At 71.2% G+C, this 57,671-nt stretch carries 45 protein-coding genes and 2 tRNA genes (2 of these 47 running past the window's edge); 39 read left to right on the top strand and 8 right to left on the bottom strand.

All coding sequences use genetic code 11. The features are described from left to right. Positions 1-510, bottom strand: the start of a protein-coding gene (locus OHA30_RS10570; RefSeq protein WP_328913561.1) for a GNAT family N-acetyltransferase. 720 nt of this gene lie to the left of the window's left edge; the window shows 510 of its 1,230 coding nt (coding positions 1-510); the start codon lies at positions 508-510; its stop codon lies beyond the left edge, outside the window. Between the two features lie 117 nt (positions 511-627). Here OHA30_RS10570 and OHA30_RS10565 point away from each other — a divergent pair, with 117 nt between their 5' ends. Together OHA30_RS10565 and OHA30_RS10560 are read left to right on the top strand one after the other, a co-directional pair. Continuing rightward, positions 628-1,791: a PP2C family protein-serine/threonine phosphatase gene (locus OHA30_RS10565; protein WP_328913560.1), complete on the top strand. Its 1,164-nt coding sequence runs from the start codon at positions 628-630 to the stop codon at positions 1,789-1,791. Positions 1,792-1,905: 114 nt separating this feature from the next. After that, the gene (locus tag OHA30_RS10560; RefSeq protein WP_328913559.1) at positions 1,906-2,100 is read left to right on the top strand and encodes a hypothetical protein; all 195 of its coding nucleotides are present in this window, start codon (positions 1,906-1,908) and stop codon (positions 2,098-2,100) included. Here OHA30_RS10560 and OHA30_RS10555 read toward each other — a convergent pair. After that, positions 2,065-3,120: an asparaginase gene (locus OHA30_RS10555; RefSeq protein ID WP_328913558.1), complete on the bottom strand. Its 1,056-nt coding sequence runs from the start codon at positions 3,118-3,120 to the stop codon at positions 2,065-2,067. The two genes, OHA30_RS10560 and OHA30_RS10555, sit on opposite strands and share 36 nt — an antisense overlap. Before the next feature lie 120 nt (positions 3,121-3,240). Between OHA30_RS10555 and OHA30_RS10550 the strand changes: the two genes are divergently transcribed. Next, a complete protein-coding gene (locus OHA30_RS10550; protein WP_328913557.1) occupies positions 3,241-3,693 on the top strand; it encodes an Lrp/AsnC family transcriptional regulator in 453 nt (150 codons plus the stop codon). 82 nt (positions 3,694-3,775) lie between these two features. Here the strand turns inward: OHA30_RS10550 and OHA30_RS10545 are convergent. Further along, positions 3,776-3,846, bottom strand: a tRNA-Gly gene (locus tag OHA30_RS10545). Between the two features lie 111 nt (positions 3,847-3,957). On the opposite strand from OHA30_RS10545, the gene OHA30_RS10540 reads away from it, so the two are divergent. The 5 genes from OHA30_RS10540 to clpX all read left to right on the top strand — a co-directional run bounded on the left by OHA30_RS10540 (position 3,958) and on the right by clpX (position 8,854). After that, a tRNA-Pro gene (locus OHA30_RS10540) sits at positions 3,958-4,034 on the top strand. Between the two features lie 190 nt (positions 4,035-4,224). Next, the gene (gene tig, locus OHA30_RS10535) at positions 4,225-5,655 is read left to right on the top strand and encodes a trigger factor (protein WP_328913556.1); all 1,431 of its coding nucleotides are present in this window, start codon (positions 4,225-4,227) and stop codon (positions 5,653-5,655) included. Between the two features lie 292 nt (positions 5,656-5,947). Continuing rightward, entirely contained in the window at positions 5,948-6,565 is a 618-nt protein-coding gene (locus tag OHA30_RS10530) for an ATP-dependent Clp protease proteolytic subunit (RefSeq protein ID WP_328917810.1), read from the top strand. A gap of 94 nt (positions 6,566-6,659) precedes the next feature. After that, positions 6,660-7,355: an ATP-dependent Clp protease proteolytic subunit gene (locus tag OHA30_RS10525; protein ID WP_405785626.1), complete on the top strand. Its 696-nt coding sequence runs from the start codon at positions 6,660-6,662 to the stop codon at positions 7,353-7,355. 215 nt (positions 7,356-7,570) lie between these two features. Next, positions 7,571-8,854 (top strand): ATP-dependent Clp protease ATP-binding subunit ClpX, encoded by a 1,284-nt coding sequence (clpX, locus tag OHA30_RS10520; protein WP_328913555.1) that lies wholly within the window; start codon positions 7,571-7,573, stop codon positions 8,852-8,854. 81 nt (positions 8,855-8,935) lie between these two features. On the opposite strand, the gene OHA30_RS10515 is transcribed toward clpX, so the two are convergent. After that, positions 8,936-9,955 carry a hypothetical protein gene (locus tag OHA30_RS10515; RefSeq protein ID WP_328913554.1) on the bottom strand — a complete coding sequence of 340 codons (1,020 nt, stop codon included), beginning with the start codon at positions 9,953-9,955 and terminating at the stop codon, positions 8,936-8,938. Positions 9,956-10,135: 180 nt separating this feature from the next. Here OHA30_RS10515 and OHA30_RS10510 point away from each other — a divergent pair, with 180 nt between their 5' ends. The 11 genes from OHA30_RS10510 (at position 10,136) to OHA30_RS10460 (ending at position 24,870) form a co-directional block, all read left to right on the top strand. Continuing rightward, positions 10,136-12,769, top strand: a complete 2,634-nt coding sequence (locus OHA30_RS10510; RefSeq protein ID WP_328913553.1) for a valine--tRNA ligase — start codon at positions 10,136-10,138, stop codon at positions 12,767-12,769. A gap of 175 nt (positions 12,770-12,944) precedes the next feature. Further along, on the top strand, positions 12,945-14,468 hold the full coding sequence (gene folC, locus OHA30_RS10505) for a bifunctional tetrahydrofolate synthase/dihydrofolate synthase (RefSeq protein WP_328913552.1): 1,524 nt from the start codon (positions 12,945-12,947) through the stop codon (positions 14,466-14,468). A 13-nt stretch (positions 14,469-14,481) separates the two neighbouring features. Further along, the gene (locus OHA30_RS10500; RefSeq protein ID WP_328913551.1) at positions 14,482-14,820 is read left to right on the top strand and encodes a DUF4233 domain-containing protein; all 339 of its coding nucleotides are present in this window, start codon (positions 14,482-14,484) and stop codon (positions 14,818-14,820) included. A 97-nt stretch (positions 14,821-14,917) separates the two neighbouring features. After that, complete coding sequence (gene ndk, locus OHA30_RS10495) at positions 14,918-15,331, top strand: nucleoside-diphosphate kinase (RefSeq protein ID WP_328913550.1); 414 nt, start codon at positions 14,918-14,920, stop codon at positions 15,329-15,331. 197 nt (positions 15,332-15,528) lie between these two features. Continuing rightward, positions 15,529-16,554, top strand: coding sequence for a rod shape-determining protein (locus OHA30_RS10490; protein WP_328917808.1), 1,026 nt, complete (start codon positions 15,529-15,531; stop codon positions 16,552-16,554). A gap of 138 nt (positions 16,555-16,692) precedes the next feature. After that, positions 16,693-17,685: a rod shape-determining protein MreC gene (gene mreC, locus OHA30_RS10485; RefSeq protein ID WP_328913549.1), complete on the top strand. Its 993-nt coding sequence runs from the start codon at positions 16,693-16,695 to the stop codon at positions 17,683-17,685. A 3-nt stretch (positions 17,686-17,688) separates the two neighbouring features. Beyond that, positions 17,689-18,336: a rod shape-determining protein MreD gene (mreD, locus tag OHA30_RS10480; RefSeq protein ID WP_328913548.1), complete on the top strand. Its 648-nt coding sequence runs from the start codon at positions 17,689-17,691 to the stop codon at positions 18,334-18,336. Next, positions 18,333-20,561, top strand: coding sequence for a penicillin-binding protein 2 (mrdA, locus tag OHA30_RS10475; RefSeq protein ID WP_328913547.1), 2,229 nt, complete (start codon positions 18,333-18,335; stop codon positions 20,559-20,561). The genes mreD and mrdA overlap by 4 nt, the downstream gene beginning before the upstream one ends. Continuing rightward, positions 20,558-21,754, top strand: a complete 1,197-nt coding sequence (gene rodA / locus OHA30_RS10470; protein WP_328913546.1) for a rod shape-determining protein RodA — start codon at positions 20,558-20,560, stop codon at positions 21,752-21,754. Before mrdA ends, rodA begins: the two co-directional genes overlap by 4 nt. Positions 21,755-21,834: 80 nt before the next feature. After that, complete coding sequence (locus OHA30_RS10465; RefSeq protein ID WP_328913545.1) at positions 21,835-22,803, top strand: CHAD domain-containing protein; 969 nt, start codon at positions 21,835-21,837, stop codon at positions 22,801-22,803. Between the two features lie 120 nt (positions 22,804-22,923). Continuing rightward, entirely contained in the window at positions 22,924-24,870 is a 1,947-nt protein-coding gene (locus OHA30_RS10460; protein ID WP_328913544.1) for a TIGR03960 family B12-binding radical SAM protein, read from the top strand. Positions 24,871-24,962: 92 nt separating this feature from the next. Here OHA30_RS10460 and OHA30_RS10455 read toward each other — a convergent pair whose 3' ends face one another. Further along, entirely contained in the window at positions 24,963-28,400 is a 3,438-nt protein-coding gene (locus OHA30_RS10455) for a CARDB domain-containing protein (RefSeq protein ID WP_328913543.1), read from the bottom strand. A gap of 380 nt (positions 28,401-28,780) precedes the next feature. Here OHA30_RS10455 and OHA30_RS10450 point away from each other — a divergent pair, with 380 nt between their 5' ends. From OHA30_RS10450 to OHA30_RS10370, 17 genes are all read left to right on the top strand, one after another. After that, positions 28,781-29,326: a GNAT family N-acetyltransferase gene (locus OHA30_RS10450; protein WP_328913542.1), complete on the top strand. Its 546-nt coding sequence runs from the start codon at positions 28,781-28,783 to the stop codon at positions 29,324-29,326. A 9-nt stretch (positions 29,327-29,335) separates the two neighbouring features. Next, positions 29,336-30,319 carry a hypothetical protein gene (locus OHA30_RS10445; protein WP_328913541.1) on the top strand — a complete coding sequence of 328 codons (984 nt, stop codon included), beginning with the start codon at positions 29,336-29,338 and terminating at the stop codon, positions 30,317-30,319. A 291-nt stretch (positions 30,320-30,610) separates the two neighbouring features. Further along, entirely contained in the window at positions 30,611-31,363 is a 753-nt protein-coding gene (locus OHA30_RS10440) for a TIGR03936 family radical SAM-associated protein (RefSeq protein WP_328917807.1), read from the top strand. Positions 31,364-31,579: 216 nt separating this feature from the next. Further along, positions 31,580-36,082: an Rne/Rng family ribonuclease gene (locus OHA30_RS10435; protein ID WP_328913540.1), complete on the top strand. Its 4,503-nt coding sequence runs from the start codon at positions 31,580-31,582 to the stop codon at positions 36,080-36,082. Between the two features lie 650 nt (positions 36,083-36,732). Beyond that, a complete protein-coding gene (rplU, locus tag OHA30_RS10430) occupies positions 36,733-37,053 on the top strand; it encodes a 50S ribosomal protein L21 (RefSeq protein WP_328913539.1) in 321 nt (106 codons plus the stop codon). A gap of 14 nt (positions 37,054-37,067) precedes the next feature. Further along, entirely contained in the window at positions 37,068-37,322 is a 255-nt protein-coding gene (gene rpmA / locus OHA30_RS10425) for a 50S ribosomal protein L27 (protein WP_031514533.1), read from the top strand. Positions 37,323-37,519: 197 nt separating this feature from the next. After that, positions 37,520-38,965: a GTPase ObgE gene (gene obgE, locus OHA30_RS10420; RefSeq protein ID WP_328913538.1), complete on the top strand. Its 1,446-nt coding sequence runs from the start codon at positions 37,520-37,522 to the stop codon at positions 38,963-38,965. Between the two features lie 282 nt (positions 38,966-39,247). Continuing rightward, positions 39,248-40,744, top strand: coding sequence for a bifunctional cytidylyltransferase/SDR family oxidoreductase (locus tag OHA30_RS10415; protein ID WP_328913537.1), 1,497 nt, complete (start codon positions 39,248-39,250; stop codon positions 40,742-40,744). A gap of 165 nt (positions 40,745-40,909) precedes the next feature. Continuing rightward, the gene (locus OHA30_RS10410) at positions 40,910-43,069 is read left to right on the top strand and encodes a hypothetical protein (RefSeq protein ID WP_328913536.1); all 2,160 of its coding nucleotides are present in this window, start codon (positions 40,910-40,912) and stop codon (positions 43,067-43,069) included. A gap of 80 nt (positions 43,070-43,149) precedes the next feature. Then, on the top strand, positions 43,150-44,217 hold the full coding sequence (locus OHA30_RS10405; protein WP_328917806.1) for a glucose-1-phosphate thymidylyltransferase: 1,068 nt from the start codon (positions 43,150-43,152) through the stop codon (positions 44,215-44,217). Continuing rightward, positions 44,214-45,197: a dTDP-glucose 4,6-dehydratase gene (gene rfbB / locus OHA30_RS10400; protein ID WP_328913535.1), complete on the top strand. Its 984-nt coding sequence runs from the start codon at positions 44,214-44,216 to the stop codon at positions 45,195-45,197. The genes OHA30_RS10405 and rfbB overlap by 4 nt, the downstream gene beginning before the upstream one ends. Beyond that, the gene (gene rfbD / locus OHA30_RS10395) at positions 45,194-46,090 is read left to right on the top strand and encodes a dTDP-4-dehydrorhamnose reductase (protein ID WP_328913534.1); all 897 of its coding nucleotides are present in this window, start codon (positions 45,194-45,196) and stop codon (positions 46,088-46,090) included. The genes rfbB and rfbD overlap by 4 nt, the downstream gene beginning before the upstream one ends. Beyond that, the gene (locus OHA30_RS10390) at positions 46,083-47,468 is read left to right on the top strand and encodes a lipopolysaccharide biosynthesis protein (RefSeq protein WP_328913533.1); all 1,386 of its coding nucleotides are present in this window, start codon (positions 46,083-46,085) and stop codon (positions 47,466-47,468) included. The genes rfbD and OHA30_RS10390 overlap by 8 nt, the downstream gene beginning before the upstream one ends. 72 nt (positions 47,469-47,540) lie before the next feature. Beyond that, positions 47,541-48,209, top strand: a complete 669-nt coding sequence (locus OHA30_RS10385) for a glycosyltransferase family 2 protein (RefSeq protein ID WP_328913532.1) — start codon at positions 47,541-47,543, stop codon at positions 48,207-48,209. 3 nt (positions 48,210-48,212) lie between these two features. Then, a complete protein-coding gene (locus OHA30_RS10380; protein ID WP_328913531.1) occupies positions 48,213-48,623 on the top strand; it encodes a DUF2304 domain-containing protein in 411 nt (136 codons plus the stop codon). Beyond that, positions 48,620-49,525: a glycosyltransferase family 2 protein gene (locus OHA30_RS10375; protein ID WP_328913530.1), complete on the top strand. Its 906-nt coding sequence runs from the start codon at positions 48,620-48,622 to the stop codon at positions 49,523-49,525. Before OHA30_RS10380 ends, OHA30_RS10375 begins: the two co-directional genes overlap by 4 nt. Continuing rightward, positions 49,522-51,087: a DUF6020 family protein gene (locus OHA30_RS10370; protein WP_328913529.1), complete on the top strand. Its 1,566-nt coding sequence runs from the start codon at positions 49,522-49,524 to the stop codon at positions 51,085-51,087. The genes OHA30_RS10375 and OHA30_RS10370 overlap by 4 nt, the downstream gene beginning before the upstream one ends. A gap of 60 nt (positions 51,088-51,147) precedes the next feature. Here the strand turns inward: OHA30_RS10370 and OHA30_RS10365 are convergent, their stop codons facing one another. From OHA30_RS10365 to OHA30_RS10355, 3 genes are all read right to left on the bottom strand, one after another. Then, on the bottom strand, positions 51,148-51,939 hold the full coding sequence (locus OHA30_RS10365; protein ID WP_328913528.1) for a class I SAM-dependent methyltransferase: 792 nt from the start codon (positions 51,937-51,939) through the stop codon (positions 51,148-51,150). A gap of 94 nt (positions 51,940-52,033) precedes the next feature. Continuing rightward, positions 52,034-52,636, bottom strand: a complete 603-nt coding sequence (rfbC, locus tag OHA30_RS10360) for a dTDP-4-dehydrorhamnose 3,5-epimerase (protein ID WP_328913527.1) — start codon at positions 52,634-52,636, stop codon at positions 52,034-52,036. Between the two features lie 106 nt (positions 52,637-52,742). Further along, complete coding sequence (locus OHA30_RS10355; RefSeq protein ID WP_328913526.1) at positions 52,743-55,022, bottom strand: glycosyltransferase family 2 protein; 2,280 nt, start codon at positions 55,020-55,022, stop codon at positions 52,743-52,745. Positions 55,023-55,222: 200 nt separating this feature from the next. On the opposite strand from OHA30_RS10355, the gene galE reads away from it, so the two are divergent. The 3 genes from galE to OHA30_RS10340 form a co-directional block, all read left to right on the top strand. Beyond that, the gene (gene galE, locus OHA30_RS10350) at positions 55,223-56,191 is read left to right on the top strand and encodes a UDP-glucose 4-epimerase GalE (RefSeq protein ID WP_328913525.1); all 969 of its coding nucleotides are present in this window, start codon (positions 55,223-55,225) and stop codon (positions 56,189-56,191) included. A gap of 52 nt (positions 56,192-56,243) precedes the next feature. Further along, positions 56,244-57,344 (top strand): glutamate 5-kinase, encoded by a 1,101-nt coding sequence (proB, locus tag OHA30_RS10345; RefSeq protein WP_328917805.1) that lies wholly within the window; start codon positions 56,244-56,246, stop codon positions 57,342-57,344. Between the two features lie 135 nt (positions 57,345-57,479). Then, positions 57,480-57,671 carry the 5' end (the start) of a hypothetical protein gene (locus OHA30_RS10340; RefSeq protein ID WP_328913524.1) on the top strand. Its footprint extends 258 nt past the window's final position, so the window shows 192 of its 450 coding nt (coding positions 1-192); its start codon is at positions 57,480-57,482; the stop codon falls past the right edge of the window.

Below are 57,671 nucleotides of genomic sequence, written 5' to 3'. Positions count from 1 at the left end.
CTCGCACGCCGCCATGCCCTCCTCGGGGGAGACCACCCGGACACGTACGGCGTCCGCGCCGGCCGGGGCCGCGATCGAGACCCGTGTGGTGTCGACCACACCGCGCAGTTGGCGCGTGGCGATCCCGTAGCCGAACCGCCCGTAGATCGCGGGCTCCGAAGCGGTCAGCACCGCCACGGACTCACCGCGCTCGCGGACGTCGTCGAGCTGCTTGCGCATCATCGAGCTGAGCACACCGCGGCGACGGTGCGTAGCCTGAACACTCACCATAGTGACCCCGGCGACCGCCGGCGCCGCGCCGCCCGGTACCGTCATACGGAAGGTGAACGCACCCGCCGTACCGATCACCTCGTCGCCGTCCCAGACCGCCAACGACCGTTCCAGTTCGGTGACTTGGCGCCACTGGGCGCGCTCCTCGGGCTGGTCGGCGGGGCCGCCGAAAGCCCGCTCCAACCGCCCGTAGAAGTGATCCCAGTGCTCTGCCGTCAGTATCCGTACATCGATCGTCATCCTCACTGCCTACCAGGCCGGCCCCGTACGGGCGAACGTATTTCCGCTCGTCGGGAAGAAGCTCACAGGGCATCCGGCCTGCACGGCAGGGCCATCCGTGGGTAGGGTCGCCGGAACATGGCAAAAGGCGTGGCAAGCGAAGGTCTAGGACTGCGGTGGCGAAGATGGCTGCACCGGGTCCGCCTCGCCGTGCGCAAGTCCGCCGTCGACTACTTCCGCGGCGACGCCTCCGACTGGGCCGGACTGGCCGTACTGGCCGTGACCATCCCGGCGTTGGCGTACACCACCGTCTGCACGCCCGTGTGGTGCCCGCCCAGCGCCCTGGTGCTGCCCATCCTGACCGGCGGGCTGCTGCTGCGCCCGGCCAGCCTCCTGCTGCTCTACGCGGCCTCCGCCGTCGCGCTGGTGGTGGAGTCCGCGGTGCTCGGCCCGTACCGGGAGGGCCCGGCGCGGGTCACGCCCGGCACGGTGCTCGTGGTCACCGCGGTGGCGCTGACCGGGCTGATCATCGCGCAGTTCAGGGCCCGGGTCGGGGTGCCCTGGCGGCGCGGCCACACCATGCTGTTCGACCTGCGCGAACGCATCCGGGTGCAGAGCAGACTGCCGCGGCTGCCCGGCGGCTGGCACGCCGAGATGGCGCTGCGGCCGGCCGGCGGCCAGTCCTTCTCCGGTGACTTCGTGGTCGCCACCCGCGGCTCCGGCGGCCGGATACTTGAGGCCGTGCTCACCGACGTCTCGGGCAAGGGCATGGACGCGGCCTCGCGTTCGCTGCTGCTGTCCGGCGCCTTCGGCGGCCTGCTGGGCTCGCTGCCGCCGCACGCCTTCCTCACGGCCGCCAACGGCTATCTGCTGCGGCAGAACTGGGAGGAGGGATTCGCCACTTCGGTGCATCTCGTGCTCGACCTGGAGAGCGGCGACTACGAACTGCTCTCGGCCGGCCATCTGCCGGGCATCCAACTCCACGCGGGCAGCGGGCGCTGGGAGGAGAAGGCCGCGGAGGGGCCGCTGCTCGGGGTGTACGACGGGGCCGAATTCCACGGCGTCAAGGGGACGTTGCGCAGCGGTGACGTGCTGATGCTCTTCACCGACGGCCTGGTGGAGGCGCCCGGCCGTGATCTCGCCGAGGGCATGGACCGGCTGATGGGCGAGGCGGACCGCTTCGTGGCCACCGGATTCCGCGGCTCCGCCTGGCGGTTGATCGAGGCGGTCGCCAAAGACGTCAACGACGACCGGGCGTTGCTTGTGGTGTGCCGGGACCAGCCCACGGGAATGGGAGTATGAGCCGTTCGCATCACCTGTGACGGTGCCGGATGGCACCATGGGCACGGGCGAGGCGGGGGCGGCGGCGTGGTCCCCCGACGGGCAAGGTCTCACCGAAAGAGGAAGTGATCCGCTGTGGTTATCTCCGCGTCCGCTGTGCTTCTCCTGGCGATCGTCCTGGTCATCATGATCAGGTCGAAGTCCATCAAGGTGGGGCCGGCGATCGTGGCGGCCCTCTTCGGCTTCTTCGTCGCCTCGACGAACATGGCGCCGTCGGTCAACCGCTTCCTGACGTCACTTGCGGACACCATCAACCAGATAAAGCTCTGACGCGGGCAGCGACTGCGCCGGGGCCGCCAGGATCCGCCGCAGCGTCTCGGCCGCGTCCGCCCGTTCCAGACCCGCCCCGTCCGTACCGCTTCCCGCGGCCAGCAGCGCCGCGAGCACCGCGATCCGGGCCTGGCCGGACCGCAGGGTGCCGGTCAGCAGCGCCCCCGCCGCCACCAGGTCCACCGCCCCGCCGCCGGTGTAGATCGGCGCCACCGCCCCCGCCGCCACCCGTGTGCTGACGGCCACCAGGACGCCGTCCTCAGTGGCCCGGCGCACGGCGTCGGCCACGTCCGGATTCGCGTTCCCGGCGCCCGTGCCGACCACCACGACCCCCCGCGCGCCCGCCGCCAGCGAGGCGTCGAAGAGCACCGCGTCGCCGTCGCTGTGGTGCATCAGGACGTCCACCCGGGGGACGGTCGCGCCGGGCGCGGGCATCGGCAGCGCCGCGGGCCGCGGCCGCCGCCGTCCCCAGCTCACCCGGCCGAACTCGACCCGGCCCAGCGGGAGTCCGTCCGGGTCGCCGAAGGCGCGGGCGTCCACGGTGTGCTTCTTGACGGTGCCGCGGGCCGCGAAGACCTGGCCCGCGAAGACGATCACGGCGCCGATGTCCCGGCCGGTGGCGGCGGTCAGCAGCGCGTCGTAGAGATTGCCCGCCGCGTCGCCGTCCTCGGCGTCCAGCGGCCTCTGGGCGCCTGTGAAGACCACCGGACGGCGGTCGGCGTGGAAGAGGTCGAGGAAGAAGGCGGACTCCTCCAGGGTGTCCGTACCGTGGGTCACCACGACGCCGTCCACCGAGGGGTCGGCCAGCACCTCGTGGACGGCGTGCAGCAGGCGGAGCTGGTGGTCGGTGGTCAGCCGGGAGCTGTTGACCGTGAACAGGTCGACGACGCGGACGTCCACGTCCTCGGGCACCGCGCCCGCGGCGAGGACTTCCTGGCCGTCGGCTTCGGCCGCGTAGCCGTCGCCCTGCCACCGGCTGGCGATGGTGCCTCCGGTACTGATGACCACAACATGTCGCACGCTGCTCCCGCCTCCCTTTGGTCACGTGGTTCTCGTGAGACACAATGATATGCGCGTAGACCTGCCATATGATTGCTAATACTCGCCAGTATTCGGCCAGTCGTGCTACAAAATGCCGCTATGGACGCCATCGACAGAAGAATCCTGCGAGAGCTCCAGGCGGACGGCCGGCTGACCAACCAGGAACTGGCCCACCGGGTGGGGCTCACCCCGTCCCCGTGTCTGCGCCGGGTGCGCCAACTGGAGGACGACGGGGTGATCCAGACCTACCGCGCGGTGGTCGACCCGGCGGCGGTCGGCCGGGGCTTCGAGGTCTTCGCGTCCGTGGAGGTCCACCGTGACCGCGACTCGGTCGCCGCCTTCGAGGCGGAGCTCCAGTCCACCCCCGACGTGGTCGAGGCGTACCGGCTCTACGGCGCCCCCGGGTGCCTGCTGCGGATCGCGGTGGCGGACTCCGACGCGTACGAGCGGTTCTGGACCGAGAAGCTGATCGCCCTGCCGGGTGTCTCGGACGTCAACTCACAGATGATCATGAAGCGCATCAAGTCCCCGCAGGGCGTCCCGGTCGACTGACCGCCCACGACCTGCCCGGAGAGGGGAAAAGCCGCGGCCCAGGTGCCGGAATCCCTCCGCCACCTGGGCCGCGGCCATCAAGAGCGGGCGACGGGAATCGAACCCGCGTAGCTAGTTTGGAAGACTAGGGCTCTACCATTGAGCTACGCCCGCAGCGCCTGTGATTCTGGCACATCGCACAGCAGTCGGTCGAACCGGCGGAGCCGCGGGTGGAATGCCGGCTGCCCGCGGGTACGAGGGCATGTACTCTACGTGTCGCACCAGCGGGGTGTGGCGCAGCTTGGTAGCGCGTCCGCTTTGGGAGCGGAAGGCCGTCGGTTCGAATCCGGCCACCCCGACCAGCAGTTCCTCGATGGTCGGGGCTCAGGGGCCGTGTGCCGCGCGGGGCGGCGTACGACCCCGCCCGGGACGTTTGTGGTACCGGTAGGATGGGCCGCTGGCAACCGAGCAGTCGGCGTGGCCGTGTACCCCATGGACACCGTTTGACCCTCGGTCGCCCCCATCAACGTAAAGCCCCAAGGAGACCCAACCGTGAAGAGCGCCGTCGAGACTCTGAACCCGACCCGGGTTCGACTCACTGTCGAGGTGCCCTTCGAGGAGCTCAAGCCCAGCCTCGACGCGGCGTACAAGAAGATCAACCAGCAGGTCACGGTGCCGGGCTTCCGCAAGGGCAAGATCCCTGCGCGCGTCATCGACCAGCGGTTCGGCCGTGGCGCGGTCCTCGAAGAGGCCATCAACGACGCGCTGCCGAAGTTCTACACGGAGGCGGTCAACGACGGGGAGCTGAACGTTCTCGGCCAGCCCGACGTGGACATCACCGAGTTCAACGACGGCGACGAGCTCAAGTTCACCGCCGAGGTGGACGTCCGCCCGACGATCGAGATCCCGGACTACTCCGGCATCGAGGTCACCGTCGACGCCGTCACGGTGTCGGAGGAGGACGTGGACGAGTCGCTGGAGCAGCTGCGCGACCGCTTCGCCTCCACCACGCCCGCCGACCGCCCGGCCGCCGACGGCGACGTCGTCGTGGTCGACCTGGAGGCATCGGTCGACGGCGAGGTGCTGGAGGACGGCGTCGCCTCGGGCGTCAGCTACACCATCGGCTCGGGCCAGCTCCTCGACGGCATCGACGAGGCCGTCATCGGCCTGGAGAAGGGCGGCTCCGCCACCTTCGCCTCCGAGCTCAAGGGCGGCTCCGCGGCCGGCCGCGAGGCGTCCGTCAAGGTCGACGTCTCCGACGTCCAGAGCCGTGAACTGCCCGACCTGGACGACGACTTCGCCCAGCTCGCCTCCGAGTTCGACACCCTTGAGGAGCTGCGCGCGGACAGCCGCAAGCGCCTGGAGCGGATGAAGTCGTACGACCAGGCCACCCAGGCCCAGGAGAAGGTGCTCGACGCCCTCATCGAGCTGGTCGAGGTCCCGATCCCGGAGAAGCTGCTCAAGGACGAGATCGAGACCCGTACGCACAACCTGGAGCATCACCAGTTCCCGGGCCTCGGTCTGACCTGGGAGACCTACCTGGAGCGCGAGGGCAAGACCCGCGAGGAGTACGACGCGGAGCTGGAGGCCCAGGCGGTCAAGGGCATCAAGACCCAGTTCATCCTGGACGAGCTGGTCAACAAGGAGAAGCTGTCGGTCAACCAGGAGGAGCTCACCGAGCACCTCATGCGCCGCGCGGCCACCTCCGGCATGACCCCCGACCAGTTCGCGCAGGCCGTCGTCGAGGGTGGCCAGGTGCCGATGCTCGTCGGCGAGGTCGCCCGCGGCAAGGCGCTGGCCGCGGTCGTGGAGGCCGCCAAGGTCACCGACTCCAACGGTGAGCCGGTCGACCTGGACGACGACGAGGACGAGGACGGCGAGACCGTCAACGTCTCCTCGCCCGCCGACCTGGCCGACGCCCAGAAGGCCGCCGCCGCCGAGACCTCCGAGGTCTCCGACGAGGGCGACGCCGACAAGAGCTGATCCGGCACCCCGTCCGGTCCACGCGTCACGGGCCCGAACGTCGATCGGCGTTCGGGCCCGTAACCATTGGCCCGGTACCCGGGCCCGTACCCCTCGCGGCCGCGGTTCAGCCCACCCTGCGCTCACAGCGAACAGTTCCGCGTAGGGGATTGCCGGGCCCCACCTGCGCGTTAGGGTCCGTTAGTAGGAGGGCGGGGGCGCGGCAGCCAGTGGCCGTCCCCGGCCCTGACGAAGACCCTGTGACGGCCTGTCCGCCGTCCGACAACGAGCAGGTGGATACGTGACTACTCCGATGCCTTCCGCCGCCGGCGAGCCGACCTTCGGTGGCCTCGGCGACCAGGTCTACAACCGACTGCTCGGCGAGCGAATCATCTTCCTCGGCCAGGCTGTCGACGATGACATCGCCAACAAGATCACCGCGCAGCTGCTCCTCCTTGCCGCGGAACCGGACAAGGACATCTTCCTCTACATCAACAGCCCCGGCGGCTCCGTGACCGCCGGTATGGCGATCTACGACACCATGCAGTTCATCAAGAACGACGTGGTCACCATCGCCATGGGCATGGCCGCCTCGATGGGCCAGTTCCTGCTCACCGCGGGCACCCCCGGCAAGCGGTTCGCGCTGCCGAACACCCGCATCCTGATGCACCAGCCCTCCGCGGGCCTGGGCGGCTCCGCGACCGACATCAAGATCCAGGCCGAGCAGCTGCTGCACACCAAGCGCCGGATGGCCGAGCTGATCGCCCAGCACTCCGGCCAGACCTTCGAGCAGATCACCAAGGACTCCGACCGCGACCGCTGGTTCTCCGCCGAGGAGGCCAAGGAGTACGGCCTGCTGGACGGCGTCATGCTCTCCGCCGCGCATGTCCCGGGCGGCGGCGGCACCGGCGCCGGCGGCCCGGCGGCCTGAGCCCGGCCGGGCCCGCGGGCCCGGCCCCGGAAGCCGGCCCCCGGCCGACGAGCCCCCAGATCCCTCGAAGCTCTTCATCACCAGGACGGTGGACGTGAACCCCTTGAACTTCCCCGGCAGCGGCCTGTACGAGCGCACCGAGGCCGAGCGCCCCGGCGTGTTCTCCGCCGAGGCCCGCTATGTCATCCCGCGCTTCGTCGAGCGCACCTCGCAGGGCGTGCGCGAGTACGACCCGTACGCGAAGCTCTTCGAGGAGCGGGTGATCTTCCTCGGCGTGCAGATCGACGACGCCTCCGCCAACGACGTCATGGCCCAGCTGCTGTGCCTGGAGTCGATGGACCCCGACCGTGACATCTCCGTCTACATCAACAGCCCCGGTGGCTCCTTCACCGCGCTGACGGCGATCTACGACACCATGCAGTTCGTGAAGCCCGACATCCAGACGGTCTGCATGGGCCAGGCGGCCTCCGCCGCGGCCGTGCTGCTGGCCGCCGGCAGCCCCGGCAAGCGGATGGCCCTGCCGAACGCGCGGGTGCTGATCCACCAGCCGTACAGCGAGACCGGCCGCGGTCAGGTCTCCGACCTGGAGATCGCGGCGAACGAGATCATCCGGATGCGCCAGCAGCTGGAGGAGATGCTCGCCAAGCACTCCACCACGCCGATCGAGCAGATCCGCGACGACATCGAGCGCGACAAGATCCTCACCGCCGAGGAGTCGCTGGCCTACGGTCTGGTCGACCAGATCGTGTCCACCCGCAAGACTTCCGTGTCCTCCGAGATCCCCCACTGAGCCCTGTTCCACAGGTCCGGCAGGGTCTCCGCAAGGGTCCGTCAGCAGTCGGACGGTCCGCCCGCGCGAACGGCCTCCCTCGGACACGGTACGGACTCGGTGAGCGAGTACGTCCAAGGGGGGCCCACACGGGGGGTACGGCAAGGTACCGTCGATGAGAGAAGCACCAGGCTCCGTTGAAGGTCGGCGGAACCCAGGCGAAGGGGAAACACCTCGTGGCACGCATCGGTGACGGTGGAGACCTGCTGAAGTGCTCATTCTGCGGAAAGAGCCAGAAGCAGGTGAAGAAGCTCATCGCAGGCCCCGGTGTGTACATCTGCGACGAGTGCATCGACCTCTGCAACGAGATCATCGAGGAGGAGCTTGCCGAGTCCTCCGAGGTGCGCTGGGAGGATCTGCCCAAGCCGCGGGAGATCTACGAGTTCCTGGAGAGCTACGTCGTCGGCCAGGAGCCCGCGAAGAAGGCCCTGTCGGTGGCGGTCTACAACCACTACAAGCGGGTCCAGGCGGGTGAGAGCGGCCGCGCGGGCCACGACGACGCCATCGAGCTGGCCAAGTCCAACATCCTGCTGCTCGGCCCCACCGGCTCCGGCAAGACGCTGCTGGCCCAGACCCTGGCCCGGATGCTCAATGTGCCCTTCGCCATCGCCGACGCCACCGCGCTCACCGAGGCCGGGTACGTCGGCGAGGACGTGGAGAACATCCTCCTCAAGCTGATCCAGGCGGCCGACTACGACGTCAAGAAGGCCGAGACCGGGATCATCTACATCGACGAGATCGACAAGGTCGCCCGCAAGAGCGAGAATCCGTCGATCACCCGTGATGTCTCGGGCGAGGGCGTGCAGCAGGCGCTGCTGAAGATCCTGGAGGGCACCACCGCCTCCGTGCCGCCGCAGGGCGGCCGCAAGCACCCGCACCAGGAGTTCATCCAGATCGACACCACGAATGTGCTGTTCATCGTGGGCGGCGCCTTCGCGGGTCTGGAGAAGATCATCGAGTCCAGGGCCGGCGCCAAGGGCATCGGCTTCGGCGCGACCATCCGCTCCAAGCGCGAGCTGAACCTGGCCGACCAGTTCTCCGAGATCATGCCGGAGGACCTGGTGAAGTTCGGCATGATCCCCGAGTTCATCGGCCGCCTCCCGGTCATCACCAGCGTGCACAACCTGGACCGCGAGGCGCTGCTGCAGATCCTGCTCGAACCGCGCAACGCGCTGGTGAAGCAGTATCAGAAGCTCTTCGAACTCGACGGTGTGGAGCTGGAGTTCGAGCACGGCGCGCTGGAGGCCATCGCCGACCAGGCGATCCTGCGGCAGACCGGCGCGCGCGGTCTGCGGGCCATCATGGAGGAAGTCCTGATGTCGGTGATGTACGAGGTGCCGTCCCGCCAGGACGTGGCCCGCGTCGTCATCACCGCGGAGGTCGTGCACTCCAACGTCAACCCGACGCTGGTCCCGCGCGAGCCGCGGATCGTCGGCAAGGGCGAGCAGAAGAGCGCCTAGCCCCCGCGGGCACAGTCGGCACACGAAGGGGGCGCCCGGTCCGGGAAGGACCGGGCGCCCCCTTTCCATGCGTGTGCGGCGCTACTTGATCTCGACGCGCGTGTCGGTGCGGACCTTGGCGGTCAGCTCGGCGGCGGCGTCGATCGACAGGCCGCCGCCCCCGGAGACGATCGCCGTGAGGTCGATCGGGACCGTGTAGCCGACGGTGCTGTAGTCGGCCCACATGCAGATCGGCATCGTGAAGGACGTGCCCGAGGACTTCTCGGTGTACTTGACGCTCTGGCACTCCATGACGGCGTCGTCGAGCCCGGCGGGCTTGACCTTCTGCGCGCTGCCCACGAGTTCGGTCGTGTTGCCGTCGCTGTCGGTGCCCTCCTTGGTGGCCTGCTTGGACAGCTCGGAGAACATGCCGTCGACGACCTTCTCCGGGTCCTTGACCGTGCCCCACACACCGCTGAACTCCAGCATCTTGCCGGTGAGCTGGTTGCCGCTCTGGTAGGCGGCGGTGACCCGCTGCGGGTCGGTCATGCCCAGCGCCTTGAGCTTGCCGAGGTCCGAGTCGTCGAAGCCGTCGTCGTCGGCGGAGGTGTCGCTCTTCTTGTAGTCCGTGGCGACGACGGCGGGCGTGGTCAGCTTGTATTTCTTGCCGTCGTTGGCGACCGAACCCCCGTCGCCGTCGCTCCTGGCGAGGAGGAAGACACCGGCGCCGACCGCGACCAGGACGACCACGACACCGATGATGATCCCGGTGCGCTTGCCCCCGCCGCGCTGCGGAGCCGGCGGCTGCGGATAGCCGTAGTCGGGCTGCTGGCCGTACGGCGGCTGCTGCGGGGGCACCTGCCCGTACGGGTTCGGCTGCCCGTAGGGCTGCTGCGGGGGCGGACCCTGCTGTGGGTAGCCGTAACCGGGCGCCGGGGCCTGCGGTGGGCCGTATCCGGGCTGCGGGGCCTGCGGTTGGCCGTAACCGCCCGGCTGGGGCTGGCCGTAGCCCCCCTGCTGCGGCGGCTGGGGCTGGCCGTAACCGCCCTGCTGCGGCTGGCCGTAGCCGCCGCCCTGGGGTTGCTCCCCGTACGGGTTCGGTGGCGGCTGGTTGTAACTCATGGGCTTCGTCCCCTCCGTTAACGAGTCCGCCCATCCTCTCGTCCGCCCTACCGCTTCTTTACCTCAGGGCGGCAACCACTTGGTAACAGCCGGTCCCGGTCCGAGGGCCGCCCGGGACCGGGCCGGCGGCCTGTGGACAACCGGCGGGAGCAGTGCCGCCGCCCCCGTAGAATCGGCTGCGTGACCGACAACACTCAGCAGCGCCCCGACCGAGGGCCGAACAGCACCCCCGAACTGCCGACCCAGTACGCGCCGGCCGAGGTAGAGGGGGCGCTGTACGAGCGCTGGGTGGAGCGCGGCTACTTCGAGGCCGACGCCAAGAGCGAGAAGCCGCCGTACACCATCGTCATCCCGCCGCCGAACGTCACGGGCAGCCTGCACCTCGGGCACGCCTTCCAGCACACGCTGATGGACGCGCTCACCCGCCGCAAGCGCATGCAGGGCTTCGAGTCGCTGTGGCTGCCCGGCATGGACCACGCCGGCATCGCCACCCAGAACAAGGTCGAGCAGCAGCTCGCCGAGGAGGGCCGGGCCCGGCAGGACATCGGGCGCGAGGCGTTCGTCGAGCGGGTCTGGCAGTGGAAAGAGGAGTACGGCGGCCGTATCCTCGGCCAGATGCGCCGCCTCGGCGACGGCGTCGACTGGTCCCGTGAGCGCTTCACCATGGACGAGGGCCTGTCCCAGGCCGTCCAGACCATCTTCAAGAAGCTCTACGACGACGAGCTGATCTACCGCGCCGAGCGGATCATCAACTGGTGTCCGCGCTGTATGACGGCCATCTCCGACATCGAGGTCGAGTACCAGGACGACGAGGGCGAGCTGGTCTCGCTCAAGTACGGAGAGGGCGACGAGACGGTCGTCGTCGCGACCACCCGGGTCGAGACGATGCTCGGCGACACCGCGGTCGCCGTCCACCCCGACGACGAGCGGTACGCGCATCTGATCGGCAAGCGGATCAAGCTGCCGCTCACCGACCGTACGATCCCGGTGGTCGCGGACACCCATGTCGACCCGGAGTTCGGCACGGGCGCGGTCAAGGTGACGCCCGCGCACGACCCGAACGACTTCGCGATCGGCCAGCGGCACGGCCTGGAGTCTCTGACGATCATGGACGAGCGCGCGGTCATCACCGTGCCCGGCCCCTTCCAGGGACTCGACCGGTTCGAGGCGCGCTCGGCGATCGTCGCGGCGCTGCGCGAGCAGGGCCGGATCGTCGCGGAGAAGCGGCCGTACGTCCACTCCGTCGGGCACTGCTCGCGCTGCAAGACCACCATCGAGCCGCGGCTGTCGCTCCAGTGGTGGGTCAAGGTCGAGCCGCTGGCGAAGGCGTCCGGCGACGCGGTCCGCGACGGCCGGGTGAGCATCCACCCGCCGGAGATGTCGAAGCGCTACTTCGACTGGGTCGACAACATGCACGACTGGTGCATCTCGCGCCAGTTGTGGTGGGGCCACCGCATCCCGGTCTGGTACGGGCCGAACGGCGAGCAGATCTGTGTCGGACCGCACGAGCAGCCGCCGACGGGCGAGGGCTGGACCCAGGACTCCGACGTCCTGGACACCTGGTTCTCCTCGGCCCTGTGGCCGTTCTCCACCCTGGGCTGGCCCGAACAGACCCCGGACCTGGAGAAGTTCTACCCGACCGACGTCCTGCTCACCGGCCACGACATCATCTTCTTCTGGGTCGCCCGGATGATGATGTTCGGCCTCTACGCCATGGACGGCGTCGCGCCCTTCCACACCATCGCGCTCACCGGCCTGGTCCGCGACGAGTTCGGCAAGAAGATGTCGAAGTCCAACCCCAACTCGGTGGACCCGCTGGACTGGATGGACGCCTACGGCTCCGACGCCGTCCGCTTCACCCTGGCCAGGGGCGCCAACCCGGGCGCGGACGTGCCCATCGGCGAGGACTGGGTCCAGGCGTCGCGTAACTTCGCGAACAAGATCTGGAACGCCACCCGGTTCGCGCTGATGAACGGCGCCACGGTCGAGGGCCCGCTGCCCGCGCCCGAGGAGCAGTCGGCGACCGACCGCTGGATCCTGTCCCGGCTGAACACCGTCCTTGCCGAGGTCGACGCGCTCTACGACGACTACCAGTTCGCCAAGCTCTCCGACGCGCTCTACCACTTCGCGTGGGACGAGGTCTTCGACTGGTACGTCGAGCTGTCGAAGACCACGTTCTTCAAGGGCGGCGAGGGCGCGCGGGTCTCCGGCCGGGTGCTGGGCGAGGTGCTGGACGTCACGCTGCGGCTGCTGCACCCGATCGTGCCCTTCGTCACCGAGACGCTGTGGACCACGCTGACCGGCAAGGAGTCCGTGGTGATCGCGGACTGGCCCCGGGACAGCGGCTTCCGCGACGCGGCGGCCGAGGCGGAGATCGCCGAGGTCCAGCGGGTGGTCACCGAGGTCCGCCGGTTCCGCTCCGACCAGGGCCTCCAGCCCGGCCAGAAGGTCCCGGCGCTGCTCACCGTCGACGGCACACTGCTCGCGCCGCACGAGGACGCCATCCGGCAGCTGCTGCGCCTCCAGCCCGCGGGCGAGGGCTTCCACGCCACCGCCACGCTGCCGGTGGGCGGCGCCACGGTCGCGCTCGACCTGTCGGGCACGATCGATGTCGCGGCCGAGCGCAAGCGGCTCGGCAAGGACCTCGCCGCCGCGCAGAAGGAGAAGGCGGACGCCGGGAAGAAGCTGGGCAACGAGGCGTTCCTCGGCAAGGCGCCCGAGCCGGTCGTCGCCAAGATCCGGGCCCGGCTGGCCACCGCGGAGTCCGACATCGCCCGTATCACCGCCCAGCTCGCGGCGCTGCCCGAGAGCTGAGCCCGTATCGCACGGCGGCGGGCCCTGACCACTCGGTCCTGGCCCGCCGCCGTACTCGCGGGGGACCCGGGCCCGGGACGCGCGCCGCACCCCGGACGTACCGCCCGTACCCCCTGGCACTCCGGGCCCGGCGGGCCCGTGCCGACCCGCCCCCGCGGCTCCGTAGACTGGCCCGGTGAGCGAGCACCCCCCGAGCGACGAGCCGTACGACGCCCCCGACGACCTCGACGACGAGCCCCCGGGTGAGTCGGAACCGCGTGAGGCCGACATGGCGGTCATCGAGGCGGGCAGCCGTACGCTGCGCACCCAGGTCACCCCGCCGGCCCCGGAGGACGACGTACCGTCCCGGCCGCAGGACCCCGAGGTCGACCGGGAACTGCGCGCGGTCGAGGAGGAACTGCTCGGCCGCTGGCCCGAGACCAAACTCGATCCGTCACTCGTCCGTATGACGGCCCTGATGGACGTCCTCGGCGAACCCCAGCGTGCCTACCCCGCGATCCACATCACCGGCACCAACGGCAAGACCAGCACCGCCCGGATGATCGAGCGGCTGCTGCTCGCCTTCGAGCTGCGCACCGGCCGCTACACCAGCCCCCATGTGCAGTCCGTGACCGAGCGGATCAGCCTGGACGGCAGGCCGATCAGCGCCGAGCGCTTCATCGAGACCTACCGCGACCTCCAGCCGTACATCGGCATGGTGGACGCCGCGCAGCCGCACCGGCTGTCGTTCTTCGAGGTCCTCACCGGCATGGCCTACGCGGCCTTCGCCGACGCCCCCGTCGACGTGGCGGTGATCGAGGTCGGCATGGGCGGCAGCTGGGACGCCACCAATGTGCTGGACGGTCAGGTCGCCGTGGTCACCCCGATCTCGCTCGACCACACCGAGCGGCTCGGCGGCACCCCCGGCGAGATCGCCGTGGAGAAGGCCGGGATCGTCAAGAAGGACGCCACCGCGGTCCTCGCCCAGCAGCCCGCCGACGCGGCGCGTGTGCTGCTCAAGCGGGCGGTCGAGGTGGAGGCCGATGTGGCCCGCGAGGGCGAGGAGTTCGGTGTCCTGCACCGCGAGATCGCCGTCGGCGGGCAGCTGCTGACCCTGCGCGGCCTGGGCGGCGAGTACGAGCAGATCTTCCTGCCGCTGCACGGCGAGCACCAGGCGCACAACGCGGCCGTCGCGCTCGCGGCCGTGGAGGCGTTCTTCGGCATCGGCCGGCTGCATCAGCGCACCCTGGACGTGGACACCGTCCGCGCGGCCTTCGCGGCCGTCACCTCGCCCGGCCGGATGGAGGTGGTCCGCCGCAGCCCCACCGTGGTGCTGGACGCGGCCCACAACCCGGCGGGCGCGCTCGTCACCGCTGCCGCCGTCAGCGAGGTCTTCGACTTCACCCATCTGGTGGGTGTGATCGGGCCGAGCGGTGACAAGGACGTGCGCGGGCTGCTCGAAGCGTTCGAACCGGTGCTCTCCGAGGTCGTGGTGACCCGTAACTCCACCCGTCGCGCGATGGACGTGGACGCGCTGGCCGCGCTCGCCGTCGAGGTGTTCGGCGAGGACCGGGTGCAGGTCGAACCGAGGCTGGACGACGCCCTGGAGGCGGCCGTTACGCTGGCCGAGGACGAGGGCGCGTACTCCGGGGCCGGGGTGCTGGTCACCGGCTCGGTCATCACCGTGGGAGAGGCCCGGCTGCTGCTGGGCCGCAAGTGAAGGGGCCCTGGCCATGCGGACGCTGTGTTCGAGCACGTTGATCGGTGAGTTCTTCCTCATCGGCTTCGCCGGGCTGGTCGCGATGAAACACCCCGACCTGACGGCGGGCACGGTGTGGACGGTGTGCGGCGTCGCCATGGTGCTGTGCGTGCTGCTGTGCGGCATGGTCACCCGTCCGGGCGCGCTGACGATCGGCTGGGCACTCCAGATCGGACTGATCGCGAGCGGCTTCTGGGTCGGTACCATGTTCTTCCTCGGCGTCATCTTCGCCGCGCTGTGGTGGGCCTCGATCCACTACGGCCGCAAGGTCGACGAGATCCGGGCCCGGAACGCGGCGCAGCCCGCCGCCTGAAGCCTGTCGGGCCCGCGCCCATGTACCTGCCACGCACGTCACACGGCCTTGTAGGCTCTTCGCACACCCGTTTGTCATCTTTTCCAGGAGCCGCCCCGTGTCGCAGCGCACCCTCGTCCTTCTCAAGCCGGACACCGTCCGCCGCGGCCTGGTCGGTGAGGTCATCGGCCGTATAGAACGCAAAGCGGGCTGGACGATCGGCGCGATGGAGCTGCGCACCCTGGACCGCGGCACCCTGGAGCAGCACTACGCCGAGCATGTCGGACGGCCGTTCTACGAGCCGTTGATGGAGTTCATGGCGTCGGGCCCCTCGGTCGCGCTCGTGGTCGAGGGCGAGCGGGTGGTCGAGGGTCTGCGCGCGCTGGCGGGTCCGACCGACCCGATCGCCGCCGCGCCGGGGTCCATTCGGGGGGACTTCGGCACGATCGTGCGGGAGAATCTGATCCACGCCTCCGACTCCGAGGAGTCCGCGGAGCGCGAGATCAAAATCTTCTTCCCCGGTCTGGCGTAACACCCTTCGGCCATCGGTATGTGCCGGGGGCCGCGGGGGAACCAAACACTCCGACACGGCGTCACCATTACTGAGGTCCGCTGTGTGTTCTGATGACAATGGCGTCGGAACCCCGACGCCGCGTCCGGTCCGGCGCGACTACGATGGAACCTCCTCTCAAGCTCGGGAAGGCCAGACGTATCCACATGGCGAACAACATGTCGTTCATCGGCCGTGACATGGCTGTCGACCTCGGGACGGCCAACACGCTGGTGTACGTCAGGGGCCGCGGGATCGTCCTGAACGAGCCGTCGGTCGTGGCGGTCAACACCAACACCGGTGGCATCCTCGCGGTCGGCTCCGAGGCCAAGAAGATGATCGGCCGCACTCCCGGCAACATCGTGGCCGTCCGGCCGCTGAAGGACGGCGTCATCGCCGACTTCGAGATCACCGAGCGCATGCTGCGCTACTTCATCCTCAAGATCCACCGGCGCCGGTACATGGTCCGGCCGCGTGTGGTGGTGTGCGTGCCCTCCGGTATCACCGGAGTGGAGCGCCGCGCCGTCATCGAGGCCGCCACGCAGGCCGGCGCCCGTACCGTGCACATCATCGAGGAGCCGATGGCCGCCGCGATCGGCGCCGGGCTCCCGGTGCACGAGGCGACCGGCAACATGGTGGTGGACATCGGCGGCGGCACCACCGAGGTCGCGGTCATCAGCCTCGGCGGCATCGTCACCGCGCAGTCCATCCGGGTCGCGGGCGACGAGCTGGACAACGCGATCATCCAGCACATCAAGAAGGAGTACAGCCTGCTGCTCGGCGAGCGCACCGCCGAGCAGATCAAGCTCACCATCGGCTCGGCGTTCGACCCGAAGCCGAAGCAGGAGGAACACACCGAGATCCGCGGCCGTGACCTGGTCAGCGGCCTGCCCAAGACCGTGGTGATCTCCGCGGGCGAGGTGCGCAAGGCCATTGAGGAACCGGTCAACGCGATCGTGGACGCGGTCAAGACCACCCTGGACAAGTGCCCGCCGGAGCTTTCCGGCGACATCATGGACCGCGGCATCGTGCTGGCCGGCGGCGGCGCCCTGCTCCGCGGTCTGGACGAGCGGCTCCGGCACGAGACGGGCATGCCCATCCACATCGCCGAGTCCCCGCTCGACTGCGTGGCGCTCGGCGCCGGCAAGTGCGTCGAGGACTTCGAGGCCCTGCAGCAGGTCCTCGACGCCGCCCCGCGCAGATGAACGGGCGTGGACGGACCGGCATACCGGTCAGGCACGACCCGGCGCGCATGATGCGGCACACCACCCCGGCACAGTAGCTCCGACCGGCCGCGGCCCCAGCGGCGGCGGGTCCGATGAGGAAGGCACGGACTGGCGCCCGTGAGGGACACACGAGAGAGCCGGCTTCTGCTGGTGCTGCTGGTGGTGGTCGCGTTCGCGCTGATCACCATGGACATCCGCGGCGGTGAGAACTCACCGCTCGACCGGCCGCGGCAGGCGGCCCAATCCGCCTTCGGTCCGGTCGAGAAGGCCGTGGCCGGCGCGGTCGACCCGGTCGGGAACGCCATAGACGCCATCCGCGACTCGGGCGACCGCAGCGCCACCATCAGCCGCCTCCAGCGCGAGAACGAGACGCTCAAGCAGCAGCTCGGCAGCAAGGACATCACCCGCAACCGGTCCCAGGAGCTGGACAAGCTGCTCAAGACCGCGGGCGCGGGACAGTACACCGTCAAGGGCGCCCAGGTCATCGCCATAGGAGCGGCCCAGGGCTTCTCCTGGACCGTCACCATCGACGCGGGCAGCCACGACGGCATCACCCGCGACATGACGGTCATCAACGGCGACGGCCTGGTCGGCCGGGTCACCACCGTCGGCCCGTCCACCGCCACCGTGCTGCTCGCCAACGACCCGGACTTCACGGTCGGCACCCGGCTGGAGGGCTCGATGGAGCTGGGCTTCGCCGGAGGCCAGGGCGACCGGCCGATGCGGGTCCAACTGCTCAACGGCAAGGCCGCCGTGCACAAGGGCGACCGGCTGGTCACCTTCGGCTCGGAGGCCGGCAAGCCGTTCGTGGCGGGCGTCCCGGTCGGCAAGGTCGTCGGTATCGAGCCGTCCGCGGGCAACCTCACCAAGACCGTGCTGGTGCAGCCGTACGTCGGCTTCACCCGGCTGGACATAGTGGGCGTCGTCGTTCTCGGGCCGCGCACCGACCCGCGTGACAGCGTGCTGCCGCCGCGGCCCGCCCCGCCGCACACCGCCGCGCCCAAGGGCAAGGTCACGGTGAAGCCCGGCGACAACCCGACCCCCTCGGACACCGACACCGGCGCTCTGCCGGCCGACGAGCCCACCCCGACGAACACCACCAGGGGCTGAACCATGCGCCTCAACCGGATCGTGCTCTCCACCGTCCTGGTGGTCATCGCCATGGTCGTCCAGGTCAGCGTGCTGGCCCGACTGCATCTGCCCGGCGCGGTCCCCGACCTGCTGCTGCTCACGGTGCTCGGGCTGGCCCTGGTCTACGGCCATGTCGGCGGCTGTCTGGTCGGCTTCTTCGCCGGCCTGCTCGCCGACCTCGCCCCGCCCGCCGACCACGCGGTCGGCCGCTACGCCCTCGTGCTGTGCGTGATCGGCTACGCGGCCGGCCTCGCCAAGCCCGAGAACGGCCAGATCCGCACCGCCGCCGGACCGATGATGGTCGTCATCGGCGCGGCGATCGGCACCACGGTGCTCTACGCGGGCGTCGGCAGCCTGGTCGGCGACACCGCGGGCGCCCATGTGGGCCTGGGCAAGCTGGTGTTCACCGCCACGGTGTACGACCTGCTGCTCGCGCCCTTCGTCGTCCCGCTGGTGATGGCGCTGGCCAGACGCTTCGACCGCGACCCGCTGGCGGACGACTCCGCCGGCGGGCTCAGCGGCTTCGGCGGCACCCGTCCGCGCGCCAGGAGCGGGGTCTCCGCCTCGCGCGGCGGCCTGTTCAGCCGGGCCGGCAAGGCGTCGCCCATGCCCAAGGGGGTCCGGCGATGAGCAACATCCCGGAGACCGGGCGGACCACCCGCGTCACCATCCGGCTGGTCGTCCTCCAGGTGCTGATCTTCTCGATGCTGCTGACCCTCGGCGGACGCCTGTGGTTCCTACAGATCCGCAACGGCCAGGAGTACGACCAGAAGGCCGCGAACAACCACATCCAGCAGGTCGTCACCCCCGCCGTGCGGGGCGCGATCCTCGACGACCGCGGTGTGCCGCTCGCCGACAACGAGACCCGGCTGGTGGTCTCCGCCAGCCGCACCGACCTGCTCAAGCAGCCCGACGACGGCAAGGCCGTACTGACCAGGCTCGCGGCCGTGCTCGGCATGGAGCCGCAGGACGTCACGGACAAGGTGCGGCTGTGCGACGCGCAGACCCCGCGCCCGTGCTGGAACGGTTCGCCGTACCAGCCGATCCCGATCACCGACTCGGCCACCACCCAGCAGGCGCTGCAGATCATGGAGCGCCGCGAGGACTTCCCCGGCGTCACCGCGGAGCCGACCGCCGTACGCCGCTACCCGGCGCCGTACAAGGCGAACACCGCTCAGGTGCTGGGCTATCTGGGGCCGGTCACCGACGACGAGGTGGCCGCCTCGGAGAAGACCACCACGCCGCTGCTGCGCTCGGACCAGATCGGCCGCTCGGGCCTTGAGCACACCTACGACTCCGAGCTGCGCGGCAAGGCGGGCGTGACCCGCTACGAGGTCGACAACCTCGGCCGGGTCGTCGGCAAGGCGGGCGACACCCCCGCGCAGCCCGGGGCCAACCTGGTGACCAGCATCGACTCCAAGGTCCAGGCGGTCACCGAGAAGGAACTCCTCCAGGCGATGAAGGACGCCCGCGCCACGTACGACACGGTCACGCACCAGAACTACAAGGCGGACTCGGGCGCGGCCGTCGTCATGGACAACACGACCGGTCAGATCATCGCCATGGCCAGCGCCCCCACCTACGACCCGAACTCCTGGGTCGGCGGCATCTCCGCGAAGGACTACAAGGCGCTCACGGACATCAAGTCCAACTACCCGCTGCTGAACCGGGCCATCCAGGGCCAGTCCGCCCCCGGCTCGACCTTCAAGGTGGTCTCCACCTCGGCGGCGGTCAACGCGGGCTACTCCATCAACGGCTCGTACCCGTGCACGGAGTCGGTGACCATCGGCGACCGCACCTTCAAGAACTTCGAGAACGAGAGCTTCGGCGACATCTCCCTGGCCCGCGCCCTGGAGGTCTCCTGCGACACCGTCTTCTACGGCATCTCGTACGACCAGTGGCAGAAGGACGGCGGCACCAACCCCAAGCACCCCAAGGACTGGTTCTACAAGACCGCCCACCAGTTCGGCCTCGGCGCCAAGACCGGTGTCGACCTGCCGGGCGAGGTCACCGGCCGGATCCCGGACCGGAAGTGGAAGAAGGACTACTTCGACGCGAACAGGTCCGACTGGTGCGCGACGAAGAAGAAGCACAAGAACGACTCGAACCCGCCGCTGGGCATCGCCATCGCCATCGAGAACTGCACCGACGGCTATGTGCTGCGCGCCGGTGACTCGGTCAACTACGCGATCGGCCAGGGCGACACGCTGGTCACCCCGATCCAGATGGCCCGCGCCTACGCGGCGCTCGCCAACGGCGGCACGCTCTACCAGCCGACCATAGGGAAGGCCGTGATCAGCGCGGACGGCAAGACCGTCACCCCGATCAAGCCCAAGGTCGTGGGCAAGCTCCCCGACACGCCGAACACCCTCAAGTACATCAACGAGGCCACCGCGGGCGTCATCACCGAGGGCACCGCCGACTGGAAGTTCGGCGGCTGGCCACAGGACCGGATCCAGCTGCACGCCAAGACCGGTACCGCGGAGGTCGAGGGCAAGCAGACCACGTCCTGGCTGACCACGTACACCAAGGACTACACGATCGTCATGACGATCTCCCAGGGCGGCACCGGCTCCGGCGGTTCCGGTACCGCGATCCGCCGGATCTACGAGGCGATGTACGGCATCACGAAGGACAGCGGCACGATCGACCCGAAGAAGGGGATCATGCCGCAGCCGGTCACCACGCTGCCGAAGATCTCGGCCGACGGCGGCGTCGTCAACGTACGGCCCGCCTCCTTCACCGTGGCCGGTCCGACCGGGCCGCGTACCGGGGACGACACCACGCCGGCGTTGGCCGCGCTGAGTCCGACCCGCACGGAGAAGCTGCTGTACGGCGGGAAGTACTCGTCATGAGCGTGCAGAGCTACTCGGTCCGGCGGTTCACCCCGGAACGGTCCACGCTGGGCAAGATGTTCGCCCGCGACTCGGTGGTACGCCGGGTGGACTGGCTGATGCTGCTGGCGGTGCTGGCGCTGTGCGCGATCGGCACCCTGCTGGTGTACTCGGCGACCCGTAACCGCACCTACCTCACCCATGGCGACCAGTACTACTTCCTGATGCGCCATCTGATGAACGCCGGTATCGGCCTGGGGCTCGCGGTGGGCGCCATGGCGATAGGGCACCACCGGATGCGCAGCGTCGTGCCGTTCTTCTACGCGCTGTCGATCCTCGGCATTCTCGCCGTCCTCAGTCCGCTGGGCTCGACCGTCAACGGCGCGCACGCGTGGATCGTGATCGGCGGCGGCTTCTCGCTCCAGCCCTCGGAGTTCGTCAAGGTCGCGATCATCATCGGCATGGCCATGGTGCTCTCCGCCCGGGTGGACGCGGGCGACAAGGAGCACCCCGACCACCGTACGGTGCTCCAGTCGCTGGCCATCGCCGGGCTGCCCGTGCTGATCATCCTGATGATGCCGGACCTCGGTTCGGTGATGGTGCTCGGCGCGATCGTGCTCGGGGTGCTGCTGGCGTCCGGCGCGTCCAACCGGTGGGTCTTCGGCCTGATCGTCTCGGGCATCACCGGCGCGGTCCTGGTCTGGCAGCTCGGCATCCTCGACAAGTACCAGATCGACCGGTTCGCGGCCTTCGCCAACCCCGCGCTCGACCCGTCCGGTGTCGGCTACAACACTAGCCAGGCGCGGATCGCCATCGGCTCGGGCGGGCTGCTCGGCAAGGGCCTCTTCCACGGCAGCCAGACCAGCGGCCAGTTCGTGCCCGAGCAGCAGACCGACTTCGTCTTCTCCGTCGCGGGCGAGGAACTGGGCTTCGTCGGCGCCGGTCTGATCATCGCGCTGATCGGTGTCATCCTCTGGCGGGCCTGCTCCATCGCCCGCAGCGCCACGGATCTGTACGGCACGATCGTGGCCGCCGGGGTGGTCGCCTGGTTCGGCTTCCAGTCCTTCGAGAACGTGGGCATGACGCTCGGCATCATGCCGGTGACGGGTATCCCCCTACCCTTTGTGTCCTACGGCGGTTCGTCGATGTTCGCCAACTGCATCGCCATAGGGCTGCTCCAGTCCGTGCGGATGCAGCGGCCGATGTCGGCGTGACCGCCTCCGGCTGAGGGAATCGGGGCGGGGCGGACCTCACGGTCATTGCCCCGCCCCGATTCGCGCGCTTCACTGCGGGCATGGGGCAGCGGCGCGGCGACAGGATCGGGGATACGGCCCCGGGCGAGGCCGCCGCGTCCGCTGACGGTGGGGCCGGCACCGAGGGCGGGACGCGCCGCGCGGGGGAGCCCGGGACGGCCGGGGAGACCGCCCTCGCGTATCTGCGGACCCAGGTCGACGCGATCCACGCCCTCGACCCCGCCGTGCGCCGGGCCGAGGAGGACGCCGTGCACCGGATGCGGGTCGCCACCCGCCGGGCGCGCAGCGCGCTCAAGAGCTTCCGCCGCGAACTCGACCGCGCCGCCACCGACCCGCTCGCCGCCGAACTCAAGTGGCTCGCGGCGGTACTCGGCGCCGCCCGCGACCGGGAAGTCCTCGCCGCCCGTCTCGACCTGCGGCTGGCCGAACTCGACCCCGCCCGGGCCACCGAGGCCGCCCGCCGGCGGCTCCGCGCCCCCGCCGTCTCCCACGACGACGCCCAGGCCGAGGTGGTCCGCGTGCTCGACGGCGAGCGCCGCGCCGCCCTGGCAGCCGCCCTCGAAGCGCTGCTCGCCGCGCCCCCGTACCTCCCCGGCGCCGCCGCGCCCGCCGACGGGGCCGCCGGGGCGACCGTACGGCGGGACCGCAAGCGGCTGCGCCGCCGGATCGGGGCCGCGCTCGTCCTGCCGCCGGGCGCCGCGCGGGACATCGCCCTGCACGAGGCCCGCAAGGCCGCCAAGCGCGCCCGTTACTCCGCGGAGGCCGTACGGCCCGTGCTCGGCGAGTGGGCGGCCGGGTACACCGCACGGGTGAAAGCCGTGCAGCAGCTGCTCGGCGAGCACCAGGACAGCGTGATGTGCCGCGCCGAGCTGTCCCGGCTGCGCGCGGACGCCCTGGCCGCGGGCGAGGACCCGGCGCCCTACGACGCGATCGCCCGCCGGGAACACGCGCTGGCCGCGGGCACCGAGGAGCGGCTGCCCGGGGTGTGGGACGAGGTCGTCCGGGCCTGATGACGCCCGCGGGGCCGGTCGGCGGCGGGGGAGGACCCCGCGGCTCGGGTAACCTTGAGGGTCATCCTCGCCCCGGCCGTCCGCCGGGGTTCGCCCCGCCAGCTCATGAGAGTCGCCGAGATGCCTGTCGAGTCGGTCTTCCCGCGCCTGGAAGCGCTGCTCCCGCACGTACAGAAGCCGATCCAGTACGTCGGCGGGGAGCTGAACTCCACCGTCAAGGAATGGGACGCCACCGATGTGCGCTGGGCGCTCATGTACCCCGACGCGTACGAGGTCGGGCTGCCCAACCAGGGCGTGATGATCCTCTACGAGGTGCTCAACGAGCGCGAGCGGGTGCTCGCCGAGCGCACGTACAGCGTCTGGCCGGACCTGGAAGCGCTGATGCGCGAGCACGGTGTGCCGCAGTTCACGGTCGACGCCCACCGGCCGGTGCGCGCCTTCGACCTCTTCGGCCTGAGCTTCTCCACCGAGCTGGGCTACACCAATATGCTCACCGCGCTCGATCTGTCGGGTATCCCGCTGCGGGCGGCCGACCGCACCCTGGACGACCCGATCGTGCTGGCCGGCGGGCACGCGGCCTTCAACCCCGAGCCGATCTCGGACTTCATCGACGCGGCGGTCATCGGCGACGGCGAGCAGGCCGTCCTGGAGATCACCGAGGTCGTCCGTGCCTGGAAGGCCGAGGGCAGGCCCGGCGGCCGTGACGAGATCCTGCTGCGGCTGGCCAGGACCGGCGGGGTGTACGTCCCGCGCTTCTACGACGTGGAGTATCTGGCCGACGGCCGGATCGCCCGGGTCGTCCCCAACCGGTCGGGTGTGCCGTGGCGGGTGTCCAAGCACACCGTGATGGACCTCGACGAGTGGCCGTACCCCAAGCAGCCGCTGGTGCCGCTCGCGGAGACCGTGCACGAGCGGATGTCCGTGGAGATCTTCCGCGGCTGCACCCGCGGCTGCCGCTTCTGCCAGGCGGGCATGATCACCCGGCCGGTGCGCGAGCGGTCGATCACCGGCATCGGCGAGATGGTCGAGAAGGGCCTCAAGGCGACCGGCTTCGAGGAGGTCGGCCTGCTGTCGCTCTCCTCGGCCGACCACACCGAGATCGCCGAGGTCGCCAAGGGCCTCGCCGACCGCTACGAGGACGACAAGATCGGTCTGTCGCTGCCGTCCACCCGGGTGGACGCCTTCAACATCGACCTGGCCAATGAGCTGACCCGCAACGGCCGCCGCTCCGGACTGACCTTCGCCCCCGAGGGCGGCTCCGAGCGCATCCGCAAGGTCATCAACAAGATGGTCACAGAAGAGGACCTGATCCGCACGGTCGCCACGGCCTACGGCAACGGCTGGCGGCAGGTGAAGCTGTACTTCATGTGCGGGCTGCCGACCGAGACCGACGAGGACGTGCTGCAGATCGCGGAGATGGCCAAGCGGGTCATCCAGAAGGGCCGTGAGGTCACCGGGCAGAACGACATCCGCTGCACGGTCTCCATCGGCGGCTTCGTGCCCAAGCCGCACACGCCCTTCCAGTGGGCGCCGCAGCTCGGCGTCGAGGAGACCGACGCCCGGCTGGAGAAGCTGCGCGACGCGATCCGCGGCGACCGCAAGTACGCCCGCAACATCGGTTTCCGCTACCACGACGGCAAGCCCGGCATCATCGAGGGCCTGCTCTCGCGCGGCGACCGCCGGGTCGGCGCGGTCATCCGCGCGGTGTACGAGGACGGCGGCCGCTTCGACGGCTGGCGCGAGCACTTCTCGTACGACCGCTGGATGCGGGCCGCCGAGACGGAACTGCCGGCGCAGGGCGTCGACCTGGCCTGGTACACCACCCGCGAGCGGACCGTCGAGGAGGTGCTGCCGTGGGACCACCTCGACTCGGGCCTGGACAAGGACTGGCTGTGGGAGGACTGGCAGGACGCCCTCGACGAGACCGAGGTCGACGACTGCCGCTGGACCCCGTGCTTCGACTGCGGCGTCTGCCCGCAGCTCGACCTGGACATCCAGATCGGCCCCACCGGCAAGAAGCTCCTCCCGCTGACGGTCACCGGCCCGGGCGCCGGTCCGGCGCGCTGACGGGCGCCGCCGTCGGCGCACCCGGGTGCGCCGACGGCGGGGTTCTGCCCGTGGCCTGACGCGGGGACAGATGTCCCCGCGTCAGGGCGGGGTCAGGAGTGGGGAGTGCCGGTGACGGTGAAGCCGGAGCCCGGCTCGATCACGACACTGCCCTCCGCCGAATTGGTGACCGTCACATTCGTCAGCGTCGAGCTGCCACGGGCGCCGCCCTGGGCCCGGATGCCGGCCCCGTTGTTGGACTTGTCGATCGTGACATTGGTGATCGCGACGCCGGGTGTGCTGCCGCCGCCGTTCTTGAACTGGATGCCGTCGTAGGTCGAGTCGTGGATGTCGGTGTCCCGGATGGTGACACCGGTGATGTCACGGGTCGACGCGAAGAGCGTGATGGCGCCGAACTTCTGCGCCTCGCCCCAGAAGGCGCCGCCCGTGCGGTAGAGGCCGTTGTTGGCGACCAGCGTCTGCCCGGAGAAGGGCAGCGGGTCGTGGTCGGTCGCCAGCATGATGCCCGGGTAGTTCATCGTGTCGTAGATCAGGTTGTTCTCGACCGTGTTGCCGTAACCGCCGTAGATCGCGATGCCGTTGGCCCGCCAGGGCAGCTGAACGGTGTTGTTGACGAAGTGGTTGTCGTGGCCGATGTCGACCGACGGGTCCTTGACGTACCGGTTGGCCCACACGGCCAGGGAGTCGTCGCCCGTGGTGCGGAAGGACGAGTTGAACACCCGGGAGTTGCGCGTGCCGTTGGTGAAGTTGATGCCGTCGGCGTAGGTGTCGCGGATGCGCATCCCGCTGAACTCCAGGCCGTCGGCCGGCCCCCACAGATCGGGGATGTTGTCGTAGTCGCGGCCGACCCAGACACCCACGTTGGCGTGCTCGATCCACACATTGCTGATCTTGGTGTTCTTGCCGAACCGGCCGTTGAGGCCGACACCGCCCTCGGCGTTGCCGTCACCGCCGCGGATCCGGCCGGAGCCGAAGATGGCGATGTCCGAGATCTGGGTGTTGTTGTCGATGTCGAAGCCGAAGTTGCCCTCGTGCGGGTGGTTGATGCTGCCCACGGCGTTCTGCGGCTCGGTCAGGGTGTAGAGCTGCGAGTACCACATGCCCGCGCCGCGAATCGTGACGTTGCTGATGCCCACCTGGTTGTACTGCCCGCGGTGCAGCGGGTCGGCGGTGAGGATCTTCTTCTCCTGCCGCCACTGGCCCGGCGGGATCCACACGCAGCTGATCACGCCGTTCTGGTCGTCCGTGACCGCACGCTGGATGGCGTCGGTGTCGTCGATGCCGTCGTCCGGCACCGCGCCGTACGCCGTGATCGAGGTGCACTCGGCCGGCTTGGCCTTGGGCGGGGCCACCTGCTCCAGGTCGACCAGGTCGATGATGTAGAAGGAGGCGGAGTCGTCCGAGTCGCGCTGGAGCCGGAACGTGGTGCCGGCCGGGTAGGTGCTCGACAGCAGCGCGCTGGTCTCGTCGAACAGCCGGCGCGCGTCGCCCTGCGGGGAGTTCGTCAGCGCCTCGGGGCCGTCGGTGTTGCCGTACAGCCAGCTGTGCTTCGAGGACAGGGTGAGCTTGCGGACGAAGGTGTTGTTGGCGTAGAGGCTGATGGTGGCGTCGATGCCGCCGCCGCCCGGCGCGTCGGGGATGGAGTTGCGCACCACGATCGAGTTCGTCGGGTTGGTGGAGGTGAACTCGACGTACTGGCCGGTGCTGTTGAGCCGTACGGACTTGCGGCCCGAGGACTCGGTGGCGAAGTTCGTGTGGCCGAAGGTGCGCAGCGCGTCGGCCTGGAGCAGGGTGCCGTTGTACCTGCCGTCCTCGGCCTCGTACTCGACGTACGGCACCGCGGCGCCGCGCCCGACCACGATCGAGCGGGAGAACGCGTTGTTGGTCTCGTCGGTCTCGGCGACGAGCCCGGTCGCGTCGGCGGTGGCGGTCAGGGTGGCTCCGCCGCTGACGGCGGTCCAGGTGCCGCGGACGTTCACCACGGTCGTGGCGCCGGCCGCGACCGACGGGGTGTCGGTGTCGAGCGTGGTGCCGCCCACGGTGAGGCGGGTGACGGTCGCGCCGGCGGCGGTGGTGCCGCGGTTGTGCACCGAGACGGTGAACGACACCGCCGAGCCGACCGCCGGGTTCGCCGGGCTCGATCCGATGTCGAGCACCTGGAGGTCGGGGCCAGGGGCCTGGGCGACGACCAGTTGCGCGGTGGCGGTGAAGCCGTTGTTGTCGTTGTCCTGCTCGATGACGGTGTCGGTCGGGTCCACCACGGCGCTGACCCGGTAGCTGCCCATCGCCCGCTTGCCGACGTCGACGCCGACGGTGGTGGAGGCGCCGGGGGCGAGGGCACCCACGGCGGCGCTGCCCGCCACGATCCCGCCGACGCTGACGTTCACCGTGGTCGCGGGCGAGGCGGCGGTGCCGATGTTGCGCACGGTCGCGTTCACCCGGACCGGGTCGGTCTCCACGGGCGAGGTGGGGGTCCACGACAGCGCGGTGACGGTCAGATCGGGGTTGGGCGCGGGGGTGCCGATGACCTGGAGCTCGGCGACCTGGCCGCCGGGCGCCCCGCTGTTGCTGGAGAAGGCCAGCTGGAGGTCGGCGGCGCGTCCGCTGACGGGTATCCGTACGGAGTTCTGGTTGGCCGACGGGCTGAAGGAGTAGTCGGCGCGGGCCTTGAGCGAGGTGAAGGCGGCGGCGCCCTGGCCCCGGCCGAGCACCTGGATGTTCTGCGTTCTGGGTCCCCAGGCCGAGTCGGGGTTGAGCTTGACCACGACCGAGGTGAGGTCGGCGTCGGCGCCGAGCTTCACGGTCAGCGTCGACGGGAAGCCGCTGGACTCCCAGTAGCTGCCGACGTTGCCGTCGTTGGCGTTGGCCGCGACGAAGGTGAAGGTCGACGAGGAGCCCTCGATCGCCTTGCCGCGGGCCAGGTCGGTGCCGGTGCCGTCACCGGGGTCGCCGCCCGTGCCGCCCGTTCCGCCGGTGCCGCCGGTGCCGCCGCCCGTGCCGCCGGGGTCCTGCCCCTGCGTGCCGTGGATCTCGAACGAGGAGATCTGGGCGGCGGGCCAGCCGGTGTTCCCGGTGATGTTCAGCCGTACGTACCGGACGGCCGCCGAAGTGAAGTCGATGGTGACGGTGTTGGCCGAGGACGGGCTGAACAGCCGTCCCTGCGCCGCGGACAGGGTGCTGAAACTGGCGCCGTCGGTGCTGCCCTGCACGGCGATGGCCTCGGTGCGCGCCTCCCACGAGGTGGGCAGCTTCAGCACCACCTCGTCGACGCCGGCGCTGGTGCCGAGGTCGATCTGGAGCCACTGCGGGAAGGCGTTGTTGGTGCTTTCCCAGTACGTCGCCTGGTTGCCGTCGTTGACCGCGGAGGCGGGGTAGCCGCCGACGGCTCCGCTCGCCGAGACGGACTTGCCGAGGGCGAGGTCGGAGCGGTCGGCCGCGGAGGCGGCGGACAGCGGCAGGAGCCCGACGGCGATCAGACCGGCTGTGACGAAGCCGGTGATCAGCCGTCGGCTGAGCTGCTTGCGTTTCATGGGTCCTCTGTTCTGCCGGAACGAGAGCGTGGGGGGTCGCGCTGAACAGGTCGGGCTCCTGCTGCGAAGTTGCAGACAGTTGCTAATAATTGAGAGAGCATTGACCAACTTTTTGCGAGTCACATGGTGCGATCGTGGCAACTGCTTGTCAACGGTTTCCACGCGACGGGCGAGTTTCCGACAGTGGGGTGGCCGGGCGGGGTGGGGACACGGCGGGGGCGGGGCGGTGCCGGAAGCGGGGGCGCGGCCGGCGCCGGTTTCCGTATGGACGGAGGTCGCGGCGGGGTGTGCGGCCGAGGGCGAGGCGGGCCGCGGCGGGGGCGGGCCGGGGGCGCAGAAAAGCGCTGGTTCCGTCCGGAACCGGTGGGCAGACTGAGGTGATGCCGCAGCTCATCACGCCCGACATACGGGTGCACGCCTCGTTCCTGGCCGCCATGGACGAATTCCTCGCCGAGGGGCGCGGATCGACCGCCGACAACTCGATGGTGGGCAGCGATCTGCGGACGTGGGCGCCGGGCTGGCGCGACCCGGAGGTCTTCGCGCGCTACGTCGCCGGCCTGCTCGCCTCCTCGCGGGAGGAGGCACCGCGCCCGCCGGGCTACGTGCCGTGCTCCAACTACTGGTGGGTCGAGGGCGACGAATACCTCGGCCGGATCGCCGTACGCCACCGGCTCAACGACTTCCTGCGCGACTACGGCGGCCACATCGGCTACGACGTCCGCGCCTCGGCGCGCCGCCGCGGGCACGCCACCGCGATGCTGCGCGCCACCCTCCCGTACACCGCCGCGCTCGGCGTCGACCCGGCGCTGATCACCTGCGACACCGCCAACACGGCCTCCCGCAAGGTGATCGAGGCGTGCGGCGGACGGTACGAGGACCAGCGCGGCGACAAGCTCCGCTACTGGGTGCCGACTGCGCTCGGCTAAGTTCAGGGCATGACTTATGGGGGGCCGCCGGCGACCGGCGAGGGCGAAGGCTGCCTGGTCGTCGCCATCCGGATACCGATCCGCGTCCTCGCGCTGATCGTCGTCCTGCCGCTGCGCCTGGCCTGGGACGCGCTGTGCGCGGTGGGCCGCGCCCTGAGCGTGGCGCTGCGCGCGCTGTGGCGTTACGTCCTCGCGCCGCCGCTGATCGCCCTCGTACGCCTGGCCGTGGCGCTGTGGCGGCGGGTGCTCGCGCCGCTCGGGCGGCTGCTGATCGTCGTACCGCTGGTGTGGCTGTGCCGGTCGGTCCTGGTGCCGGTCATCGACGGATTCACAGCCGCCGTCGCCTTCCTGGCCCGCTACGGACTCGTAGGGCCGATGGCCGTCCTGTGGCGGTACGTCCTCGCGCCGATCGGGCGGGGCCTGGCCTGGCTGCTGCCGCTGGTGGTCTTCCTGCCCCTGGCGTTCCTCTGGCAGCGGATTGTCGTACCAGTGGGGAAGGCGATCGGGATCGTCCTGGTCCTCCTCGTGCGGTTCGCGCTGGTGTGGCCGGTGGTGGCGCTGTGGCGGTACGTCCTCCTGCCGCTCGGACGCGGACTGCGGTGGCTGCTGCTGGCGCTGGTGGTGACTCCGCTGGTGTTCGTCTGGCGGCGGATCGTCGTACCGGTCGCCCGGGAGATCGGGACCGCGCTGTGGCACGCCTGGCGGGTCGCCGCCTATGTGTCGAGGGCCGTCGGACGCGGACTGGCCTGGCTCTTCCGGGTGCTGGTCGCGGTCCCGGTGGCCTTCGTCTGGCGCCGCGCCGCCGTGCCCTTCTTCCACGCGGCGGCCGCCGCCGGACGGTGGGCCGGTCGCGTGATGGCCGCCGCCGGACGCTGGGCCCGGATCAATGTGCTGCGCCCGGCGGCGCAGGCGGTGGGGGAGGCCCGGCGGGCGGTGCGCGTCGCCCTGTTCGGCGGCTCGGGCGGCGGCCGCAAGCCGCCGTCCGTGCGGTGACCGGCGGGGAATGGCCAGTAAACCGGGAACAGCCGGGAACAGCCGGGAAATACGGACCGATGAGCGCCGGTCGTACGGGCGGATGAACGGCGGCGCCGCGGGCGGGTGAGCGGGGGCGGTACGGGCGGCCGGCGGAGTTTTCCACAGGCTCCACCAGGGCCGGTGCGCACGCGGCGCGACGCGGCGTAACCTTGTACGTAACGACCCGCAATCACCCGTACCGACCGCACGACGAGGGACTGAACGACACTGGGCAAGCGACAGCCCGAAGGCCCACCGCCCGCACCCGTGGTGCAGCGCATTCGCCTGCGTTACACCAAGCGCGGCCGCCTCCGGTTCACCAGCCACCGCGACTTCCAGCGTGCCTTCGAGCGGGCCCTGCGCCGCGCCGGTGTGCCCATGGCGTACTCGGCCGGTTTCACCCCGCACCCCAAGGTGTCGTACGCCAACGCCGCACCCACCGGTGTCGGCAGTGAGGCGGAGTATCTGGAGATCGCCCTGGCGCAGTTCCGTGACCCGGAGAAGCTGCGGCTGGTGCTCGACGAGTCGCTGCCCGCGGGGCTCGATGTCGTCGAGTCGGTCGAGGCCCACACCTCGGGACTCGCCGAGCGGCTTGAGGCGTCCGTCTGGCAGGTGCGTCTCGACGGGGTCGACCCCGACGAGGCGCGGCGGGCGGTCGTGGTGTTCCTCGCCGCGGACACCGTGGAAGTACAGCGCAACACCAAGAACGGCATCCGCACCTTCGACTGCCGCGCCGCCGTCACACGACTGGACGTCGTGGACGAGGACGCGACGGAACGGGGTGCCGATGCGCCGCGGGATCGCGCCTGTGCGATACTGCGGCTGGTTGTGCGGCATCTGACACCTGCCGTACGGCCCGACGACGTACTGTCCGGCCTCCAATCGACGGCCGACCTCGCGCCGCCGGTCCCCGCAGCGGTGACCAGGCTGGCGCAGGGGCCGCTCGACGAGGAGTCCGGCACGGTCACCGACCCGCTCGCGCCAGATCGCGACGCCGTGGCGGTACCGGCCGGTTCCGCGTAAGTACGGCGTCACGTGTCGCCGACGCACCAGGGAGCCACCCGGGTCCGGCGCCGCTGACCACTTGAGACTTTCGTCGGCCCCCCACGGGCGGGCCGACGCGACACAGCAGCTCCCGTGCGGCGCCCGCGCCCCCGGAGGCCGGCCCCGCGATCCAAGCGGCACGCCGGCCCCGAAATTGGACGCGGCGCCCGGGAGCATGACGGGAGCAATGCCCGAATGCACGAAGAGACCGACTCCAACACGCCGGAACCGACGTCCGGTTCCGATTCCTCCACCGGCGACGCGGCGCCCGCGCGACCGCGGCGCCGCGCGACCCGTAAGGCCACGGCCCCCGCGCCCGCGGAGAGCGCCACCGGTACGGACGCGAGCGCGTCCGCCGGGCAGGACGCTCCGGCGGCGCCCAAGCGCCGGGCGACCCGCAAGACGGCGGCCGCCGCCGAGCCAGCGGCGGCCCCGGAAACCCCGGCCGCCGCTGAGGAAGAGGCCCCCGCGCGCCCCCGGCGCCGGGCCACCCGCAAGGCCACGGCTGCGGCCGAGGCCCCCGCCACTGAGACGCCGACCGCCACCGAGGAAGAGGCCCCCGCGGCCCCCCGGCGCCGGACCCGTAAGACGGCGGCCGCCGCGGAGCCCGAGGCCCCGGCTGCCGAGGAAGCCCCCGCGCCGACTCGCCGCCGCGCCACGCGCAAGGCCACGGCTTCGGCCGAGGCGCCCGCCGCCGAGACCCCGGCCGCCGCTGAGGAAGAGGCACCCGCGCGCCCCCGCCGCCGGGCCACCCGCAAGGCGACGGCCCCGGCCGGCGCCCCCGCCGACTCCGGCGAGGTCACCGTCGCCGAGCCGGCACCCGTGACCTCCCCCGACGAGGGCGGTTCGGTCGTCGTGGACGCCGAGGCCGCCCCGCCGCGTAGCCGCCGCCGCGCGACCCGCAGCGCCGCGGCCCCCGCGCCCGCCCCCGAGGCCCCCGCCGCGGAGCAGGCCCCCGCCGCCGCGCCCGCACCCGAAGCGGCCGCTCCCGAGGCGGCGGAAGAGGCTCCGGCCCGCACCCGCCGCCGGGCGACCCGTAAGGCCACGGCCCCGGCCGGCGCCCCCGCCGAGGCCGCTGAGGCCGTCGCCGAGGCTCCCGCCACCGAGACCGCGGCCCCCGCCGCCGAGGCCGCCCCCGCGCGTACCCGCCGCCGGGCCACCCGTCAGGCCGCCGCGCCCGCCGTGGCCGAGCAGACCCCCGAGCCGGTCGCCGCGCCGCCCGCACCCGAGGCAGCTCCCGCCGAGGCGCCCGCCGCCGAGGAAGCCCCGGCCCGTACCCGCCGCCGCGCCACCCGTAAGGCCGCTACCCCGGCCCCCGCCGAGGCCGCCGCCGTACAGCCCGCTCCCCGGGCCGCCCAGGCGCCTGCCGCGCCCGCTCCCGCGGCCGCCCCCGCCGAGAGCGAGACCACCGGCCGCTCCCGCCGGCGCGGTGGGAAGCGGGGCGCTCCGGCCCCCGCCACCTTCTCCGCCGGGGACGGCTCGCGCCGGCTCAAGCCCGGCGCCCTCGCGCCCAAGGAGGCCGCCCAGGCCGCCTCCGACGAGGCCGAGGCCGCCGCGCAGGAGGCACCGCGCGCCGCCGAGGTGCGGACCGCGTACACCGGCAAGGCGCTGCGCGACGGCGACGGCTGGGCCGTCGAGGTCGACGACGCCTACGAGATCCGCGGCTACGGCGACACCCTGGAGGAGGCCAGCACCCAGGCGGCCATCGCCGTCGCGGACGCCTTCGGCATCCCCCAGCAGAACGTGACCATCGAGGTGCGCTCCGAGGAGATCGAGGAGGCCGCGCCCACGCGCGGCCGGCGCCGTGCCGTACGGCCCGCCGTCGCCGTCTTCCAGCCGCCCGTCTTCCAGGCGCCCACCGCGCCGGCCGACGCCGCCGCCGAGGTGGTCCAGGAGCCGGAGGCCGCGCACGACGAGGACGAGGGCGAGGCCGAGGCCGAGGAGGACCGGGGTCCGCGGCGCCGCCGCCGTCGCCGCGGGGGAGCCGCCGAGCAGGCGCCCGTCGCCGTGACCGCCGCGGACGAGCCGGAGGTGGAGTCCGACATCGAGGCCGAGGGCGACATCGACGAGGCCGAGGAGCACGACGGCGACACGGACGGCGAGGACCGCCCGTCGCGCCGCCGTCGCCGCGGTGGCCGCCGCCGTCGCCGTGGTGAGTCCGCCGAGCACGAGCACGACGAGGCCGTGTCCGGTGAGGACGAGGCCGAGAGCGAGCACGACGAGAACGAAGACGGGGCCGGGACCGGGACCGGGGATGAGGACCACGACGAGGACAACGGCGGCGGGTCCAGCGCGAGCAGCCGCCGCAGGCGCCGCCGCCGTCGCCGCGGTTCGGACGCGGCCGGCGACGACGGCCACGACACGAACGGCGCCGACGACCCCGAGCGGACCGTCGTCAAGGTCCGTGAGCCCCGCTCCCCGCGTCTGGAGGGCGGCACGGGCGTCGACGAGGTGCAGTCCATCAAGGGCTCCACACGTCTTGAGGCCAAGAAGCAGCGCCGCCGCGAAGGCCGCGAGCAGGGCCGTCGCCGGGTGCCGATCATCACCGAGGCGGAGTTCCTGGCCCGCCGCGAGGCCGTCGAGCGCGTCATGGTGGTCCGGCAGAACGGCGACCGTACGCAGATCGGCGTGCTGGAGGACAACGTCCTCGTCGAGCACTACGTCAACAAGGAGCAGGCCACCTCGTACGTCGGCAACGTCTACCTGGGCAAGGTCCAGAACGTGCTGCCGTCGATGGAGGCCGCGTTCGTCGACATCGGCAAGGGCCGCAACGCCGTGCTCTACGCGGGCGAGGTCAACTTCGAGTCGCTCGGCCTGTCCGGTGGCCCGCGCAGGATCGAGTCCGCGCTCAAGTCCGGCCAGCCCGTGCTCGTCCAGGTCACCAAGGACCCGATCGGCCACAAGGGCGCCCGGCTGACCAGCCAGGTCTCGCTGCCCGGCCGCTACCTGGTCTACGTGCCCGAGGGCTCGATGACCGGCATCAGCCGCAAGCTGCCCGACACCGAGCGGGCCCGGCTCAAGACCATCCTCAAGAAGATCGTCCCCGAGGACGCGGGCGTCATCGTGCGCACGGCGGCCGAGGGCGCGAGCGAGGACGAGCTGCGCCGCGACGTGGCGCGCCTCCAGTCGCAGTGGGAGGAGATCCAGAAGAAGGCGAAGAGCGGCGGCGGTTCGAACGCGCCCGCGCTGCTCTACGGCGAGCCGGACATGACCGTGCGGGTCGTCCGCGACATCTTCAACGAGGACTTCTCCAAGGTCATCGTCAGCGGTGACGAGGCGTGGGCGACGATCCACGAGTACGTCGCCAATGTCGCGCCCGACCTCGCGGACCGGCTGTCGCGCTGGACGTCGGAGGTGGACGTCTTCGCGACGTACCGCATCGACGAGCAGCTGCTCAAGGCGCTGGACCGCAAGGTGTGGCTGCCGTCCGGCGGTTCGCTGGTGATCGACAAGACCGAGGCGATGGTCGTGGTCGACGTCAACACCGGCAAGTTCACCGGGCAGGGCGGCAACCTGGAGGAGACCGTCACCCGCAACAACCTGGAGGCGGCCGAGGAGATCGTCCGCCAGCTGCGGCTGCGGGACCTCGGCGGCATCGTGGTGATCGACTTCATCGACATGGTGCTGGAGTCCAACCGCGACCTGGTGATGCGGCGCCTGCTGGAGTGCCTGGGCCGGGACCGTACGAAGCACCAGGTGGCCGAGGTGACCTCGCTCGGGCTGGTGCAGATGACCCGCAAGCGGGTCGGTCAGGGGCTGCTCGAGTCCTTCTCCGAGACGTGCGTGCACTGCAACGGGCGTGGCGTCATCGTCCACATGGACCAGGCGACGACCGTCGGTGGCGGCGGCAAGCGCAAGCGGCGCCGTGGTGGCGCCGGTGCGGGTGCCGAGGGCCACGACCACGAGCACGTGGTGGAGTCGGACATCGAGGAGACCGGCGAGGCGGAGGACGTCGAGGAGACGGAGCTGCCGGAGCTGGAGCCGATCGAGGTCGGCGAGTCGGACCTGGTGCCGACGGTCGGCGATCCTGAGGAGGAGTGGTTCGGCACCGCCGCGGAGGCGGAGGCCGCCGCGAACGACCGGTCCCGGCGGGGTCGGCGGCGCGGTGCCCGCAAGGTGACCGCGCCCGCGGGCGCGCCCGCCGCGGCCGACCGCGCGCCGGAGCCGGCCGTGGTGGTCGTGCCGGTCAGCGAGCCCGATGTCGAGCCGGAGCCCGAGCTCGTGCCCGAGGTGTCGACGGAGCCGCCGGCGCGGACGAGGCGGCGTGCGACGCGCAAGGCGACCGCTCCGGCGGGTTCTCCGGCGTCGTCCTCGGCCGAGGACGCGGCGGTCGTGGTGGTGCCGGCCGAGCCGGTGGCCGTCGTGCCCGTGGCGGAGCCCGAGCCCGTGCCCGAGGTGTCGACGGAGCCGCCGGCGCGGACGAGGCGGCGTGCGACGCGCAAGGCGACCGCTCCCGCGGGTTCTCCGGCGTCCTCTTCGGCCGAGGACGCGGCCGTCGTGGTCGTGCCCGCGCCCGCGGAGACCCCCGCGGAGCCGGCGGAGGACGCGGCCGAGCCGAAGAAGCGGGCGCCGCGCAAGGCTGCCGCGAAGAAGGCGCCGGCGAAGAAGGCGGCCAAGAAGGTCGCCGCCAAGAAGACCGCGGCGAAGAAGACGCCGGCCAAGAAGGCCGCGAAGAAGTCCTCCACCCCCGCGGAATAACGTCCCCGCCCCACCCCGCCGCCCGCCTGGCCCCAGCGCCCAGGCGGGCGGCGCCATTTCCCAGCTGCGCTTCGCTCTCCGCCGTCGTCGCGGGCGGGACCGTTCCCCCGGGCGGGTGCGACGTCGGGCGGGCGTGCGGTCGCCCCGCCGGGCGTCACGCGTGGCGCGTGGCCGCCGTTCCCCCGGCGGGGTGCGTCGCCGGGCGCGGCACGTGACCCGCCCCCGGGCGTGGCCGGGACTCATGCGGGGAGCGCGGCCGCAGCCGTTTCCCCCCGGGCGGGGCCGGCGGGCCGCAGTTGTGGCAGTGGGCGCCTCGGCGTCCGGGCGGATGCCCGCTGTGGCTGGGTACGCGTGGGTCGGCCGCGTTGGCCGGCGGCGTTGCGTGGTGCCGGAGTTGTGCCCCGCCCGGTCGGCGTCGGCCTTCGCTCTGCCGCTGCCGCCGGTGGGCGGCGCCGTTCCCCCGGGCGCGGCACGTGGGATTTGACCGTGCCGAAGGCACTCCGTAGTCTTGACCTTCGGCGTTTCTGCGCCCACTCCTGAGCAGTTTCCTCCTGGCAGGCCCCTCCGGGCCCGTCGGGAGAGGCCCCCCTCGCACCACACAGGGACGGCTGGCATCAGGGGTCCGATTCGAGCCAGAGAGTGAGTTCCGCGTGTACGCGATCGTGCGTAGCGGTGGCCGTCAGCACAAGGTTGCTGTCGGAGACATCGTTGAGGTTGACAAGATTCCCACGGGCAAGGTGGGCGACGCGGTCGAGCTCTCGACGCTGCTCGTCGTGGACGGCGAAGCCGTCACGAGCGACCCGTGGGTGCTGGCCGGGATCAAGGTCGAGGCCGAGATCGTGGACCACCACAAGGGCCAGAAGATCGACATCCTGCGCTACAAGAACAAGACGGGCTACCGCCGTCGTCAGGGTCACCGCCAGCAGTACACGGCGCTGAAGATCACCGGCATCCCCACGGCTGCGAAGTAAGGGACTGAGGAGAGATGGCACACAAGAAGGGCGCATCGTCCACCCGGAACGGTCGCGACTCCAACGCTCAGCGGCTCGGCGTGAAGCGCTTCGGCGGTCAGGTCGTCAACGCCGGTGAGATCATCGTCCGCCAGCGCGGTACCCACTTCCACCCGGGCTCCGGCGTCGGCATCGGCAAGGACGACACGCTGTTCGCCCTGTCCGCCGGTGCGGTCGAGTTCGGCACGAAGCGCGGTCGCCGCGTCGTGAACATCGTTCCGGCCGCCTGATCCTGCTGAGACCGATCCTCCGGGACTGACCTCCCGGACCGATCCTCCGGATCACGGCACGCCGAAGAGACTTCGAGGGCGGACCCCGCTCCCGGTAACGGGAAGCGGGGCCGCCCTCGACGCGTTGTACCACTTGACACATGCGTGGAATCACGAGCGAACCACCGCACACCCGCAGGTAACTGGAGGAAGCACCCATGACCACCTTCGTGGACCGCGTCGAGCTGCATGTCGCCGCGGGTAACGGGGGCCACGGCTGCGCCTCCGTGCACCGGGAGAAGTTCAAGCCGCTGGGCGGCCCCGACGGCGGCAACGGCGGTCGCGGCGGCGATGTGATCCTGGTCGTCGACCAGGACGTCACCACGCTGCTCGACTACCACCACAGCCCCCACCGCAGGGCCACCAACGGCAAGCCTGGCGAGGGCGGCAACCGTTCGGGCAAGGACGGCACCGACCTGGTGCTGCCGGTGCCGGACGGCACGGTCGTGCTGAACGGGCAGGGCGAGGTACTGGCCGACCTGGTGGGCCAGGGCACCACGTACGTCGCGGGCCAGGGCGGCCGCGGGGGCCTGGGCAACGCGGCGCTGGCCTCGGCCCGCCGCAAGGCGCCCGGCTTCGCGCTGCTGGGCGAGCCCGGCACCTTGCAGGACGTCGTGCTGGAGCTCAAGACCGTCGCCGACGTGGCGCTGGTCGGCTACCCGAGCGCGGGCAAGTCCTCGCTGATCTCCGTGCTGTCGGCGGCCAAGCCGAAGATCGCGGACTACCCGTTCACCACGCTGGTGCCCAACCTCGGTGTGGTGACCGCGGGCTCGACCGTGTACACGATCGCCGACGTGCCCGGGCTGATCCCCGGCGCCAGCGAGGGCCGCGGGCTCGGTCTGGAGTTCCTGCGGCACGTCGAGCGCTGCTCGGTGCTCGTGCACGTGCTGGACACCGCGACCCTGGAGTCCGACCGCGACCCGGCGACCGACCTCGACGTGATCGAGGCGGAGCTGCGGGCGTACGGCGGCGGGCTCGAGGACCGGCCCCGGCTGGTCGTGCTCAACAAGATCGACGTGCCCGACGGGCGGGACCTCGCCGAGATCATCAAGCCGGACCTGGAGTCCCGCGGCTACCAGGTCTTCGAGGTGTCCGCGGTCTCGCACGAAGGTCTCAAGGAGCTGTCCTTCGCGCTGGCGAAGATCGTCGCCGAGACGCGCGCGGACCGGCCGGCCCAGGAGTCCACGCGGATCGTCATCCGGCCGCGTGCGGTCGACGACGCGGGCTTCACCGTCACGCACGACACCGACGAGGACGTCTTCCGCGTCCGCGGCGAGAAGCCCGAGCGCTGGGTGCGCCAGACCGACTTCTCGAACGACGAGGCCGTCGGCTACCTCGCGGACCGCCTCAACCGCCTCGGCGTCGAGGACGCGCTGCTCAAGGCGGGCGCCAAGCCGGGCGACGGCGTCGCCATCGGCTCCGACGACGACGCGGTCGTCTTCGACTGGGAGCCGTCCATCGTCGCCGGCGCGGAGATGCTGGGTCGCCGCGGCGAGGACCACCGCCTGGACGCGCCCCGCGCGGCCGTGACCCGGCGCCGGGACCGCGACGCCGAGCGGGACGAGGCCGAGCAGGAGTACCGCGGCTTCGACCCCTTCGCGTAGCCCGCGACCCGGCGGACGGGCCCGGCCGCCTCACGCGCGGCCGGTCCCCGCCCGCCGGGAGGCCCCGCGTGCCGCCCGCCGGTCGGCCCGCGCCACCCGCCCGGCTGGCCCGCGCCGGAACACGCCGACGCCGCACCGGGTTTCGTCCGTCCCGTCCCCGTGCGCGGCCCGGCCGCCACGGGGTGAACGGGGGGTGACAGGGGCGGGGGGAACGCCTTGCGGGACGATTACCGGGGGTGAGACGATCCCGTACACCTCTTGTTGTCTTTAGGTAGGTTTTTCGTGTCCCAGCACACCGCCAAGACCCGCACCACCGCCGTCGTCCTCGCGGGCGGCACCGGCCAGCGGGTGGGCCTGTCGATTCCCAAGCAGTTGCTGAAGATCGCCGGCAAGGCGGTGATCGAGCACACGCTCACCATCTTCGAACAGGCCGAGGACATCGACGACGTCGTCGTCCTGATGGCTCCCGGCTATGTCGCCGACGTCGAGAAGCTCGTCGCCAAGGCCGGCCTGAGCAAGGTCAGCCAGGTCATCGAGGGCGGCGCGACCCGTAACGAGACCACCGAGCGGGCCATCGCCGCCCTCAGCCAGGACCTGGAGCCGGGCGAGGACCGCAATGTGCTGTTCCACGACGCGGTCCGCCCCCTGCTGTCGCAGCGCGTGATCACGGACTGCGTCGCCGCCCTCGCCCGCTACCAGGCGGTCGACGTGGCGATCCCCTCGGCGGACACCATCATCGTCACCCGCACCCACGGGGACGACGGCGAGTTCATCACCGACGTCCCGGACCGCTCCCGGCTGAGGCGCGGCCAGACTCCCCAGGCGTTCCGGCTCTCCACCATCCGCCGCGCCTACGAGGTCGCCGGCGGCGACCCCAACTTCCAGGCCACCGACGACTGTTCGGTGGTCCTGAAGTATCTGCCGGACGTGCCGATCTATGTCGTCCCCGGTGACGAGCACAATATGAAGGTGACCCAGCCGGTCGACGTCTTCATCGCCGACAAGCTCTTCCAGCTCGCCTCCACCGCGGCCCCCGGCCAGTCCGACGAGGCCGCGTACCGCGAACTGCTCTCGGGCAAGACCCTCGTCGTCTTCGGCGGCTCCTACGGCATCGGCGCGGACATCGCGGCGATGGCCGAGGGCTACGGCGCCCGGGTGTTCGCGCTGGGCCGCTCCACCACCGGCACCCACGTCGAGGACCCCGAGCACGTGGACGACGCGCTGTCCCGGGCGTACGCCGAGACCGGCCGGGTCGACTTCGTGGTGAACACCGCGGGCGTGCTGCGCATCGGCCGGCTCGCCGAGACCGACAACGCCACCATCGAGGAAGCGCTGCGGGTCAACTACCTGGCCCCGGTGCAGATCGCCCGCGCCTCGCACAAGTACCTCGCCGAGACCGACGGACAACTGCTGCTCTACACGTCCAGCAGCTACACCCGCGGCCGCGCCGACTACAGCCTGTACTCCTCGACCAAGGCCGCGATGGTCAACCTCACCCAGGCGCTGGCCGACGAGTGGGCCTCGGACGGCATCCGGGTCAACTGCGTCAACCCCGAGCGCACCGCCACCCCGATGCGGACCAAGGCGTTCGGCCAGGAACCGGCCGGCAGCCTGCTCTCCTCGGAGGCGGTGGCCCGCACCTCCCTGGACGTCCTGCTCTCGACACTCACCGGCCATGTCATCGACGTACGCCAGCAGGATCCGATGCAGGGCTTCTCCGGAGCATCGGGAATCGAACGGGCATTGGCGCAGGTTTTGGCCGAGGGAGAAGACGCGTAGTAGGGTTGGCGCGATTGGATTGAGCTCGGAGATCCCGTAGAGGTCCCTGGGGTGTGTGCCCGTCGGCGCGCCCAGGGACTTCATCGGTTGGTGGGGGGAATGTGTTATGGCGCGCATTTCCCCTTATCGCGCCTTCCCGTCGACTTCGCACAGGAGCAGTCACTCGTGATTCCCAACGCCATTCGCCTGGCCCGTGTGGCGACCGGTTCCGAGCTGGCCGCCGCGCTGGCCCTGCTCCTCAGCTTCCCCTGTCTGGTGGCGGCGGCCCTGCTGCCCAACGTGTGGTTGCTGGTGGCGGCCGGTGTGGTCAGTTATGTCAGCGACTGGTATCTCCATCATCGTCGTACTTATCTGATCAACCGGTTGAGCAGGGCACGAGCAGGTCTTTCCCTGCGTTTCCTTATGCGCGAACTGACGCTCGTGCTGTTGTTGGCCCGATTGCACCTGGCGAATACCACGGCATTTTCCATTGTCGTGGTCTACTTTTTGCTCTTCTATGGTATGCAGGCGCCGCACAGTGCTCTCATCACACTTATCCGAAATCGCCGCAGACTTCCCTTCAGCACACGGAACATCGATCTCTCCGGGCTGCGGATCACCGACGCGCCGTCCCTGGCGCTGACCTCGCGGTCCGGCGAGAAGATGCTCCACCTCGACCTGGCCGCCGTGGCCGGGGTGCTGGTCTTCGCCGAGACCGGCCACCCGCTGTACGCGTACATCGGCGGCGGGATCACCATCGCCCTCGGCACGCTGTACATCCTCGCGCTCGCCCCCTACCTGCGGCGCAGCTGGCTTCCCGCGCCCACGGGCGAGGCGCTGGCCTTCATGGACCGCTGGCTGAGCGCCTACCGGCCGTCCACCGTGCTCTACTTCTCCGGCTCCAACGACTCCGCCTACCAGGTCGACATGTGGCTGGACGCCATGGCGGAGCTGGAGGGGGAACGCCCGCTGGTGATCCTGCGCGAACGCGGGGTCCTGCTCCAGCTCGCCGACACCGACCTGCCGGTGCTGTGCGTACCGGGCTCGGTGCATCTGATGAATATGGACCTGTCCACCGTCCGGGTGGCGCTGTACCCGGCCAACGTCGGCAAGAACATCCATCTGCTGCGGGTGCCGACCATGAAGCACGTCTTCATCGGCCACGGCGACAGCGACAAGGTCGCGAGCGTCAACCCGTTCAGCAAGGTGTACGACGAGGTGTGGACGGCGGGCAAGGCGGGCCGCGACCGTTACGCCCTCGCCGACGTCGGGGTGCGCGACGAGGACATCGTCGAGGTCGGCCGGCCGCAGCTGGCCCGGATCACCGCGTGGGACGGCTCGCCCGCCGAGGGCATCCCGACCGTCCTGTACGCGCCCACCTGGGAGGGCTGGACCGACGAACCCGGCAACACCTCGCTGATGCGGGCCGGCCACAACATCGTGCGCCGGCTGGTCGAGTCCAAGACCCCGGTCCGGGTGCTGTACAAACCGCACCCGTTCACCGGCACCGTCAGCGCCAAGGCTGCGCGCGCCCATGAGCGGGTGGTGGCGCTGCTGGCCAAGGCCACCGAGGACCGCGCCGCCGACCCGGCGTGGGCCGGCCGGATCGCCCGGGGCGCCGCCGAGCAGGAGCGGGCCGGGGCAGAACTGGCCCGGATCGAGGCCGAACTCGAAACGCTGGTCCCCAAGGCCGCCTCCCCGGAGGCCGATCCGGCCATAATGTCCAGGGACGCGATGGCCGACCCCGCGGTGACCGCCCGGGTCGCGGAGCTGCGCGAGGCGTGGAACTCCGCCTACTGGCGCTCGCTCAGCGACTGGGAGCACAAGGTCCTGTCCGGCCCGACGCCGCATCTGTACGAGTGCTTCAACGAGGCCGACGCGATGGTCTCGGACATCTCCAGCGTGGTCTCCGACTTCGTCGCCACCGGCAAGCCGTACGCCATCACCGACTCGGCGGGGCTGGGCACGGAGGAGTTCCGGCGGCAGAACACCGCGGCCCGTGCCGCCCTGATACTGAACAACAAGGCGAGCAGGATCGGTGAACTCATCACCGCCGTGCTCCACCCGGAGAAGGACCCGCTGACCGCGCCACGCCGGGAGATCAAGCAGTATCTGCTCGGCCCCGACGAGCCGTCCTCGATCGTCAGGTTCGGCGCCGCACTGACCGAACTGGCCCGCAAGGCCGAGGTCCGGCTGCTCCAGCAGGCCGCGATGGCCCAGCCCGGCAGCGCCGGGGAGGCGGCCACATCGACCGCCGAGGCACGGAACGAAATGGAGCAATCCATTCCGGACCGACTCGCCGACGAGGAGCTGGCGGCCGACGGCCAGGAGACGAACGCGGGATGACGGACGGGTTATGCTCGCAGCGGGGGCGCGGGCCCCAGCCCGCTGGAACCGCCCTCGAATCCAGCATGGGACACCACAACGTGAAAGCACTCGTGCTCTCCGGAGGGGCGGGTACCCGCCTCCGTCCGATCACCCACACGTCGGCCAAGCAGCTCGTTCCGGTCGCCAACAAGCCCGTGCTCTTCTACGGTCTTGAGGCGATCGCGGACGCCGGGATCACCGAGGTCGGGATCATCGTCGGCGACACCGCCGAGGAGATCGAACAGGCCGTCGGCGACGGCTCCGCGCTCGGCATCCGGGTGACGTACATCCCGCAGGAGGCTCCGCTGGGGCTGGCGCACGCGGTGCTGATCGCCCGTGACTTCCTCGGCGACGACGACTTCGTGATGTACCTGGGCGACAACTTCATCGTGGGCGGCATCACCGGTCTGGTCGACGGCTTCCGGGCCGAACGGCCGGACGCGCAGATCCTGTTGACCAAGGTGCCCAACCCCACGTCCTTCGGCGTCGCGGAGCTCGACGACGAGGGCCGGGTGCGCGGTCTTGAGGAGAAGCCGAAGCACCCCAAGAGCGATCTGGCCCTGGTCGGCGTCTATCTCTTCACCCCGGCCGTCCACGAGGCGGTCCGCGCCATCAAGCCCTCCTGGCGCGGCGAGCTGGAGATCACCCACGCGATCCAGTGGCTGATCGACGCGCGGCGCGATGTGCGCTCCACGACGATCTCCGGCTACTGGAAGGACACCGGCAACGTCACGGACATGCTGGAGGTCAACCGCTCGGTGCTGGAGACCGTGACGCCGCTGGTGGCGGGCGAGGTCGACGACGCGAGCGAGATCATCGGCCGGGTCCGGATCGAGGCGGGCGCCAAGGTGTCCGGCAGCCGGATCGTCGGCCCGGTGATCGTCGGCGCGAAGTCGGTGATCAGCGACTCGTACGTCGGCCCCTTCACCTCGATCTCCGACGGCTGCCGGATCGAGGACAGCGAGATCGAGTACTCGATCGTGCTGCGGGACTCCTCCCTGACCGGTGTGCGCCGGGTGGCGGCCTCGCTCATCGGCCGCAATGTCGAGGTGACCCCCGCTCCCCGTAACCACGCCGCGCACCGGCTGGTGCTCGGCGACCACAGCAAGGTGCAGATCTCTTCATGACCGACCGCATTCTGGTGACCGGCGGCGCCGGCTTCATCGGCTCCCACTACGTGCGTACGCTGCTCGGCCCGTCGGGGCCGGGCGACGTCGCGATCACCGTGCTCGACCTGCTGACCTACGCGGGCAACCCGGCCAACCTGGACGAGGTCCGCGACCACCCCGGATTCCGGTTCGTGCGGGGGGACATCTGCGACGCGGAGCTGGTGAACAAGCTCGTCGCCGAGCACGACCAGGTGGTGCACTTCGCCGCCGAGTCGCACGTCGACCGCTCGATCCTCGGCGCGACCGAGTTCATCCGCACCAATGTCGCCGGTACCCAGACCCTGCTGGACGCGGCCCTGCGGCAGAACCTGCGGACCTTCGTGCACATCTCCACCGACGAGGTGTACGGCTCGATCAGCGAGGGGTCCTGGCCCGAGACCGATCCGGTGCGGCCCAACTCGCCCTACTCCGCGGCCAAGGCGTCCAGCGATCTGATCGCGCTCGCCTACCACCGCACCCACGACCTGGACGTACGGGTGACCCGCTGCTCCAACAACTACGGGCACCACCACTTCCCCGAGAAGGTCATCCCGCTGTTCATCACCAACCTGCTGGACGGCGCCAACGTCCCGCTGTACGGCGACGGCGGCAACGTACGCGACTGGCTGCACATCGACGACCATGTCCAGGGCATCGACCTGGTCCGCACCAAGGGCCGCCCCGGCGAGGTCTACAACATCGGCGGCGGCACCGAGCTGTCCAACAAGGAGCTCACCGGCCTGCTGCTGGACGCCTGCGGCGCCGGCTGGGACCGCGTCACCTACGTCGAGGACCGCAAGGGCCACGACCGCCGCTACTCCGTGGACTGCGCCAAGATCCGCACCGAGCTGGGCTACGCGCCGCGCAAGGACTTCGCGACCGGCCTGGCCGAGACCGTCGCCTGGTACCGGGAGAACCGGGCCTGGTGGGAGCCGCTGAAGGAGCGCGCCGCACTGTGAAGCCGTCCCACGCGACCTGGCTGGTGACGGGGGCCGCCGGCATGCTCGGCCAGGACCTGCTCACTCGGCTGCGGATCGAACCCGAGACCGCCGTCGTCGGCCTGGGCAGCAAGGCCCTGGACATCACCGACCCCGAGGCGGTCGACGCCGTACTGACCGAGCACCGCCCGGTGGTCGTGGTCAACTGCGCGGCCTGGACCGCCGTCGACGACGCCGAGGCCCAGGAGCCGCAGGCCCTGCGGATCAACGGCGACGGCGCCCGGCACCTCGCCGAGGCGTGCGCCAGGACCGGCGCCAAGCTGCTCCAGGTCTCCACCGACTATGTCTTCCCCGGCGACGCGACCACGCCGTACCCCGAGGACGCCGCGACCGGCCCGAGCGGCGCGTACGGCCGCACCAAGCTGGCGGGGGAGCGGGCCGTGCTCGGCACCCTCCCCGACGACGGCTATGTGGTCCGCACGGCGTGGCTGTACGGAGCCGGGGGCGCCAACTTCGTCCGTACGATGATCAAACTGGAGGGCGTCAAGGACACCCTCGACGTGGTGGACGACCAGCGCGGCCAGCCCACCTGGACCGCCGACCTCGCCGACCAGCTGGTACGGCTCGGGACCGCGGCCCTGGCCGGAGCGGCGCCCGCGGGCGTCTACCACGGCACGAGCGGCGGCGAGACGACCTGGTACGGCTTCACCCGGGAGATCTTCCGGCTGCTGGGCGCCGACCCCGAGCGGGTCAGGCCCACCACCAGCGCGGCCTTCGTCCGCCCGGCGCCGCGCCCGGCGTACAGCGTGCTCGGCCACGACCGCTGGGCGGCCGCCGGGATCGAGCCGATCAGGGACTGGCGGCCCGCGCTCGCGGAGGCGTTCCCCGCGCTGGTGGCAGCCGAACGTGACTGACCTCGCCGTGGCCAACCGGGGGCGGGCGCGGCGACTGGCCGGCCGCGCGGTCGCCCTGCTGCCGCCGGGCACCGCCCTGGTCGGCGCGGGCACCGCGGTGCTCGGTCTCGCCAGCTACATCCAACTGGCCGCGGCCGGCCGGACCCTGCCGTCGGATCAGATGGCCGGCGTGTCGGTGCTGTGGACCCTGGTCTTCTCCGTAGGGCTCGGCCTGTTCTTCCCCATCGAGCAGGAGGTCACCCGGCTGGTCGCCGCCCGGGTGGTGGCCGGGGAAGGGGTGGCGCCGGTGCTGCGCCGCGCCGCGGCCACCTCGCTGTCGCTGCTCGCCGCGGTCTGCGTCCCGGTCGCGGTCTTCGCCCGGCCGATCGCCGACCGGCTCTTCGACGGGAACCTCTCGCTGGTCTGGGCGCTGTGCGGGGCCTTCGGCGCGCTGTCGGTCGCCCACGTCACCCGCGGGGTGCTGGCCGGCACCGCCAAATTCACCGTGTACGGCGTCCAGTTGGCGCTCGACGGCATGCTGCGGGTGGTCCTGTCGGTGGCGCTGGCGGTCAGCGGGGTGCACTCCCCGCTGCTGTTCGCCGCGGTGCTGACCGTCCCCACGCTGCTGTCGGTGGCGGCCACCGCGCGGCCGGTGCTGCGCGCGGCCGCCCCGCGCCCGTCCGCGCCGGTGCTGCCGTGGCGGACGCTGGGCGCGGGACTGGTCGCGCTCATCCCGTCCACCCTGCTGGCCCAGCTGCTGGTCAACATCTCCGTCATCAGCATGAAGCTGCTGGCGCCGCGGGACACCGCGTTCATCACCGCGCTGCTGTCGGCCGTGGTGCTGGCCCGGGTGCCGCTGTTCGTCTTCGGCTCGCTCCAGGCCTCGCTGCTGCGCGGGCTGTCCGCCGCGGTCGCCGCGGGGGACCGCCCGGCGTACCGTCAGCTGCTGCTGCGCACGGCCGCCTTCACCGGGCTGCTGGGCGGCTCCGGCGGGCTGCTCGCGGTGGTGCTCGGACCGTGGCTGGTGCCGTTGCTGTTCGGGTCGCCGGATCTGCTGGGGGCCTCGGACTTCGCGTGGCTGTCGGCGGGGACGCTTTTCTACATGCTCGCCTCGGTACTCGGCCAGGCACTTCAGAGCACCGGTGGCCATGGCAGGCAATTGCTCGCCTGGGTCATCGGGACCGCCGCGCTCATCGCGGTGACGTTCAGTCCGATCCCTATTCGTGACCGAGTTGAGATCGCTTACGCCGTGGGTGCTGCGATTACCGCAGTAATTCTCTCCGTGCGGGTGATTTACGTCACGAGGATGCAACCTGTGAGTCGTCTCTCCCGTCAAGCTGGGTGGACGGATGCCCCAGAGGTGGCTGAATTCTCGGAGCATCCCCGATCGGTTGAATAATTGACGAAAGGGCGCGCTTTCATGGTGGTCCCCGCCACTCTCCGGCTCCGTCGAAAGCGCGCCTTCAGGGACGTGTGGCTGATCGTCCCGGTCTACAACGAGGCGGCGGTCATCGCGGAGGTGATCGACGGGGCGCTGGAGACCTTCCCCAACATCGTCTGCGTGGACGACGGAAGCAGCGACGCCTCGGCCGAGCGGATCACCGCCACCGGCGCCCACCTGGTCAGACACCCCGTCAACCTCGGTCAGGGCGCCGCTCTCCAAACGGGCGTCAGCTACGCGCTCGCCCAGCGCGGTGCCGAACGCTTCGTCACTTTCGACGCGGACGGTCAGCACCGGGTCGAGGACGTGGTGATGATGCTGGCCCTCGCGCACGAGCGCAACGCCGACGTGGTGCTCGGCTCCCGGTTCCTCAAGCCGGACGGTCAGGTGCCCCGGCTCAAGCGGATCGTGCTGCGTACCGCGGCCGCGGTCAGCCCTACCGCCCGGCGGCTGAAACTCTCCGACGCGCACAACGGACTGCGGCTCTTCAATCGCGAGGCCGCGTCCCGGCTGAACATCACGATGGACGGTATGGCGCACGCCTCGGAGATCACCGCCTTCCTGGCCCGTTCGGGACTTCGGGTCACCGAGGCACCGGTGTCGATCAAATACACCGACTACTCGCGCAGCAAGGGACAGTCACTGATAAACGGCGTCAACATCCTCTTCGACCTGTCCCTGCGCAACCGGAACGGCTGACCGATGTTGATCCAGATCCTCCTGCTCGCCGCAGTGGCCGCACTCGTCGTGATGTTCGCCCGTAACTGGAACACCACCCGGATGCGCGCCTGGAAGCGGATCGCCTTTCTCGTCTTCTGCTTCGCCAACGCCTACGCCGTGCTGCGGCCCGCCGACACCACGAAGGCGGCCCACCTCGTCGGTGTCGGCCGCGGCACCGACCTCGTGCTCTACCTGCTCGTGGTCGGCGTCACCCTGCTGGCGCTCAACACCTATCTGCGTTTCCGTGCCATAGAACGACGGCTCACCGAACTCGCCCGTGACGCGGCCCTGCGCGCGGCGCACCGGCCCGAGGACGATTCCGGGCCCCTCTCTCAGAACCAGCCCGAGCCCGCGCGGCCGATGGCCGCCGTGGAAGGCGAAAGCACCCAGTGACCCTCGACATCATGCTGCCGTACTACGGCGACCCCGCCCTGATGCGTGCCGCCGTACGCAGCGTTCTCGACCAGACCGACCCGCACTGGCGGCTCACCGTCGTGGACGACGGCACCGAGCCCGGCGTCCCCGAGTGGTTCGCCGCCCTCGGCGACGAGCGGGTCCGCTATCTGCGCAACGAGCACAACCTCGGCATCACCGGCAACTTCCGCCGGTGCGTCGAACTCGCCGACCACGAGTACATGGTCCTGATGGGCTGCGACGACCTGATGCGCCCCGGCTATGTCGCCACCCTGGACGCCGCCCGGGCCGCGATGCCCGGCGCCGCGATGTACCAGCCGGGCGTCGCGGTCGTGGACGGCGACGGCCTTCCGGTGCGCACCCTGGTGGACATCGTCAAGAAGCGGCTGTACTCCTCGGCGCCCACCGTCCGCGCCCGGCTGGGCGGAGAGGCGCTCGCCGCCGGTCTGCTGCGCGGCAACTGGGTCTACTTCCCCGCGATGTGCTGGCGCTCCGACGTGCTCAAGGAGGTCGGCTTCCGGGAGGACCTGACGGTCGTTCAGGACCTGGCCCTGATGGTCGAGCTGCTGATGCGCGGCGAGGAACTGGTCACCGACCCCGTGGTCTGCTTCGACTACCGCAGGCACCGCGGCAGCGAGTCGTCCGTCCAGGCGTTCTCCGGCAGCCGCTTCGACGAGACCCGCCGCCTGCTGCTGGACCTGGCCGCCGACCTCGACGCGCTCGGCTGGCACACCGCCGCCAAGGTGGCCCGCCGCCATCTGTCCACCCGGCTGCACGCGCTCACACTCGTCCCGTCCGCGCTGCGCCACCGCAGGGCCGACGCGGCCCGCAGCCTCGCCGCCCACGCCTTCGCGCCCGTGCCCAGGCGGGTGCGGCCGTGAGCGACAACGCCGCCGCCGCGCCGGCCCGCTTCCGCCCGGCCCGCTTCCGCCCGTCCGGCTGGTTCCCGTCCCGGCTCCCCGCCCGGCTCAGACTGCCGCTGGTGGTGTACGCCGCCTGCCAGGTCATCCTGCTGGTGTGGTGGGCCGCCTTCTACCCCGGCCGGATCAGCCCCGACACGCTGACCTATCTGTACGAGGTCACCACCTCCCACTGGCGCTCCGACCACTCGGTCGCCTACGACGCGCTGGTCTGGCTGTCGGTGCGGATCACCGGCGGCATCGCGGCCCTGACGCTGCTCCAGACGGTGGCGATGTCCGCGCTCCTGGCCTACGTCTGCGTGGCCCTGCGCGACCTGGGGGTACGGGGCCGGTGGAGCGCCCCGGCGGCCGTCGCCCTCGCGATCGCCCCGTCGACGGCGACCTTCACGATCTACGTGTGGAAGGACGTCGCCTTCAGCCTGGCGTCCCTGCTCGCCTTCGGCGCGCTGGTCCAGCTCACCGCCCGCAGGCTGCGCGGCGCCGAGCGCGTACGGGACCGGGCGTTCCGGCGGGAGATCGTGCTGCTGGGCATCGGCTGCCTGGGCATCGGGCTGTTCCGCAACAACGGCTTCCCGGTGATCATGGCCCTCGGGGTGCTGCTGGTGATCCTGCTGCCCGGGATGCGCCGCTGGACCGCCGTCGCCACCGCCGTACCGCTGGCCGCCGCGCTGCTGCTCAACAATCTGATCTATCCGGCGCTCGGCGTGCAGTCCCCCCGCCCGGACGAGGTCTACGCCTTCAACTACGCCGACATCGGCGTCGCCTACGCCAAGCGGCCCGGCACCTTCACCGCCGCCGACACCCGGCTGATGGCCCAGGTGGCGCCGCTGTCGCACTGGTCGGGGCCGGGCGGCGACTGCCATGTGGCCGACCCGATGATGGCCCCGCCGATGAACCGGCTCAAGGCCGGCCGGATGAACGACCAGCTGATGGACCTGTGGTTCCGTATCCTCAAGCGCACGCCGTCGCTGATCGTCGAGGCCCGGCTGTGCCGGGCCGACATCGCCTGGTCGCTCGACGGCCACACCGGTCTCTACAGCGTGAGCAACACACCGGCCCTCAAGCACTGGGACAAATTCGGCCTCCACTCGTACAAGCAGATCCCCTACGGCAGCTCGCTCCGCGACGACCCGCTGTCGACCAAGCTCCACAACGCCGCCACCCGTGTGTACGAGAAGTCCAAGAAGACCGAGTACCAGCCGTATCTGTGGCGGGGTATCAGCTGGACGTACCTGGGCTATCTGATCGTGCTGCTGCTGGTCGCGCTGCGCCGGCGGCCCGCGCTGCTGGCCCTGGCCGCACTGCCGTTCGCGCTCCAGGTCACGGTGCTGGTGGCCAACCCCGCGCCGCTGTGGCGCTACATGTCCGCCTCGCTCTTCATCGGGGTGCTCACCGTCCCCGTACTGGCGCTGCCGGCCCGTCGCGCGCCGGCGGGTCCGCGCGAGCGGGCGGCGCGGACGCCGGATGCCGTGCCCCGGCCGCCCAACGAGGGCGACCAGGACACGGCACCGGTCAGGGGCTAGGGACGTCCGTGCGCCGGCGGCCCCGGGCTGCCGGCCGTCATACGGGTGCGGGACCGGCCGTCAGCCGGTCACGGCCTCGATCTGCTTGCGCAGCCCCGCGAAGGCCGAGCGCGGGCGGCGCAGATTGCGGGCGCGGGCCAGCGCGGGCCAGAAGTCCGCGTTCAGCAGGATCTCGGGGTCGACCGCGTTCTTGCGGACCAGGATCTCGTCCGGGATCTCCTGCGGGTCCGCAGTGATGTACTCCTCCAGGATGGCGTCGTAGTTGTCCCGCAGCACCGTGCTGTCCGGGTCGGCGCCGAAGATCACCACGACACCGGTCGGGGCGGAGTCCACGTCGACCACCAGCAGGTCGGGGCGGTGGCGCCGCAGCACCTGGGCGACCTTGAAGACATCGCCGGTCCAGTCGCCGGTGTGCCGGTCGCGGGCCGCCTCGTCGACGTTGCGCGGCAGCATGTCGTCCAGCACGATCACGCTGGACCAGCGGGAGTGCTTCTCGACGTTCATGAAGTCGCGCAGCGCGTACTCGAAGAGGTGCATGCCGTCGATGAAGGACAGCTCCAGCTTCGGGTCGCCGACCAGCGCCAGCGGGTCCCTGCGGGCCAGCGCGCGGAACGGGTTGCGGCCCGGGCGCAGGTGCAGCAGCGGGTCCTTGCGGGTGAAGAAGGCGTCGCTGGTGGCCTTCACCAGGTGCACATCGCAGCTGATCGACGTGACGACCTTGAACGCGGGGTCGATGGCCACGGTCGGGACTCGCGAGAGGGTCAGACTGCGCCCGTCGTTGACCCCGATCTCCAGGTAGTTGCGTGGCTTGTAGACCTTGTGCAGCCTGCGCAGGAAGTCATGACGTCGCACGGGGGAGACCCTTCGCTCAAACTGAGAAGTGTTCCCAGCGACGCTAGCGCTTACACCTCTCTTCCGTCACCGTTCGCCGGGGGATTGGCCCGGATCAGGGTTGACGATCACGCAGAAGTGAGTAAAGCGCCACGCAGTCCTCGTAGGACGGCAGCAGGCCCTGGGCCCGTGCCTCGGCCAGGGTGGGCGCGGCGGCGTCCTTGTCGGAGAGCAGCGGCTCGATGCCCGTGGGCCATTCGATGCCGAGACCGGGGTCGAGCGGGTTGATTCCGTGCTCACGTTCGGGGGAGTACCCCTCGGAGCACAGGTAGACGACGGTCGCGTCGTCGGTCAGCGCCATGAAGGCATGGCCCAGCCCCTCGGCCAGATACACGGAGTGGTGGAGTTCGTCGTCCAGCCGGACGCCCTCCCACTGGCCGAAGGTGGGCGAGCCGACCCGGATGTCCACGATCACGTCGAGCACGGCGCCGCGTACGCACTTGACGTACTTGGCCTGGCTCGGCGGCACGTCGGCGTAGTGCAGGCCGCGCAGGGTGCCGCGGCCGGAGACCGAGCAGTTGGCCTGCACCAGGTTCAGCGGGTGGCCGGTGGACTCCCGGAAGTCCCCGGCCCTGAACCACTCGTGGAAGCTTCCCCGGCTGTCCGGGAAGATCTTCGGCTCGTGCACGAATGCGCCTTCGATGCCCAGCGGTCGCACGTGATCGTGTCCTTCGGTCGCTCTGTCACTGCTCGGTCGGTGGAGGACCCGCCCGTCGGGCGGGCGTCACATTATCCGCCAGGGGTCCGGGCCCCCGGCCGCCGGTCTACAGGCCGAGCCGGACGGCCAGCAGGCGCAGCCGGGCCCGTGTGGCGGCGCTGAGCCGTCGGGTCAGCGGGTGGGAGAAGCGGTGGACCAGGGCCCGGCGGTCGGCCCTGCGGCGCTGGGCCAGCGCGGTCCTGGCGACAGCCGAGTCGACCGTGCCGAGCTCGTCGCACAGCCGGACCCTGCCGCCCGCGTCGACATGGACCCGGCCGATGGGCAGCTCCGGTCCGTGCGGCCCGTCGAGCCGCGCCGACAGCGCCCAGGTGCCCGCGCCCAGCGCCGCCCGCCCGGCCGGGTCCAGCCGGTCGCCGGCCCGCAGATGCACCCGGCCGCCGAACGGCTCCACCAGCGCGGGCAGCTCGCAGCAGGGCGCGTCCTCGCCCTGCCCGCGCACCAGCAGTACGGCGACCGAGGGGGCGGTCCCGGGCAGCGCCACGACGGGCAGCTCGATCTCCAGGCCGCGCGCGCCGGGCATCCGCAGCGCCGGGCGCCCCGCGAGCGCGCCGCCGAGCCGCTTGCCGCGCCGGTCGACGTCCAGGGTGAGATTGCCGTGCGGGTCGGTGAAGTACGGGACGGTGGGCACGGCGGGGGAGCCGAGCAGCGCGGGCAGACAGTGCGCGTCCACCCCGGCGTCGCGGTCGGCGCCGAGCCGGGCCTTGCGGCTCAGCCCGAGGCCGCGTACGGGCACCCAGACGTCCCACATGCCCCGGGTGAGCGCCGGGCGGCCCTTGACCTGCTTCGGGTCGAGCCAGGCGGTGCCGCGCAGTACGACCTCGCAGGGCGTGCCCGCGGCGGGGTCGGCGTCCGGCCGGGCGGTCCCGCCGGGCGGGGCCGCCTCGGCGGGCGGGGTGTCGCCCCCGGGCGCGGCGGCGGGTGCGGCCTCGGCCGGAGTGCCGTCCGCCGCCGGTACGTCGACCGCCGCGGGGACTTCGCCCTCCGCGGCCTCCGCGCCCTCCGCGGCCTCCGCGCCCTCCGCGGCCTCCGCGGCCTGCGCCGCCTCGGCGGGGATCTCCTCGCCCGGGACCTCCTCGATCCGCGTCTCGAACGACGCCGGGCACGTCCACTCGACCGCCGTCTCGCGGTCCCGCAGATGCACCTCCGCGCGGAAGGACTTGACCTCGTCGGTGACCTCGATCCGCTCGCCGTCCTCCAGCAGCCCCTTCAGCAGATCGGGGTGCAGGTAGTAGCGGTCCTCGTCGCGCAGGAGGGTGAACGGCGTCCCGTCGGCGTGCCGCAGCCGGGCGGTGACGTCGATCGCGATCCGGCCGTTCTCCCAGGCGAAGCCCTCAAGCCGGGCGTGGCCCTTGACCGAGGCGGCCCGGCGGGCGGCCTCCACCAGCTTGGCGGGGTCCTTGCGCCGCAGCAGCGTCGAGCGCAGCCGGGACAGCGCGCCGAGCCCGTCGTGGACGCCGTCCCCGATGTGGTCGGCGGCCAGCGCGTGCACGGCCCCGACCATCTCGTCCAGGAACGCGGGCTCGTAGCCGAGCACGGAGGGTTCGCTGAGCCGGCCGAGCATCTCCACCCGGTAGAAGCGGCGCAGCAGACTGTCGCGGAAGGCGCCGGGCTCGGTGTTCGCGATCACCACGTCGAGGACGTCACGGAGGTTGTCGTAATAACCCGACGGGACGATCTTCGCCGAGCCCGCGTTCTTGCCGTCGTCGCGCTTGGAGTAGTGGTAGCAGGTGTAGTCGCCGAGGACGGAGACGTTCTTCGCGGCGAAGTACGCCGTCATCATGTACAGCTGGTCCTCCAGCCGCCGCTTGCCCTCGGCGTAGGCGATGCCGTGCTCGCGCAGGAACGCGGTGCGGAACATCTTGTGCGGCGTCAGGCTGTCCACCAGCGGGGCGTCGCGCAGGGTGCACTTCTCGCGGGTGATCCGGAAGACACCGTGCGGGACGCCGCGGAAGTTGCTGGCCACCTTGCCGATGACGATGTCCGAGCTGTTGCGGTGGCCCAGTTCGTACAGCCGCCGCAGCGCGTCGGGCGCCATGTGGTCGTCCTGGTCGAGGAACTGGACGTACTCCCCGCGTGCCTCGGCGACGCCGATGTTGCGGGGCTTGCCCGGCCAGCCGGAGTTGGCGAGGTGGACCACCCTGACCTGCGGGTGTTCCACCGCCAGTTGGTCCAGGCGGGCCGGGGAGTCGTCGGTCGAGCCGTCGTCCACGAAGAGGAGTTCCACGTCCTCCGCGGGGAGCGTCTGCCCGAGCAGGGAGCTGACGCACGGGTCGATGTACTTGCCCGGGTTGTAGACCGGGACGACGACGCTGACCTTGACCGGCATACGCGTATCCGCCTCTTTCCCTTGCCGTCGTGTTCTGTGGGGCGCAGGTTTCCGGAGTGTAGGGTGCCCGGTTATGGCCAATGGGTACGTATTTGTACTCGCCGACGTCCGGCCGTCGTCGCGGCGGGTGCCCAACGGGCCCCGGGCGGTACCCGGCTGACGTGCGGAAGGCCGTTTCGAGGCGCTGTTAGGGTGGGGCAATGTGGTTGATCACCGGCGGTGCCGGATACATCGGTTCCCATGTGGTCAGGGCGTTGACGGCGGCAGGTGAGCGGGTGGTCGTCCTTGACGACCTGAGCACCGGCGACGCGTCGAGGCTGCCCGCCGATGTCCCGCTGGAGCGCGGCACCGTACTCGACCGCCCGCTGCTCGACCGGGTGCTGCGCGACCACGCGGTGGACGGCATCGTGCACATAGCCGCCCGCAAGCAGGTCGGCGAGTCCGTCGAACGCCCCCTGTGGTACTTCCGGGAGAACGTCGAGGGGCTGCGGACCGTACTCGAGGCGGCCGTCGACGCCGGGGTGCGCCGCTTCGTCTTCTCCTCCTCCGCCGCGGTGTACGGGATGCCGGACGCCGACCTGGTGACCGAGTCGACCCCCTGCGACCCGATCAACCCCTACGGCGAGACCAAGCTCGCGGGCGAGCGGCTGGTCGCCGCCGTCGGCCGGGCGCACGGCATGGCGACCGCCTCCCTGCGCTACTTCAACGTCGCGGGCGCGGCCACCCCCGAACTCGGCGACCCCGGGGTCTTCAACCTGGTCGCGATGGTCTTCGACCGCATCGGCCGGGGCGAGCCGCCGCTGATCTTCGGCACCGACTACCCGACGCCCGACGGCACCTGCGTACGCGACTACGTGCACGTCGAGGACATCGCCTCCGCGCACGTCGCCGCCGCCCGCCGGCTGAGCCGGGACCCCTCGGCCGCGCTGGTGCTGAACATCGGCCGGGGCGAGGGCGTCTCGGTGGCCGAGATGGTCGGCATCATCCGTGAGGTTTCCGGCCACACTGGACTCGCACCCGTGACGGCCCCGCGCCGCCCCGGCGACCCGGCCCGCGTCGTCGCCTCCGCCGAGTCGATCACCAAGGAGCTGGACTGGACGGCGACCCACGACGTCCGGCAGATGGTGACCTCGGCCTGGGCGGGCTGGCTGCTGCGGCACCCGGAGTGAACAGGCGGCATCGAGGTTGAGGACGCACGTGACAGCGGCGACACGGCAGGACGTGGTGGAGGCCCGCAGGGTCGTGGTCAAGGTCGGCTCCTCGTCGCTGACCACGGCGGCCGGCGGGCTGGACGCGGACCGGGTGGACGCCCTGGTGGACGTCCTGGCCAAGGCCAGCGGGGACCGGCAGATCGTGCTGGTCTCCTCCGGCGCCATCGCCGCCGGACTCGCCCCGCTCGGCCTCGACCGCCGCCCGCGCGACCTGGCCAGGCAGCAGGCCGCCGCCAGCGTCGGCCAGGGCCTGCTGGTCGCCCGCTACACCGCCTCCTTCGCCCGCTACGGCATCCGAGTCGGCCAGGTGCTGCTGACCTCCGACGACGTCAGCCGCCGCGCCCACTACCGCAACGCCTACCGCACCCTGGACCAGCTGCTGTCGATGGGCGCCCTGCCGGTCGTCAACGAGAACGACACCGTCGCCACCGACGAGATCCGCTTCGGCGACAACGACCGGCTGGCCGCCCTGGTCGCCCATCTGGTCCGCGCCGACCTGCTGGTGCTGCTCTCCGACGTCGACGGCCTCTACGACGGCGACCCCCGCACCCCCGGCACCACCCGGATCGCCGAGATCACCGGTCCTGGCGACCTCGCCGGGGTCTCCATCGGCAGCGTGGGCCGGGCCGGGGTCGGCACCGGTGGCATGGTCACCAAGGTCGAGGCGGCCGCCATCGCCACCGGCGCCGGGGTGCCGGTCGTGCTCACCTCCGCCGTGCACGCCGCCGACGCGCTCGCCGGGCGGCCCACCGGCACGTACTTCCACCGCACCGGCAAGCGCTCCGCCGACCGGCTGCTGTGGCTCGCGCACGCCTCCACCCCGCGCGGCGCGCTGCGGCTGGACGCGGGGGCGGTGGCCGCGGTCACCGAGCGCGGCAGCTCGCTGCTGCCCGCCGGGCTCACCGGGGTCGAGGGCACCTTCGTCGCCGGCGACCCGGTGGACCTGCTGGACGAGTCGGGGCGGGCGGTGGCCCGCGGCCTGGTCAACTTCGACGCCCGCGAGCTGCCCCGGCTGCTCGGCCGCTCCACCCGGGACCTCGCCAAGGAGCTGGGGCCCGCCTACGAACGCGAGGTCGTTCACCGTGACGACCTCGTACTCCTGCGCTCCTAGGGCCGTTCCGGGTGGCATCTTGCGGAAAACGCCCCCGCCGCACGCCCGAGCCTGGTCAACTGTGATGCGGAGGAGCCGTTCGTGATGTCAGAGGACGGGCGGCGCTCGGGAACGTCACCCACAGGGAGGCCGCCGGTGAAACGAGGGCGCCCAGGGCCGTTGTCCAGGGGTACGGCGGAACGCGCGCTGGTCAGCGTCGACAGTGCCGACAGCGGACCGCGGCGTAAGCAGGAGGAAGGGCCCGGCTCCCGGCTGTGGCACATCACCCTCAGCGTCTCGGGCCCGCGGGCCCCGCTGGCCGAGGTCCGGCGCGGCCTCGAACAGCTC

The organism is Streptomyces sp. NBC_00223, from assembly GCF_036199905.1.
Lineage (GTDB): Bacteria > Actinomycetota > Actinomycetes > Streptomycetales > Streptomycetaceae > Actinacidiphila.
The sequence above is the reverse complement of the archived record's forward strand: the minus strand, read 5'-3'. Positions and strand labels throughout refer to the sequence as shown.

What these genes read in the sequence shown, in the direction of transcription:
- OHA30_RS10565 (WP_328913560.1), top strand. Translation starts at nt 628, where the DNA reads ATGGCAAAAGGCGTGGCAAGCGAAGGTCTAGGACTGCGGTGGCGAAGA.
- OHA30_RS10550 (WP_328913557.1), top strand. Translation starts at nt 3,241, where the DNA reads ATGGACGCCATCGACAGAAGAATCCTGCGAGAGCTCCAGGCGGACGGC.
- OHA30_RS10530 (WP_328917810.1), top strand. Translation starts at nt 5,948, where the DNA reads ATGCCTTCCGCCGCCGGCGAGCCGACCTTCGGTGGCCTCGGCGACCAG.
- OHA30_RS10515 (WP_328913554.1), bottom strand. Translation starts at nt 9,955, where the DNA reads ATGAGTTACAACCAGCCGCCACCGAACCCGTACGGGGAGCAACCCCAG.
- OHA30_RS10500 (WP_328913551.1), top strand. Translation starts at nt 14,482, where the DNA reads ATGCGGACGCTGTGTTCGAGCACGTTGATCGGTGAGTTCTTCCTCATC.
- OHA30_RS10490 (WP_328917808.1), top strand. Translation starts at nt 15,529, where the DNA reads ATGTCGTTCATCGGCCGTGACATGGCTGTCGACCTCGGGACGGCCAAC.
- mreD (WP_328913548.1), top strand. Translation starts at nt 17,689, where the DNA reads ATGCGCCTCAACCGGATCGTGCTCTCCACCGTCCTGGTGGTCATCGCC.
- mrdA (WP_328913547.1), top strand. Translation starts at nt 18,333, where the DNA reads ATGAGCAACATCCCGGAGACCGGGCGGACCACCCGCGTCACCATCCGG.
- rodA (WP_328913546.1), top strand. Translation starts at nt 20,558, where the DNA reads ATGAGCGTGCAGAGCTACTCGGTCCGGCGGTTCACCCCGGAACGGTCC.
- OHA30_RS10465 (WP_328913545.1), top strand. Translation starts at nt 21,835, where the DNA reads ATGGGGCAGCGGCGCGGCGACAGGATCGGGGATACGGCCCCGGGCGAG.
- OHA30_RS10460 (WP_328913544.1), top strand. Translation starts at nt 22,924, where the DNA reads ATGCCTGTCGAGTCGGTCTTCCCGCGCCTGGAAGCGCTGCTCCCGCAC.
- OHA30_RS10455 (WP_328913543.1), bottom strand. Translation starts at nt 28,400, where the DNA reads ATGAAACGCAAGCAGCTCAGCCGACGGCTGATCACCGGCTTCGTCACA.
- OHA30_RS10450 (WP_328913542.1), top strand. Translation starts at nt 28,781, where the DNA reads ATGCCGCAGCTCATCACGCCCGACATACGGGTGCACGCCTCGTTCCTG.
- OHA30_RS10445 (WP_328913541.1), top strand. Translation starts at nt 29,336, where the DNA reads ATGACTTATGGGGGGCCGCCGGCGACCGGCGAGGGCGAAGGCTGCCTG.
- OHA30_RS10435 (WP_328913540.1), top strand. Translation starts at nt 31,580, where the DNA reads ATGCACGAAGAGACCGACTCCAACACGCCGGAACCGACGTCCGGTTCC.
- rpmA (WP_031514533.1), top strand. Translation starts at nt 37,068, where the DNA reads ATGGCACACAAGAAGGGCGCATCGTCCACCCGGAACGGTCGCGACTCC.
- obgE (WP_328913538.1), top strand. Translation starts at nt 37,520, where the DNA reads ATGACCACCTTCGTGGACCGCGTCGAGCTGCATGTCGCCGCGGGTAAC.
- rfbB (WP_328913535.1), top strand. Translation starts at nt 44,214, where the DNA reads ATGACCGACCGCATTCTGGTGACCGGCGGCGCCGGCTTCATCGGCTCC.
- OHA30_RS10380 (WP_328913531.1), top strand. Translation starts at nt 48,213, where the DNA reads ATGTTGATCCAGATCCTCCTGCTCGCCGCAGTGGCCGCACTCGTCGTG.
- OHA30_RS10355 (WP_328913526.1), bottom strand. Translation starts at nt 55,022, where the DNA reads ATGCCGGTCAAGGTCAGCGTCGTCGTCCCGGTCTACAACCCGGGCAAG.
- galE (WP_328913525.1), top strand. Translation starts at nt 55,223, where the DNA reads ATGTGGTTGATCACCGGCGGTGCCGGATACATCGGTTCCCATGTGGTC.